Source organism: Halobaculum sp. P14, from assembly GCF_051195155.1.
In the GTDB taxonomy this organism is placed as follows: domain Archaea; phylum Halobacteriota; class Halobacteria; order Halobacteriales; family Haloferacaceae; genus JBNTKA01.
The window spans coordinates 275870-331755 of the sequence record NZ_JBNTKB010000002.1; the positions used below are offsets into that span (position 1 = coordinate 275870).

Below are 55886 nucleotides of genomic sequence, written 5' to 3' on the forward strand. Positions count from 1 at the left end.
CTCGGTCGGGCTGGCGCTCGGCGGCGTCCTCATCAACCTCGTCGTCGGCGTCCCCGTCGCGTACGCCGTCTCGCGGTACGACTTCGCGGGCCGCGAGTGGGTGAACGCGTTCGCCGTGCTGCCGCTCGCGCCCGGCATCATCCTCGGCGTCGCGTTCCTCCGCGCGTACCCCGAAATCTCCGGGTCCGTGCTCGGGCTCGTCGTCGGCTACTCGCTGCTGAAAGCGCCGTACATGGTGATGGCCGTCCAGTCCAGTTTCGAGTCGATGCCGCTCCGGCAACTGGAGGAGAGCGCCCGGTCGCTCGGCGCGTCGTGGCCGCGGACGTTCCTCACCGTCATCGTCCCGAACGCCCGCACCGGCATCGTCTCCGGCTCCATCATCTGCTGGACGCTCGCCGCCGCCGAGTTCAACTTCTCGTACATCGTGTTCTCGCGCGGCACGCCGCCGCTCGCGCTGTTTCTGAAAGCGCACATCTCGAACAGCTCGTTCCTGACGACCGCCGCCGCCGTCTCCGTGTTCTTCCTGCTCGTCGGCGCCGTCACGCTGCTGCTGCAGGCCGTCGGCGGCTGGGACCGAACCACCCGAACCTGATTCCATGTCCGAAATCACGCTCGACTCCGTCACGAAACGCTTCGCCGACACGACCGCCGTAGACGACGTCTCGCTCACTATCCGCGACGGCGAGACGCTCGGCGTCGTCGGCCCGTCCGGCTGCGGGAAGACGACGACGCTCCGGCTGCTCGCCGGCTTCGAAACCCCGACGGGCGGCGTCGTCAGGTTCGACGGCGAGGACGTCACGCACGTCCCGCCCGAGCGCCGAACCGTCGGGCTCGTCTTCCAGTCGTACGCGCTGTTCGACAACATGACAGTCCGCGGCAACGTCGAGTTCGGCATGAAGATGCACGGCGTCCCGGCGGCCGACCGGGTCCACGGCGCGCTCCGGCTGCTCCGGATGCTCGGCATCGCCGACCTCGCCGAGCGCGACCCGCGGACGCTCTCCGGCGGCCAGCAGCAGCGCGTCGGCCTCGCCCGCGCGCTCGCCGTCGAACCGCGGGTGCTGCTGCTCGACGAGCCGATGACCGGGCTTGACGCGAAACTGAAACACCAGCTCCGCGCCGAAATCGGCGCGCTGCTCGACGACCTCGACGTCACGACGCTGTACGTCACCCACGACCAGGAGCAGGCGATGGCGATGTGCGACCGCATCGCCGTCATGAACGACGGCGTCGTCGAGCAGGTCGGGACGCCGGAGGCGGTGTACGAACGGCCGACCTCCGCGTTCGTCGCCGACTTCGTCGGCACCTCGAACCTCCTCACGGCGACGGTCCGCGACGGCGCGCTCGACTTCGGCTTCACCGCGGTCGACGCTCCGCGCGACTCGGCGGTCGACTTCGACTACGACGCCGACAGCGCGGACGGCGGCGGCAACGCGGACGACGACGGTGACGGCGATGTCGCCGACCGCGCTGGCGACGTGACCGTCACGGTCCGCCCGGACGACGTCGTCGTCGCGGCGGACGGCTCCGACGCCGGACCGCCGGCCGGGGACGCGACGGCGACGGTCGCGGACCGCTTCTACCTCGGCGAGAAAACCGAGGTCGTCCTCGACGTCGACGGCGGCCCGGAACTGACGGCGGAACTCGGCCGCCACGACCCGGTGCCGGCGGTCGGGGCCACCGTCTCGGTCGGCGTCGACCCGGCCGGAATCCACGTCGTCGACGGCGACGAGTGGCCCGCGGCGTCGACTCCGAGCGCCGAACCGCCGGCAGACAGTCCCGGGGAACGAGCAGCCGCCCCGGAACCGGACGGCGGCTCGGAGCCGGACCGATGACGCGCCGTATCGCCCACCGCGGGTTCGCCGGCGTCGCCCCGGAGAACACCGTCGCGGCCGCGGTCGCCGCCGCCGAGCACGCCGACGCCGTCGAGGTCGACGCGCAGCTCTCCGCCGACGGCGACGCGGTCCTGTTCCACGACGACCGCCTCGACGACCGCGCCGGCTCGCGCGGCGTCACCGACGGCGACGGCTACGTCTGGGAGTCCACCGCCGCGGACCTCGCCGACCTGTCGGTGTTCGACAGCGGCGAGCCGGTGCCGACGCTCCGCGACCTGTTCGATGCGCTCCCGGACGACACCGCCGTCAACGTCGAACTGAAGAACCCCGGCCGCACCGACCTCCGGCCCGGCGAACTGCTCGACGACGCCGCGCGGCTCGAACGCGCCGGGGTCTGGCGGCCGCTGGTCGACGCCGTCGCGGACGCCGCCGCCGAGGCCGACAACGACGTGCTGCTGTCGTCGTTCTGTGAGGGCGCGCTCGCCGCCGCGCGCGACGCCACGCCGGAGACGCCGCTCGCCGTGCTGCTCTGGGACGACCCGGACGCCGGCCTGGCGCTCGCGCGCCGGTACGACGCCGACGCCATCCACCCGCCGAAAACCGCCGTCGGCGACGCCCGAATCGACGACGCGCACCTCCCGCCGCGGTCGGCGTTCGGCGGCACCGACCTCGTGGGCGTCGCGGCCGACGAGGGCTACGACGTGAACGTCTGGACGGTGACCACGTGGCGCGAAGCCGACGCCCTCCGCGACGCCGGCGTCGACGGCATCATCGCCGACTACCCCGGACTCGGCTGGCGAACCGAGTGACGCAGCGCGGAACGACGGCCGAAGCGGCGCCGGTCTCGGGTCGGCGCCACGAACTCGGGATTTGATATCGCGAAATATAGTTTATCCGCGCGGATTTGGGGTCGTTCGGTGCGTCGGATGCGACGGCCGGCGCGCGGCGTTCGAGAACCGGAAATCCGGGCGTTTGGTAAGACTTACCGGCGCGCACGGGAAGGTCCGGCTATGAGTTCGCTTCCCGAGCGGTCCGAAATCGACGAGGAGTACAAGTGGAGCATCGGCTCCATCTACGCCTCGGACGAGGAGTGGGAGGACGCCTACGAGTCGGTTCGAGAGCGCATCGACGACGTCCGCGCCTACGAGGGCAGAGTGACGGAGTCGGCGGCGACGCTCCGTGAACTGCTGGAGACGTACGAGGACGTGATGCGGGAGGTCGCGACGGTGACGCAGTACGCGAACCTCCGGTCGAACGAGGACACCCGGAACCAGGAGTACCAGGCGATGGCGTCGAAGGCGCAGTCGCTGTCGGCGGAGACGTCGAGCGCGTCGAGCTTCATCGAGCCGGAACTCCAGCAGCTCGACTGGGACGACGTCGAGTCGTTCATCGACGAGGAGCCGGCGCTCGCCGAGTACGAACACTACTTCGACGACGCGCTCCGGATGAAGCCGCACACCCGCTCCGCCGAGGTGGAGGAGCTGCTCGCCGACCTCTCGGAGGTCACGAACGCGCCGAGCGAGACGTACTCGATGCTGTCCGACGCCGACATGACGTTCCCGTCCGTCGAGGGGCCGGACGGCGAGGAAATCGAGGTGTCACAGGGGAACTTCACGACGCTGCTGCAGAAGCCCGACCGCGACTTCCGCCGGCGCGTCCACGAGTCGTTCTACGAGGAGTGGGTGGACGTCCGCAACACGGTCGGGACGACGCTCGCGAAGTCGACGAAGAAGGACGTGAAGCTCGCCGACGCCCGGAACTACGACTCCGCCCGGGAGGCGGCGCTCGACGGTCCGAACGTCCCGGTCGAGGTGTACGACAACCTCGTCGGGACGGTCCGCGACAACCTCGACTCGCTCCAGCGGCACGCCGAACTGAAGCGGCGCGCGCTCGACGTCGACGACCTCGAAATGTGGGACGTCTACATGTCGCTGACCGGCGAGGAGGGCCCCGACGTCAGCTACGAGGAGGCGACGGACATGGTCGTCGAGGCCGTCGCGCCGCTCGGCGAGCCGTACCAGCGTCGGATGGCCGAGGGGCTGGAGTCCCGCTGGGTCGACGTCTACGAGAACCGCGGGAAGCGCAGCGGCGCCTACTCCGCCGGCACGTACGACACCCAGCCGTTCATCATGATGAACTACCAGGACGACGTCTCCTCGATGTACACGCTGGCGCACGAACTCGGCCACTCGATGCACTCCGAACTGGCGAAGGAGGCGCAGCCGTGGCAGTACGCGAACTACGAGATATTCGTCGCCGAGGTCGCCTCGACGGTGAACGAGACGCTGCTCACCCAGCACCTGCTGGAGAACGCCGACTCCGACGAACTCCGCCTGCACGCGCTCGACCAGTACCTCGAACGGTTCCGGTCGACGCTGTTCCGCCAGACGATGTTCGCGGCGTTCGAACAGCAGATTCACGAGCACGTCGAGGACGGCAAGCCGCTGACGCCGGACGTCTTCGACGACTACTACGGCGGCCTGAAAGAGGAGTTCTACGCGAACGCCCACGTCGACGACCACATCCGCCGCGAGTGGATGCGCATCCCGCACTTCTACTACAACTTCTACGTCTACCAGTACTCGACGGGTATCTCGGCGGCCGCCGCAATCGTCGAACGCATCCTCGACGGCGGCGAGGACGCCGCCGCGGACTACCGCGACGCGCTGAAAGCCGGCGGCAGCGAGTACCCCATCGACGTACTCGACATCGCCGGCATCGACATGACGTCCGCCGACCCCATCGAGTCCGCAATCGGCGTCTACGACGAGTACCTCGGCCGCGCCGAGGAACTGCTCGACCTGTAGCCGCTCCCCCGGTCTGCTCTCCCCGGCCCGCTCGACCTGCACCGCTCGACCTGTACCGTTCGGCCTTCGGCTTCGACTCGCAGCCCGCACCGCGCCGCACTCGTCGCGTCGCCGGCCGGTTTCGTTCCTCGTTCGTCGGGCTCTCGCCGGCTTCGCCGCGCGATTCACACACCGCGTCGCCGCCGCGGTGTGCGAACCCGAAAAATCCCGGGAGACCCAAAGCCACATTAACGGCGGCCCCCTAGCGAAATCGAGAAATGTCACGGAGTCCGTCCCTCCCCGACCGCCCCCGCCTCGAACTCGACCCGGACATGAGCAAGGCGGAGCGGCTGGAGGCGCTTCGGCAGCACTTCGAGCGCATCGTCCAGGTGAACGAGGAGCTGGACGGCCGGCTCGACGAGGCCGAGACGCAGCGGGAAGACCTCCGCGAGGAGGTCGAGGACCTGAAGGAGCGCAACGAGGCGCTGAAGACGTCGTCGCTGTACATCGCGACCGTCGAGGAACTCACCGACGACGGCGCGGTCATCAAGCAGCACGGCAACAACCAGGAGGTGCTGACGGAGCTGTCGCCGCGGCTCGCCGACGAACTCGAAGCGGGCGACCGCGTCGCCATCAACGACTCGTTCAGCGTCCAGACCGTGCTGGACGACGAGACCGACGCCCGGGCGCAGGCGATGGAGGTCGACGCCTCCCCGGAGGTCACCTACGACGACATCGGCGGCATCGAAGACCAGGTCCGGGAGGTCCGCGAGGCCGTCGAGGACCCGCTCGTGAACGCCGAGCAGTTCCGCGAAATCGGCATCGAGCCGCCGAGCGGCGTGCTGCTGCACGGGCCGCCGGGCACCGGGAAGACGATGCTGGCGAAGGCCGTCGCGAACGAGACGGACGCGACGTTCATCAAGATGGCCGGCTCCGAACTCGTCCGGAAGTTCATCGGCGAGGGCGCCCGGCTCGTCCGCGACCTGTTCGAGCTCGCGAACGAACGCGAGCCCGCGGTCATCTTCATCGACGAGATCGACGCCGTCGCCTCCAAGCGCACGGACTCGAAGACGTCTGGCGACGCCGAGGTGCAGCGCACGATGATGCAGCTGCTCTCGGAGATGGACGGCTTCGACGACCGCGGCGAGGTCCGCATCATGGCCGCGACGAACCGGTTCGACATGCTCGACGAAGCCATCTTGCGCCCCGGCCGGTTCGACCGGCTCATCGAGGTGCCGAAGCCCGGCGCCGAGGGCCGCGAACGCATCCTCGCCATCCACACCGAGGACATGACGGTCGCCGACGACGTCGACTTCGCCGACCTCGCCGCCGAACTCGACGGGTACAGCGGCGCCGACATCGCCGCGCTCACCACCGAAGCCGGCATGTTCGCCATCCGCGACGACCGCACCGAGGTCCGCCGCGAGGACTTCGACCAGGCCCGCGAGAAGGTCGAAACCGACGACGAAGGCGCCGTCACCGACGACAACGCCTTCGGCGCCTACCAGTACTGAACCGGCGGCCGCGGCCGTCACCGCCGCGACGACGCCGTTCTTCGCCGCTCGCAGTCGACGTCGACTCCCCCCGCACTCCTCACTGACTAACCCCGCACTCCTCACCGACTGACCCCGCACGTCGGCTCCGCGTCCGGCCGGAGTGTCGACACCCACTTCTTTCCGGGCCGCCGCAGTCGACGTATGCAGATTCACGTCGCCAGCGGCACCGGCCACGCCCCGACCGCGATGGCCGCCTACGACGCCGCGCTCGCGGACGCGAACCTCCACAACTACAACCTCGTCTCCGTCTCCTCTATCGTCCCGGCGGACGCCGACGTCCGCGTCGTCGACGAGGCGCCGGACCTCGGCCCGGCCGGGAACCGACTGACGGTCGTGCAGGGGCGCGCGGACGCGACGCCGTCGGACGCCCACGAGACGGACCGCGTGAGCGCCGCGCTTGCGTGGGCGACCGGCCCCGGCCCGGGGCTGTTCTACGAGGCCGACGGCACGGACCCTGACGCCGTCCGGGAGACGGTGCTGGAGGGGCTCGCCGCCGGGGCGGAGCTCCGCGACTGGACGCTCGACGCCGAGGACTCCGCGGTGGCGACCGCGCCGACCGACGAGGACGCCTACACGGCCGCCGTCGTCGTCGCCGCCTACGGCGAGAGCGAACCGGTCGCCTGAGGCCGGTCGCGGCACGAATCCGGGGCGCCGACGCTTTTATCCCCCGGAACCGCCTATCCGCATCGTATCCTAATGAACGGCAACAACCCGTACGCGGGGGCGCCCGGCGTCGTCGAAGCCGGTCGGCCCGAGGACGTCGACCTCTCGACGGAGCAGAAGGAGTCGCTCCGCCGGGCGGTCGCCGGCATCGTCACCCGGACCGAGTCGTACCTCCCCGAGGGCTACGCCGTCGGCTCGGAGCTCTCGTACGGCGCGAACGGCCCGCAGGCCACCGTCGCCGTCCGCCCCCCGGTCGGCCACCCCGTCAGCGCCGGCTTCTCGCCGGAACTCGACGACCTCGAAGCCGGCCTCGACGACGACGACCGCACCGAGGTCGCGCAGGGACTCGCCGCCAGCGCCGCCGCACAGGTGATGCAGGCCGTCGGCGACGACCTCGAACCGACCGCGCGGTAACCCGTTCGTCACGGCCGCCGCTCGCCACCGAATCGACCCGGAAAATTCGCGGTCCGCCGCCGTTCCTCCTCGCCGTCGTCCTCGCTGCCCTCCCCGCGCTACTTCCCCCAGAACGGGTTCTGCTTCCGGCGCTTGTCGAGGTAGGCGTTCAGCGCCTCCACCTCCGTCGCTGAGATTTCGCCGGAGAGTTCCTGTTCGAGAATCTTGGCGTGTTTCTCCGGGAGGTCGACCCACAGTTCGTCGCCCTCCTCGATCTGCCGGCCGACCGTCGGGCCGTCGATGGCGATGGAGACGCGTTCGCCGGCGCGCGCCTCGTCGACGTCGTCGCCCTGCTTCTGGATGCCCGACAGCGTCCCGACGCGGTCCGGTTCGGCGCCGTCGAACGTCGCGAGGTTCCGGTTGTTCTGGAGGACGCCCGACAGCACCTCGACGCCGACGACCGCCGGGTCGTTCTGCCGGAACGTGTGGTCCGGGAGGATGCGGACCTTCGCAGGCCGGTGAATCTTGTCGAGCACCGTCTCCTGCTGGGCGCGCTCCAGTTCGTCGACGTACCGCTCGTACTCCTCGACGAGCTGGTAGATGACGTCGTCGCTGAACAGTTTGACTTCGCTCTCCTCCAGTTCGTCGGCGGCGTTCGACAGCACGTCGACGTTGAATCCGAGGATGACCCGGTTCGTCTCCTCGTTCGCGGTTTCGGCGACCGCGACGTCCCGCGGCGCCACGTCGCCGACCTCGGCGCGCAGAATCGGGATTTCGGCCTCGTCGAGCGCGTTCGCCATCGCTTCGAGGCTGCCGAGCGTGTCGGCTTTCACGACGACGCCGTCCTCGGCGGTCTCCACTTCGATCTGTGCGAGCTCTTCGCGCACCTCCTCGATGACGGCGTCGACGTCGTCGCCGCGGACGACCCGGACCGGCGCGCCCGCCATCGCGTCATCGAGGTCGGGCGCCGCGATCTTCACGCCGGCCGCCGCCGCCACCTCGTCGACGGTCTCGAACTGCTTTTCGGTCCGGATTTCGGCGTTCGGCCGCGGCTGTAACAGCGCCCGGACCTCCGTGACGATGGGCTCGTTCTGGCCGCCGACGACGATGGTGTCGCCGGTGCGGACGACGCCGTCGTACAGCACGACGTCGAGCGTCGACCCGAAGCCGCGCTCCTCTTTCACTTCGAGCACCGTCCCCTTGCCGGGGCCGGCGACGTCGATCTCCATCTCGTCTTTCATGTACCGCTGGGAGAGCCCCATCAGCACCGTCAGCAGGTCCGGGATGCCTTCGCTGGTCATCGCCGACAGCGGCACGACGCCGATGTTGTTCCGGAAGTCCTGGACGCGCCAGTAGAAGTCCGCGGAGAAGCCGGCGTCCGAGAGGTCGCCGATGAGCTCGTAGAGGTTCTCGTTCAGCGCCGACTCGGCGCGCTCGGACTGCGCTTCGAGGCTCTGCTGAATCGGGGCGCCGCGCTGGGGGTTCCAGCCGGGCGTCGTGTCCACCTTGTTGGCGGCGACGACGAACGGCGTCCCGGTGCGTTTCAGGATGGCGATGGCCTCCTCGGTCTGCGGCTGGAAGCCGTCGTTGACGTCGACGACCAGCACCGCGATGTCGGCGAGTGCGCCGCCGCGCGAGCGGAGCGTCGAAAAGGAGTGGTGGCCGGGCGTGTCGATGAACAGCAGCCCCGGCAGGTCGAAGTCGGTCGGGTCGACGAGCGCGCCCGCCATCTCCGAAATCGTGTCGAGCGGTACGGCCGTCGCGCCGATGTGCTGCGTGATAGCGCCCGCTTCGCCCTCCTGGACGGCGGAGCCGCGGATGCGGTCGAGCAGCGTCGTCTTCCCGTGGTCGACGTGCCCCAGCACCGCCACGATCGGCGTGCGGAGGGAGTCGGCGTCGGTAGTCGCGTCGGTGTCTGCGTTCGTATCTGACATGGCAGCTGACCCCCGAAGAACGGTTGGTTACGGAGTAGTCGGCGCGGACGCGAAGTAAGGGCTTCGACTCGCCCGAGCACGGCCACCACGACCGGGGCGTATTCTCCGAAACACAGCGGAGTCTACGGGTTTTCACGAGAATCGTATTTTCAGCGCAATCCGAGTACGTATTCGGAGTCCGGTCTTCGTCTCTCGGGAGCGGCGGTTCGGCGTCGTGGCGGCTGTACGCGGCGCGTCGCCGTCGGCTCACCGTCAGACGACGGCGTGGCGTTTATGCCGATAGCCCGAGAGTACCGAGGTATGGCAGACATCCTCGCCGAAAACCTCTCCGGGAAGGCCGTGATGGGCTCTGACGGCACGGAGCTCGGCATGCTGTACAACATCACGATGGACCTGAAGACGGGGTCGCTGTCGGACCTGCTGGTCACGCCGAACGAGAACCTCTCGCCGGCGCAGATCCCGTTCGACCGCGACGAGTCCGGTCGCATCCACGTCCCAGTCGGCCGCGTGCAGGCCGTGAAAGACTACATCGTCGTACGGACGTAAGGGCAGATGCAGGTTCTCGACACGTCCGCGTTCACCGAGGAGTACCACACCGAGGCCGACACCGCGTCGATCCCGCTCGTCCAGGAGGAACTGGACGGTGAGCCGGCGTTCCGCTTCGACGCCATGGAGGGCTCCGGGATGCACATTCACGTCCCGGACGACCCGACCGTCGAGAAGGTGTCCCGCGCCGCCGCGGAGGCGGACGCCGACCTCTCGGACACCGACGTCCGACTCGTCGCGGCCGCGTTCGAACTCGACGGGACGCTCGTCACGGCCGACCGGGAACTCCGGACCGTCGCCGAACGGCTCGGCGTCGACGTCCGACTCATCGGCGCGGGCGCGGTCGACGACGGCGACGCCACGTTCTCCTGTGTCGGGTGCGGCCGCGAGTTCGACGAGGAGCGCGACCGCTGCCCGGTCTGCGGCAGCGACCTGCAGCGCGAAACCGTCGCCTGAACGACCCGACGACCCAGTACTCACACTGATTCGGCGCCGACAACGTCCACACTCGGAGCGGCTGCTCCGGCCGGATTCCGCTCCGCGTCGACGCTGCCGAACATTCTCCGATTCCTCTCTCAGTACCGCGGTTTTCTCCCCAGAGCGAAGAAAACCGAGAAGTCGAGTGCTTCGCACAGATTCGGTCCTACGCTGCGAGGTACTGAATCAGGAACAGGACGCCGTTGTACGCGCCGTGTGCCAGCGCCGGGACGACGAGGTTCCCGGTGTCCTCGTAGAGGGAGCCGAGGACGCAGCCGAGCAGCGTGGCGACGAGGACGTACGCGGCCTGCTGGGTCGCGGTTCCGGTGCCGGCGAAGAAGTGGATGCTGCCGAAGAGGAGGCCGGCGACGGCGACGGCGGCCGGCGCGGGGAGCGCCCGCCGGAGTTCGCCCTGCGCGACGCCGCGGAACAGCAGTTCCTCCGCCGGGCCGACGAACAGCACCGACACGACGACCATGTAGAGGAAGTACACCGGGGCGTCGGCGCCGGGCGACAGCGCGCGGTTCTGCGCGACGTCGACGCCGACGGCGCTGAGCGCGAGCAGCAGCGCGTACTGGGCGACGAGCAGCACGACGGCGCCGCCGACGACGAACCCAGATTCGCGCCGCGTCGGCCACCGAATCCGCAGCAGTTCGCGGTCGCCGGCGTAGACGAGAAACAGCACCGCGGCGGCGGCGAAGCCGACGGTCTGCCCGATGGTCTCCGCGACCGCGAGCGCCGGCGACCCCTGCGTCGCGCCGAGAAACCGCCCGACGTCGGCGGCAATCGGAACGAGCGCCGCCGCGGCGACGAACGCCGCGAACACCGCGAGCACCGACTGGCCGAGCCGAATCGCGACGGCTCCCGGTTCGACGCCGCCGGCGTCCGCCGCGTCGCTGTCGTCCGTCATCGTCACTCCACGTCCAGCCGCCGCTTGTCGGCGACCGCGTCGGCCTCCGCGAACTCGCCGCCGCCGAGCAGCCCGCGCGCGGCGCGCTTCCCCCACTCGACTGCGGGCTGGGTGAACGTCTCCACGTCCGCGAGTTCGCCGTACAGGACGCAGGCCGCCTCGGTCGCGTACAGCAGTTCGCCGACGCCGCGCTCGTCCACACGGTCGATTTCCAGCCGGACGTTCTCGCGGCCAGCGGCGGCGAGGCTCGCCTCCGTCGCGCGGAACTCCGCGTCGAGCAGGTCGCCGAGCGACGACCCGCCGAGGTAGTCCAGGCCCTCGAGGTCGGTCGCCGGAATCTCGCGGTCCGCGGTCTCCGTCGGCCGAATCAGCGTGACGAGCTTGTCGGCCGGGCCGGCGCGGTACAGCTGGAGCTGGCTGTGCTGGTCGGTGACGCCGAGCGCCCGCGCCGGCGTCTGCCCGCGGCCGTCCTTGCCGAGCGACTCGGCCCACAGCTGCGCGAACCACTCCGCGAACCGTTCGAGCGACTCGGCGTACGGCATCACGGCGTTCGTCGCGGCGCCGCGTTCGGCGAGCGCGTACGACACGGCGCCGTAGGCGTACCCCGGCGACTCGGTGAGGCTCCCGGACAGCTTCGCGGCCTCGTCGGCGGCGCCGGCGAGCAGCGCGTCGAGGTCGTGGCCGCACACCGCGGCGGCGAACAGCCCGACGGGCGACAGCGCCGAGAACCGCCCGGGGACGCCGTCTGGGACGGCGAGCGTCGGCAGGTCGTGGCGGTCGGCGAGCCCGCGGAGGTTCCCGTCGGGGCCGGTCGTCACGACGGTCCGCTCGGTCCAGTCGACGCCGGCGGCGTCCATCGCGTCGCGGACGACGAGGAAGTTCGCGAGCGTCTCCGCGGTCGTCCCGGAGCGCGAGACGACGTTCACGACCGTCTCGGCGAGGTCGAGGTCGTCGAGCAGCGCCGTCACCCACGCCGGGTCGACGTTGTCGAGCGCGTACGCGTCGACCGGCGAGTCGAGCGCGTCGGTGATGGTGGCGGCGCCGAGCGCGCTCCCGCCGATGCCGACCGTCAGCACCGACTCCGGGTCGAAGCCGGCGGCGACGCGGCGAATCGGCGCCGGGTCGCACGTCGACGGCAGATTCAGGGCGGCGTAGCCGTGCTCCGCGTCGCGGCGGCCGCGCTCGATGCGGTCGTGCGCGTCGGCGACGCGGTCGTCGAGGTCGTCGAGGGCCGCGCGGTCGAGGCCGAGCGCCCCGTCCAGCGCGTTCCCGATGTCCGCTCGCATAGCCGAGACGGGGGGCGCCGCCCCGAAAACTCTGCCGTCCGCCGCCGAGTCGGGACGCCGAGACGGCTCGCCGAGCCAGCACGCCGCGGTCGTGGCGCGCGTGACGCGGGGCTTATGCCGAACCGGACTGAACCGTCGGCCATGACAGACGGCGACGACGCCGGAGGGAGCTACCGGGGGCTGTTCGGGGCGTTCCCGTACGCCTTCCGGCGCAGCGACTCGCTGCTGTTCCGGTCGTACGTGGTCGTCGGCGGCGTCGCGGCGCTGCTGTTGACGGTGCTGTTCGCGCTGGCGCTCGTCACGCTGTTCGGCGCGACCGCCGGCGCCCGCTTCTCGGTCGCCCGCGCGTTCTTCTTCCTCGTCGGCCTCGCCGCCGTCGGCCCGACCGTGACGCCGGTGCTGCTCGTCGCCCGGTCGCACCGCCGCGGAAGCAGCCGACGGGACGGCTACGACGCCGCGCTCGCCGCGGCCGGCTACCTGTTCCTCGCGTCGCTGTACCTCGGCGCGGTCACCGCGGCGCCGCCGTCGCTCCGGTCGCCCGCCACCGGCCCCGTCGTCGCCGCGCTGTACGACCTGCCGTCGATAGCCGCGCTCGCGTTCCCCGTCGCCGGGTCGGCGCTCATCTGGGCCGCACACCGCCTCCGACGCTGACCCCGGGCTGCGACCACTGGCCACGCCGCCGACCCTCCGCGAGCGGCCTGCCGCCGACCGACCATCCACGGTCGACGCGCCGCGAAACCGGGAAAAGCCTCCGCCGCGTACACCGGGCAATGACAGACCGAGACATCGACATGGACGCGCTCACCGACGCGCTCGAATCGGCGTCCGACGCGGAGCCCGCCGACCCGAGCGGCGAGAAGGAAGGGACGTTCCTCGTCACCCACGCCGACGAGGACTCCGCGGTGCTCCGCGACGTCACCTCCGGGCAGGTCCACACGCTCTCGTCGAACTCCGGCGTCGACGCCGGCGAAGCCATCGAGGGCGTCGTCGCGCCCGACCCGCCGATGAACGTCTCCTGGCAGCTCGTCGAGGTGGAGTCGCGCCGCAGCATCGAACTCGTCGACAGCGACCAGTCGCCGACCCAGAACGCCCTCGACATCGCCGCCGACCAGGACGTCGGCGAACTCACCCGCACCGAACGCGCGGGCGACGGCGAACTCCACGTCATCACGGTCCCCGAAGCCGACACCGCCGACGCCGCCGCGGACGTCCTCGACGACCGCGACACGACGCTCAGCCGCGCGGCCCGACTCGGCGTCAACCGCGTCGAAGTCCGGACCGCGCCCGGTGTCGTCGTCGTCCGCTACCTCCCCTGACTGCCGGATTTCGACGCTGTTCGCGGTTCTCTCGACGACTCCGGAGCCGAGAAATTCCTTCGTCACTACCGCTCATAAACTGCCTGTCGCGATATCGAATCCTCGGAAGTCAGTCGTCACAGCCGCTTCGCGGAACGCGGAGCCACAGAGAAAACCGGTTCGTCGGCGCTCGATTCGACCGTTCCCCTACTCGGCGCGTCGCCGCCGGACCTCCGGAATCGGCCGGAGGACGCCGAACGCGACGCGGACGCAGAGGAAGCCGACGCCGAGGCCGACCAGCAGTATCGGCAGCACCGAAAACGGCACCGTGTCCGTGAAGAGGCCCGCGGCGATGGCGACGATGAGCGCGGCGCCCGACGCCCCGAGCAGCCACACCCCTTTGCGGCTCCGGTCGGACGCCATCGTCAGCGCCGCGAACACGGCGGCCGCGGCGACGCCGACCCACCACAGCTCCGTCGCGACCCCGGTGGTCGTCATCAGCACGAAGCCGACGGCGATGTTCGTCGCGGCGACCGCGACGTCCTGCAGCACGATAGTCCGGTCTGGAGGGCGCACGCCGGACCACTCGCCCGAGTCGCCCTAAAGGCTGCGTCCGGGCGGACCGGCGAGCCTGCGCGGCGCCGAATCGGCGGTCGCCGCCCGGCTCAACTCAGGTCGCGCCGCGAGAACCAGAGCTGGCTGGCTGCGACGAGGACGACCGCGGCGCCGAGCAGGACGCCGGCGCCGACGAGGTCGTAGGTGTGGTCGAGCAGGATCGCGTTCGGGTCGAGGTACCGCATCGGCGCGACGTTCCCGGCCCACGCGTAGTCGGCGCCGGACACCACGGTTTCGAGCAGGTACAGCCCGAACACGACGCCGAGCGCGCCGCGCTGGGCGGTCGACGCGCGGTCGACGCTCACCGACAGCGTCAGCCCGATGGCGGCACAGCACAGCAGGTACGGAATCGACAGCAGGTGCATCATCGCGACCGCGACGACGTCGACCGGGTAGCCGACGGCCGACGAGGCGACGACCACGACGACCGGCGTCGTGACGTTGATGGCGATGATGGGGACGAGAAGCGCCGCGAACTTCTCGGCGACGAGCCGCGCACGCGACACCGGCAGCGACAGCAGCAGGTCGATGTGGCCGCGGTCGACGTCGTCGGCGACGACGCCCGCCGCCGCGTACGCCACGTAGATGCCGACGAGCAGCATCCAGCCGGCCGTGTACAGCTCCGTCGCGAGGAACCCCTCGATGGTGGTGAGCGACCGAACGTTGAACGCCTCCATCAGCGCGTCCGGGTACGCCGACAGGAGCTGGTCGAGCTGCTCGGGCGTCAGGCTCACCGCGAACGACGGGTACACCGACACGAAGAACGCGGCGGCGACGCCGAGCAGCGCCGCCATCGCGGCGGCGCCCCGCAGCCGCTTTCGCGCCTCGTACGCGGCGATTTCAAGCATCGCCGCCCCCGTAAAACCGCATGAACACCTCGTCGAGCGGCGCCTCCTCCACGTCGAACTCGCGGAGTTCCAGGTCGGCGACGGCGGCCGTGAGGTCGTTGACGTCGCCGGTGAACGTGAACGACACGTCGGTCTCCACCTGGTCGGCGTCTGTGCCGGCGCCGCGGACGACGCGCCGGTCGATGTCGTGGACGCCGTCGAAGTCGAACGTCGACGCCGGCGGCTCGCCGACGACGCGGAGCCTGACGACCTTCCCGCTCCGGGTCAGCAGCTCCGAGACGGACTCGGTCGCGACGAGTTCGCCGTCGCGGAGCACGGCGACGCGGTCGCAGAGCCGCCGCACCTCGCTCAGCACGTGCGACGAGAAGAACACGGTGACGCCGCGGCTCCGCTCGGCCTGCACGAAGTCGTTGAACTCCCGCTGGACGAGCGGGTCGAGCCCGGACGTCGGCTCGTCCATGATGACGAGCGCCGGGTCGTGCATGAACGCCTGCACGACGGCGAGCTTCTGGACGTTCCCGGTCGAGTAGTCCCGGACCGGCCGGTCGAGCGGCACGTCGAACCGGTCGAGCAGTTCGGCGCGTCGGCTGTCGCCTTTGACGTCGCCGTGCAGGTCGAGAATCTCCGCGCCGGTCGACCCCGCGTCGAACGTCGGGCTCGCCGGGACGTAGCCGAGTCGCCGCTTCGCTTCCAGCAGGTCGCGCTCCGCCCGGACGTCCGCGCCGAGGACGGTCGCGGTCCCCGACGTCGGCGTCTGAATCCCGAGCAGCGTCCGAATCGCCGTCGTCTTCCCGGCGCCGTTCGGCCCGAGAAAGCCGAGGATTTCGCCCTCCTCGACCGTGAACGACAGCGAGTCGACGCCGACGACCTCGCCGTACCGCTTGGTGAGGTCGGACACTTCGATGGCTGCCATGTCGGAGTCACGTCAGCCTGCGGGGATAGCTGTTCTGGCGACTCCGATGCGGCCGCCCGCGCCGCAGACCCGTCGAGCCAGACTCAGAGCACCCGGAACACCCGGACCGTGTCCCGGTCGCCCGGTTCTTCGAGCAGCTGCGCCAGCCCGCGGTCGGAGAACACGCGCTTCCAGTTCCGGTGGTACAGCGGGAACTCGTCTTGCACGTAGCTCACCTCCGCGCCCTCGCGGCCGCGCTCCGGGCTGTTCCCCTCGTTCTCGGCGGTGACGAGCAGGTTCGACGCGACGCGCGCCAGCTCGTCGAACACCCACTCGTCGTCGGGGTGGACGTGCTGGAGCGTCTCGACGGAGAACACCACGTCGAACGCGTCGTCGTCGAACTCCGGGACCAGGTCTTCGAGCGCGCCGACGTGGAACGTCCCGGTTTCGGCGAGCCGCGGGAAGTACTCCGCCATCACGTCGAACGACTCGTCGTTGAGGTCGACGCCGGTGAGGTTCTCGTAGCCGCGCTCGCGGAGGTGCGCGAGGTGGCGGCCGGAGCTACAGCCGACTTCGAGGACCGCGGCGTCCTCGTCGACGTACAGGTCGAAGACGTCCGCGAGCACGTCGCTCACCTCGTTCGGGCCGCTCTCGGCGTAGTACGCCGGGGAGTAGTCGCCCGAGCGCTCCGCCCAGCCGCGGTGGTTGGTCTCCGGGTCCATACCCCAACCGTGCGGCCCCGGAAGTATAGGCTCCGCGAAACCCTTGCTGCGCACTGCCGAGCTGGTTTGATATCGCTATATTCGATTTATCGTGTTGGGGAGCGAGCTTTGACTCTCACTGTGGCACACCAGCAGCGCTGCCGGACGACTGATTCGGGTCCACGACGAGGGACAGCCGCTCCGCGCCGATACGGTTCCGGTCCGTCCGTGGCCGCGTCAGACGGGCGCATCGGCGAAGAAGAAGGCTTATTCGGCGCGCGGGGGGAGTCGCCTGCATGGCTCGATTCGAGGTACCGGAGGTCGATTACACCCGGTACACGAACCGGCAGCTCGCCGCCGTCCCGCTCGCGGTGCTCGCCGTCGCCCTCGTCGTCATCGGCGGGATGTTCGTCGCGACGGGCGCGCCGGTGGACCCCGGGATCGACTTCACCGGCGGCACGCAGCTCCGCGTCGCGGTCGACGCGCCGAGCGGGCAGGCCCAAGAACAGATACGGGCGGCGTTCTCGGCGACGCCCGACACCATCCAGTCGGTGCGGGGAAGCGACATCTACATCGTGACGTTCGAGAAGAGCGACGTCTCCGCGACGCAGCTCGAACAGCAGGCCCAGCAGGCCGGCTTCACCGTCCAGTCGACCGAGAACGTCTCCGCTGGCTTCGGCCAGCAGACGCAGTGGCTCGCGCTCGGCGGGGTCGTCGTCGCGTTCCTCGGCATGTCGGTGCTGGTGTTCGGGATGTTCCGGTCGTTCGTCCCGTCCATCGCCGTCGTCGTCTCGGCGTTCTCCGACATCGTCATCCCGGTGGCGCTGATGAACCTCCTCGGCATCGAACTCACGCTCGGGACGGTCGCGGCGCTCCTGATGCTCATCGGGTACTCCGTCGACTCCGACATCCTCCTGAACAACCACGTCCTCCGGCGCTCGGGTGACTTCTACGAGTCCACCCACCGCGCGATGCGGACGGGTGTGACGATGACGCTGACGTCGCTCGCCGCGATGGCCGTGATGGCGGTCGCCGCGACGCTGCTCGGCATCGGACTGCTCTCCAGCATCGGCATCATCCTGGTGTTCGGGCTGGCCGCCGACCTGATGAACACGTATATGCTGAACCTCAGTCTGCTTCGCTGGTACAAGTTCGAGGGGGTGGCGCGATGAGCGTCGTCGACTCCGTCAAGGACAACTGGCGGGTCGGGCTGCTCATCCTCGTGCTGCTCGGCTCCACGGTGTTCCTGTTCGCGCCCGGGTTCGCGCCGCAGGCCCCCGTCGGCGGTGAAGGGCAGGCCGCCGACCGGCCGACGAACCTGAAGTACGGCCTCCAGCTCTCCGGCGGTGCGCGCGTCCGCGCGCCCCCGGTCGGCATCACCGCCGAGGAGGTCCAGTTCGGCCAGACCCCGGTGAGCGAAGTCGAAGCCGCGGTGGCGGCGAACATCGAGGGCGTCGACGCGACCGACGTCATCGCGCGCCGCACCACCCAGACGCAGGGCACCGTGGAGGTCGTCACCGAGAACGTCACGCAGACCGAACTCGGAACCGCCCTCCAGGAGGCCGGCTACGAGTACGCGACCATCCGCGACGGCGTGACCGAGGCGACGCGGCAGGAAATCGTCCGCGTCCTCGAATCGAAGATCAACGAGGCGGGGCTGTCCGGCGGCACGGTCCGCGTGTCGACGACGGCGGGCGGCGAGCACTTCATCATCGTCGAGGTGCCGGGCCAGGACCGCCAGAGCGTCATCGACCTGGTGAACCGCCGCGGGACGGTCCGTATCACGGCCTACCACCAGGTGAACGGGTCGTACGTCAACACCACCGTCCTCACGCAGGGCGACTTCAAACGCATCGGGTCCGCGAAGGAGGCGCAGTCCGGCCCCGGCGCGTACGTCCCGGTGGCCGTCGAGGACTCCGAGGCAGAACGGGTCCAGCGCCTGTTCGTCGAAACCGGCGTCGCACAGCAGGGCGGGTCGCAGTGTACCTTCCCGAGTAACAGCACGGAGCCGTGCATCCTGGTCATCCGCGACGGCCGCGTCGTCTCCTCGTTCGGGATGACGCCGAGTCTCGCCCAGTCGATGCGGCAGGGCGAGTGGGCGAAGGACCCGGCGTTCCGGCTGTCGACGCAGAACCTCTCCGAGGCGCAGCAGGTCGCCGTCGACCTCCGCGCCGGCGCGCTCCCCGCGCCGCTCGACGTCGGTGAAGGCGGCGAAGGGACGTCGTCGTACATCTCGCCCGCGCAGGGTGAGCGGTTCAAGACCGACTCGCTGCTCATCGGGCTCGTCGCGGTGCTCACCGTGAGCGCCGTCGTGTTCTTCCGGTACGGCGAGGCCGAGGTCGCGCTGCCGATGATCGTCACCGCGATGGCGGAGGTGTACGTGCTGCTCGGCATCGCGGCGCTCATCAAGTACCCGCTGGACCTGTCGGTCATCGCCGGGTTCATCGCCGTCATCGGGACCGGCGTCGACGACCTCGTCATCATCGCCGACGAGGTGATGAGCGAGGGCGACGTGAACAGTCGCCGCGTCTTCCAGTCGCGCTTCCGGAAGGCGTTCTGGGTCATCGGCGCCGCCGCCGCGACCACCATCGTCGCGATGTCGCCGCTCGCCGTGCTGTCGCTCGGCGACCTGCAGGGGTTCGCCATCTTCACCATCCTCGGCGTGCTGGTCGGCGTCCTCATCACCCGGCCCGCCTACGGCGACATCCTGCGCGCGCTCCTCACCGACCGCTGACGGCTCCGCCCGGTCCGGCCTCCCCCGGCCCGACCCGGCCGAGTCCGATTCGGCTCGCTGCGTTTTCCGCGCCGCGACGGACCGATTCTCGGTGGCTCGACGAGATTGGCCACAATCTCCAAACAGCGCCCGCTGGACGGTCCGTACAGCGCAATGAATCAGTTAGCCGAGTTCGACCACCGGACCGGTCGCGACGCCGGGTCGGGGTCGCTCCGAAACCTCGCGGAGTACTACGACTGGGAACTGGACGAGGCGACGGCGTTCGGGCTTGGCGGCGGTGTCGCGTCCGTCGCGGTCGACCGGCCCGAGGGCGACCGACCCGGCTTCCTCGGGCGGGTGCCGTGGCTCGACGAGCAGTTCTTCGAGTCCATCGACGTGACGTACCGCGTCCGCGACGGGTTCGACTTCGGGACGGCGTGGGAGAACGTCGCGGGGCGCGTCGACGCCGAGGAGCCGCCGCTGTTGACGCTCGACCCGGCCGAGCTGCGGCACGTGCCGCGGACGCAGTCGGTGCCGGCGCACACCGTCGTCGCCATCGGCGTCGGCGACGACAGCATGCTCGTGTCGGACCCGACCCGGGACGAACCGGTCGAACTCGACCGCGAGACGCTGGAGGCGGCGTGGTCCGTCGACGCCCCGGTGTCGACCGCGAACCGGTACGTCGTCGCGGAGTTCGGCGCCGACGCGGACCTCGAAACGGCGGCGAACCGGGCGCTCCGCGAGACCACCGGCTACGTCCTCGACACCGCGACGTACGACCGGACGCTCGGCGGCTCCGACGAGTACGGCGACCACGGCCCCGACGCGCTCCGGTCGCTCGCAGCCGACCTCGACGGCTGGACGGACCCGGGCGACGAGTCGGCGATCAGGCTGCTCCGGCGCGCCGTCACCGAGCACGGCCGCGGCGCCGCGTACCGCCGGCTGTACGCCGAGTCGCTGACGGTGCTGGCGTCGGAGGCCGGCGTCGGCGGCGGACAGTCGGGGAAGATGGACGACGTCGCCGACGAGTGGGAGGCGTTCGCAGACCACCTCGCGGACGCCGCGGAGGCGTACGAGACGGACGCCCGCGTCGCCGCGCTCGACCGGGCCGCGGCGACGCTCGCGGACATCGCCGACCAGGAGGAGGCGTTCTTCGAGCACGTCCGCGAGGAACTGTAGCGGCTAGTCGCCGCGTTCGGCGTCGAGCCAGTCGACGACGGCGGCTTCGAGGCGGTCGAGCGCTGCTTCGACGGTGAGTTCGTCGGTGTCGAGCGTCAGGTCGGCCCGCGGCGGTTCGAACGCCGCGTCGACGGCGTACACGCCGCGCTCCGAGATTGGCTCGTCGCGGGCGCGGTTCCGGGCGACGCACGTCTCCACGGCGGCGTCCACCCAGACGACGTAGACGTCCCGGAGCGTCTGGAACCGGACGCGCCACTCCCGCCTGTGGAAGGTGCCGTCGAGAATCCAGTCGGCGTCGCTGCCGGCGACCCGCTCGTACATGCGCTCGTACGTGCGGCGCCGGTAGTCGTCCGAGTGCAGCAGTTCGAACGTGTAGCCCGCGTCGGCCAGTCGGCGCTGCAGCCGCGTCGCGAGCGTCGTCTTCCCCGACGCCGGAAGCCCGCAGAGCAGCACGAACACGGCCGTGGCGTCGGCCGCTGAACGGAAAGCGGTTGCCGCCGCGGGTCCGGCGCGGACTCGCGGTCCCGTCGAACGCGCCCCGAATCGGCCCGAACGTTGACCTTCGCCGCGGCCGAACCGCGCCGCATGGTCACACTGTTCTGTGACAACTGCGGCGAGAAGTGGGAGTACACCGGCGACAAACCGACGGGGGCGTACGTCGACTGTCCGCAGTGCGGCCACGACGTCGAGATTTCGGAGTTCGGCGAGTAGCCGGCCGCCGGACGGTCACTCCGTACCGCGGCAGGCCGCTGTTTTTGCGTTCTCGGAACGGATTCCCGAGTGATTTGTCCGTAGCCGTGGGTTCGCCAGCCGCCGCGGTTCGTGGTATGGGTTGACGTCCCAATTAAACACGCTAAGGACGAAATAGTGGATGAATGTATATTATCATTATCGTTCATAATGTTTTTCTGTTGGCGGGAGGACGCGGCAGATGAGGTCAACACGATGGCTGTACGCACCCACGCATCCGGCCGACCGACCCGTGAATCGACCACCAGACCACCCCAGCCGCCGACACGAACACCACCCCGATGACAAAGACCGACCCACGAACCGAAGAACTGCGAACCGAAGCGCCCCTCGTCCCCGACCTGCGTCGGCGCGAGCGACCCGACACCGACGAACTCCGATTCGAACTCGCAGCGATTCGTAGCCGACTCGACAGCATCGAACGAGCGATGCAGCCCGACACGGAGGATATCTGATGAACCCGACTGAACTCGACGACGACGTCTTCACCCGCGACATCGACAATCCGAAAGCCCGCGAACTCCGCGAGATGTTCGACTCGCAGGACTTCGTGTTCGCGCCCGGCATGTACCACGCGCTCGACGCGCGGCTCGCCGAGATGACCGGCCACGACGCCGCCTACATGAGCGGCTACTCGACGGTCCTCGGCCAGTTCGGCTTCCCGGACCTCGAGATGGTGACGATGACCGAGATGGTCGAGAACGCTAAGCGGATGGTCGAAGCCACGAACATCCCGGTCATCGCCGACTGCGACACCGGCTACGGCGGCATCCACAACGTCCGCCGCGCCGTCCGCGAGTACGAGAAGGCCGGCGTCGCCGCCATCCACATCGAAGACCAGACGACGCCGAAGCGCTGCGGCCACATCGCCGGCAAGCAGATCGTCTCCCGGGAGGACGCCCGGGCCCGGTTCGAGGCCGCCGTCGACGCGAAGCAGTCCGAGGACACCGTCATCATCGCCCGGACGGACGCGTACGGCTCCGCGAACGGCGACTGGGAGGAACACCTCGAACGCGGCCGCATCTACGCCGACGCCGGCGTCGACATGGTCTGGCCGGAGATGCCGGACCCGAGCCGCGAAGACGCCGTCGAGTACGCCGAAACCATCCACGAAACCCACCCGGACCTCGACCTCGCGTTCAACTACTCGTCGTCGTTCGAGTGGAGCGCCGAGGACGACCCGCTCACGTTCCAAGAGCTCGGCGACCTCGGCTACAAGTACATCTTCATCACGCTGTTCGGGCTGCACTCGGGCGCCCACAGCGTCTACGAGGACTTCAAGACGCTCGCCGAAGAGGACGAGCAGGGCCAGTTCGACCTGGAGCAGCGCTACATCGGCCACGAGACCGAGAGCCACCACGAACTCTCGTTCGTCTCGCGCTACCAGGACATCGAAGCCGAGTTCGACCCGGAGGCGAAAAAGCGCATGGAGGAGTCCGAGGGCTTCTCGGAGGAGGAATCCGACCCCATCAGCACCGACGACGACTGACGACCCGCGACGCGACCGCCGGCTCCGCCACCGGCGTCGCAGGTGCTCCATGCTGACCGTGGCTGCCGACGCGCCGGCGCGCTGACCCGCGCCGGCGCCGCTTTCTCTCGACGTCCGTGCGTCGCGAGCCGCGTCGCTGACGGATGCTTCGACTTCGATGCGATAGCGAGCGTCCGGCGTCCCAGAGCGACGCCACTGCCGGGCGTAGTGTTCAGAAAATCGAGTTACGCTATGTCGCCTCTCGGCGGAGCGGAACCCTCGTTATGCGCGGACGACGTTCGTCGCGCGCGGGCCCTTCGGGGCCTGTTCGATGTCGAATTCGATCTCGGTCCCCTCCGTCAGGTCCTCGCCACCAACGTCCTCCATGTGGAAGAATACGTCGTCGTCAGCGTCGTCCGTCTCGATGAAACCGTAGCCGCCTGTGTCGTTGAAGAAATCAACCTTACCGTTTGCCATTGCAACCAAACGAACGCCGGGTACACGGATAAGGGTTCCGACTATGTTTTCTCAGACGAAAAATTACTGGAAGAACGACTAGCGACAAACTGACTTCGGATACATTTGTCCGCGGACGTGGCCGTTCAGCGGGACACGGTGCCGTTCTCGGAACAATCGCCCGAGGCTTCCGACGAACCCGCGGTTTCCGACTCGCGTCCGGCCGCCCGTCCGCGAGCGCGGCGGCGTTCGGGCGGCCGCTCGATTTTTGCGGGAGCCGCGCGGACAGCCGACGATGGCGACGCACCACATTCCGAAGGGGGTGAGTTTCGACACGCTCACGGACGTCATCGCCGGCTGGGACGCCGTCGGTGCGGCGGCCGAGCCGAAACACACCGCGGACGTGGAGGAGGCCACGGGCATCTCGGACGCGGTCGGCCGGCAGAGCCGGTTCCTCGAAGAACTCGGGGTGCTCGCCGAAGAGGGGCAGAAACACCGGCTGACCGACCGCGGCCAGGCGCTCGCCGGCGCGCTGGCCGTCGGCGACGACGAGCGCGCGAAGGGCCGCGCCCGCGACCTGCTCGCAGACTGGCCGGTCACCGAGGAGCTCCGGGGCGTCGTCCGCGACAACCCGACCGACCAGGAGGCGCTCGTCCCCCTCCTCGCGGCCGTCACGGGGCAGGACGCCGCCGACGAGCGCGTCCGCAACGGCCTCACGACGCTGCTGGACCTGTTCGAGTGGGCCGACCTGCTCGCACGCGACGACGACGGACGCTACCGGCTCCCGGAGGCCGACCGAGCCGGCGCCGACGAACAGGGGAGTGCGGCGGGCCGGCCCGCGACGACCGCCGAGTCGACGGCGACGGCAGCGCTCGAACGGGTCGCCGCCGAAGCGGAGCGAGCCGCGGAACGCGCGGCGGACGCGGAAGCGTCGGCCGCGGCGTCCGCGGACGAAATCGAGGCAGCCGCCGAACGCGTCCACGACCGCCTCGACGCGGTTGCTGACCGGGCCGACACGGCGGAGTCGACGGTGGCCGAAACGGCCGAGTCGGCCGACGAAGTCGCAGACCGGGTGGAGTCGCTCGAAGACGCGGTCGAGGCGGCCGCCGACGAACTCGACGCGGTCACCGAGCAGGCCCGGGAACTCGGCGCGACGGCGGGAGAGCCGGCGGCAGAAGCCGAGGAGCGGTCGGAATCGGAGTCAGAACCGACGCCGGAGTCGCCGACGGAGCGCGGAGCGGTCCCCGGCGGCGAAGCCGTCGAACCGAGCGGTGTGCCGCCGACTGAGGCGGACTCCAGGCCGGCGGCCGAGTCCGAACGCGCCGAATCCCCCGAAGCGGTCGAACCGGCCGAAGCGCCCGAGCCGGCGTCCGTGGAGACCGGCGAAACCGAGTCTGTCGTCGAGGCGACCGAACCCGGCGAGCCGGAGCCGGCGGGCCGACGCGACGGCGTCGAGCAGGTCGGCGTCATCGACGGCGACGCCGACGCGGAAACAGCCGGCGGCGACGAATCGGGGCGAGAGGCCGCCGACGGGTCGCAGCCGGCGGTCGAATTCGAGCTCGGTGACGGCACCGGCGTCAGCATCGGCGCCGCGGACGGCGGCATCGAAATCACCGTCGACGGCGACGTCGACCTCGCGGACCTCCGGTCGCGCGACGACGTCACGCTCCACGGTATCCCGGACGCCGTCACCGACATCGACGCCGACGACCTCCGGACGGACGGCGGCACCGACGAGGTCGACGGCGGCGACGACGACGACGTCCGGGTGTCGGAAGCCGGCGACGCGGTCACCATCGAAATCGACGCCGGCCCCGGAATCACGGTCTCCGTCTCCGACGAGTCGGGCGGCGAATCCGGTACCGAATCACCCGACGAGGAAGTTGCGGCCGAATCGGGCGGCGAGTCGGAGACGGCCGAGGAGCAGGGGACGGCCGAGGAGGCGGAGACGGATGAGGAGTCAGGCGACGCGGCTGCAGAGCGCGCGGAGGAAGGCGCGGCGGAACCGACGGAGGAGTCGGCGACCGAAGAGGCGGACGAGCAGGGTACAGAAGCCGGTGAAGCGGACGAGCAGCGGGACGGAGCCGAAGAACCACTCGAAACGGATGCCGCCATCGACGTCGGCGACGCCGGCGAGGTTTCGGGGTCCGACGTCGCGTCGCTCGTCGCCGAAATCGAGGCCGCTGCTCAGGAGGCGATGGACGCCGCCGAGGACGCCGAAGAGGCCGCGACGGTCGCACAGCAGGCCGTCGAAGCCGTCGACGGCACCGCCGCACAGTCCGAGGCGGACGGCTCCGCGCCGAACGGTGATGCGGACGGTCACGCGCTCTCGCTCGGCGTCGACCTCGACGCCGACCCCGAGGACCTGGAGGTACTCGTCCGCGGGATTCGGCGCGGGCTGACCGAAGAGACCGGCGAATCGGCCGGCGGCGCGGAATCCGAGTGAGTACGTGGCTGGCGCGGAGCCTCGGCCGGCGTCGTTCGGCGGGCAGCCGCGTCGCCACGGCGACTGTGCGCTTCAGTGCGGCGGTCTCGGTGAGTCCGGCGGTTGTCGCATTTGATAACCGGGGGCGAATGGTTTACTCGGTCACCACGGTAGAGCAGCGTAGTGCGTCCACGTGAACCCTTCGGGAATCGGAACTGGCTCACGCTCCTCAGGCTGGTGCCACTCGGGGCGGCCACGCTCTCGTCTTGCGTACTACTCGGCACCGTCGTAGTGTACGTATTCTTCCCGTCCCTGCAGTCACAGCTCGGGGGCTCGCTCGCCATCCAGTATTTCCCGTACAGCTTACTGAAGTTAGTCGTACACACTCCCGACTGGATCACCACGGACAGTCTCTTCTGGGCGGTCGTCGTGTTCGTCACCGCCGAGGGGTGGCTCGCGTTCGAGTTCTGGCTGCGCGTGACGGGGAGGCGGTCCAGCGTTGCCGGGTTCCCCGCTGCTCTGTCCCGCCTCAAACCGGGCCGGATGCGGGTACGGAAGGCAGCTCTCGCCGTCGTTCTCTGCTCGGCGCTCGTCGTTTCGACCAGTGCTGTGGCCGCGGACACGCCGGTCGACCCGGCCGGGACAGCCCTCTCGGCTGAGGAACTCACGGTCGTGACTTCCCAGGGGAACAGCTGGGACGGCGGACAGAACGAGGGGCTCCCCGGTGGAATCTTCCTCCTGAACGAGGAGGGAGACGTCGTCTACCAGAACGACTCACACGAATCCTACTGGGACGTCGACCCCATCGAAGGGAGTTCCAGAACGGTCATGTACACCGCTTCGGACATCGTCTCCAGCGACGAATGCGCTGAAGACACCGTCTGCGTTCGCCAGTACGTCGAAGTCCTGAACGTCTCGACCGGCGAAACGACCGTGATTCACAGCAGGGTCGTCGAGACGCCGAACGGCGCGGGCAACAGAGGGATGATTCACGACGTCGACTTCGTCAACGACACACACCTCTTGGTCGCCGACATCGCCGAAGACCGAGTCTACATGCTTAACCATCGGACGGGAGAGAGGACATGGTCGTGGTCGTTCGACGAGGCGTACTCCGACGAACGCGACGGCGGACCCCGTCAGGATTGGACACACGTCAACGACGTCGAGCTACTGCCGGACGGACGAATCATGCTGAGTCCACGCAACTTCAATCGGGTTCTGTTCCTCCAGCCGGGCGGAACGGTCAACCAGACGTGGACCCTCGGGGCTCAGAACAGACGAGGCGTCCTCTACAATCAGCACAACCCGGACTACATCCCGCGGGAGAGAGGCGGCGAGTCCGTCCTCGTCGCCGACAGCGAGAACGACCGAATCGTCGAATACCAACGGACCGGTGACGGCTGGACCAAGACCTGGGTGTGGCAGGACGCGGCGATGAACTGGCCGCGCGACGCGGACCGGCTGCCGGGCGGAACCACGCTCATCACGGACACGAACTCGAACCGCGTCTTCGAGGTCGGAACGCGAGGGTCAATCCTGTGGGAGGTCTCGTCCATCAAGCGCCCGTACGAAGCCGAACGGTTAGGCACGGGCGACGAGAGTGCAGGCGGGCACTCCGCGGCCTCTCTCTCGCTTCGGTCAGCGTTCCACTCGGGCGCGTGGGGCCGAGCGCCGTACGGCCAGGAACTGAAGTCGATTCTCGACGGCATCTGGTTCGTCGCACCGCTCTGGTTCGGCGTTCCGGAGCTGGTTTCGACGGTCTCCCTCGTCGGCGGTCTGTTCATCCTCTCAGTGGACGCTTTCGTCTGCGGCGCGTCGGCGCTGTCCCGGCGGACACGCACCCCCAGAATGGGCTGAACCGCTTTCAGAGACCGTCCGCATCCGCGTCAGTCGTTCGAAACCCGCGAGTGAACCCCGGAAGGAAGTTCGGCCTCGGCACTCATAGGGCTCGTCGTCGCGCGGGTGCCACCCCGGCTCGGCCCGGTTGCCTCGTCATCGGCCACGTGGACGTACTCGCGGCTCGGTAAAAAGTACCGCGAGCCGCAGGCTTGAAACGGAGGGTGTCGTATGGAAGCGGTACCCAATGAGTCTCACCGGGTCCAACCGACTGTTCTGTCACGACTGTGGCAGGGCGTTCGAGTCCGAATCGGAGCTTCGACGACACGTACAGGGCGGTTCTGAGGAGTAGTCGGCGACCAGTCGGCTACCCGTCGATTCGTTCGCGTGCGGCCGCGACGAGCAGCGGAAGGTACACCGTGGCGTCGCCGTAGACGGAGGCGTTGCGGGCGTCTTTCTCCAGTTTCCCCCACGAGCGCGCCTCTTCCAGCGTGGCGCCGGACAGCCCGCCGGTCGCTTCGGGGTCCATCGTAATCTGGACGGCGTAGTTGTACGCGCGCGGCGTCACCAGCATCGTCTGCAGCGTGAAGTTCTTCGGGACGCCGCCGCCGACGAGCAGGCAGCCGGCGTCGTCGGCGTCGAACGCCTGGTCGGTGAGCGGCGTCATGTCGGCGAGCGCGTCGAGCGTCAGGTCCGCGGTCTGGCTGTACATCCACGCCTGCAGGCCGAGCACGGAGTCCTGAACGGCGGGGCAGTACACCGGGACGTCGTGCTCGTAGGCGGCGGCGGCGACGCCGGGGCCTTCCGCGACGTCGTCGCGGTCGTTGACGTCGGCGTTGGCGCGGCCGAGTTCGGCGCAGAGCTCGGCGATGCTGACGGCGCCGTCGCGGTCGACGAGCGGCGGGAACACCTCTTCGCGGAGGTGCGACTCGAACTGCGCGAAGTGCTCCTGCGGCAGGTAGACGTTGTAGATGCGGTCGACCTCCTCGTCGCGGAGCTGTTCGTCGTGTTCGCGCATCGACTTCCCGGCCTGATGCGTCTCGCCGTGGTGGTGTTTCCCGCCGATGGCTTCGATGGCGTCGTGGGTGAGGTTCGCGCCGGTGGTGACGAGCGCGTCGACGTGGCCGTCGCGGATGAGGTCGGCGACGATGCGGCGCATCCCGGTCGGCACCATCGCGCCGGCGAGCGACAGGAACACGGTGCAGTCGTCGTCGGCGAGCATCTCCGCGAGCACGTCCGCGGCCTCGTGCACCGACTCGGCGCCGATGCCGGCGTGGCCGTACTGGTCGACGAGCTCCGCGACGGTCATGCCGCCGGTGACGTCGGCGTGCCCGAGCGGGTCGTGGCTGAACGCCTCGCGGCTCGGCTCGCGGTGGCCCTCGTGGTCGGTCTCGTCGCCGTGTCCGCCGTCGTCTCCGCCGGCGGCGTCCTCGTCGCGCATGGTCGACGGTGCGGCCGCGAAGCGTTTGAACCGCGTGGTTTTCCGGCCGGACGCGACGGGCGCGTCAGCAGTGGCCCGCCGGCACTCGGTTCAGCGGTCAGTCGGCGGTCAGTCGGCAATCACCGGCTCGGCGTCGTCGGTCGCGCTCTCGCGGTCGTCGCCGCCGTCGGTGAGGCCGGCGAGGCCGTTGACCGCCATGACGACGAAGCCGCCCTTCGCGACGACGTCGAGGTAGACGAACACCAGCACCTCCGTCGCCGGCTGCAACAGCCCGAGGCCGGCCGGCCCGAGCAGCCAGACGACCGGGTAGAGCGTCCACAGCACGACCGTGACGTTCCGGAGCTTCTCGAACGTCGCGCGGCGACGCGCCGGCCGGAACGACGCGAGCGCCGGGAGCCGGACCACGAGTTCGCGTACGAGCGCGAGGAACGCGACGCCGCCGGCGGCGAACGCCGCGAACCGAATCGGCGTCGGAAGCAGCACGGCGGCGACGCCGAAGCCGATGACGAGCGCGTCGAACACCAACAGCCGGGCGAGCGCGGCGCGGCCGGCGTTCGTGAGCAGCCACAGGTAGCCCATCAGTAGCAGCGTCGTCACGAACCAGTCGGCGTACCGCAGCAGGTACAGCGGCCGGCCGCTGACGGCGACGGTGCCGACGCCGAACCGCATGCCGAGGTAGGCGACGGCGGCGACGGCCGTGATCGCAGTGAGAATCGCGTAGTGGGTGCGGTGCTCCGGGTCGGCGCGGGACTGCCACAGCGGCGGCAGCGTTCCGAGCGCCATCCCGGCGAAACCGACGGTGAGCCAGGTCTGTATCGTGAGTTCGAACATCAGTCGTCAGCCTCCGTTCGGGCCGCGGCGGTCGCGTGCGCGTCGACGCTCGCGGCGGCGTCGACGTCGAACTCGCCGAGGAGGCCGCGGAGCCGCCTGGCCCGCGTCGCCAGGTCGGTGGCCGCGGCGTCGACGTCGGCGAGCGCGTCGGTCTGTTCGTCGGTCTTCTCGGCTGCGCGCGCGGCTTCCGCCGTGGTCTGGTCGCCGATTGCGGAGACGTCCTCCGCCATCTCGACGACGGAGTCGACGGCGCGCGCCTGCTCTTCGGTCGCCCGCTCGATTTCGGCGAGGTCGGCGTCGATGCCTTCGACGTGGCCGGCGACGGTGGAGAGCGACTCGATGGCGCCTTCGACCGTCTCGACGCCGGCGCGGACGCGCTCGCCGGTCTCGCGCATCCCGCCGACGGTCTCCTCCGTCCGGGCCTGAATCCGCTCGATTCGGTTTTCGACCTCCTCGGCGGACTCTTTCGTCTCCTCGGCGAGCGCTTTCACCTCGTCGGCGACGACCGCGAAGCCGTCGCCGTCGGCGCCCGTCCGCGCCGCCTCGATGGAGGCGTTCAGCGCGAGCAGGTTCGTCTGCTCCGCGATGTCGGTGATGACCTCCGCGATTTCGCCGATCTCTGCGACCTCGTCGTCGAGCGACTCCAGTTCCCGCATCGTCTCGTCGGTGCGGTCGCGGACGGCGTCCATCTCGGTGAGCGCCTCCTCGGCGGTGTCCTGTCCGTCCGCGCCGGCGGCGGCCGCGCTGCTCGCGGTGTCCGCGACGGACTCGACGGTCGCGGCGACCTCCTCGGCGGACGCGGCGAGCTGAGACATCTCGCCTTCGACGTCGTGGAGGTGGTCGGCCTGCTCGTCGGCGCCCGTCGAGATTTCGGCGACGGAGTCGGCGACGGCGCTGCTGGCCTCCCGGGCCTCCATCGTGTTCTCGTCTGCGGTTTCGGCGGCGTCGACGACGTGCGCGGAGAACTGCTTGACGTCCGCGAGCGTCCCCTCGATTTCGGTGACCATGCCGTTGAACGCCTCGCCGATGGCCCGCATCGCGTCGCTGTCGGCGTCCGGGTCGACCCGGCGCGTCAGGTCGCCGTCGGCGACCGCCCGCATCACGTCCTCGTACTCCGCTGCGGTCGCCTCCAGCCGGTCGGCGGTCGCCTGCGCCTCGGACCGGGCGGCTTCGGCGTCCGACCGCGCCGCCTCCGCGTCGGCGAGCGTCGACCGGAGCGACCCCCGCATCGTGTCGAAGGAGTCGACGACGGTGCCGAACTCGTCGGCGCGCCGCGTCTCCATCTCCACGTCCAGGTCCCCGGCCGCCATCTCGTCTGCGCGCTCCGCGAGCCGGCGCAGCGATATCGCGGTGTTCGACCCGACGGTGACGCCGACGACTGCCAGCCCGATGACGGTGAGCAGAATCAGCCCGAGGATGCTCGACGTCACAGCGTCGCCGAGCGCGTACGCCGACGCCGCCGGCGTCCGCGTCACGACCGTCCAGTCGGTCTGCGAGAGCGACGCCGACGCGAGCACCTGCCCGTCCCGCTGCACGACGCCGTCGTCGCCGAGCACGGCGTCGGCGGCCGCGAACGGCGACGTGATCTTCGACGGGTTCGGGTGCGCGACGAACTCGCCGTCGCCGTCGACGACCATCGTCTCGCTGGCGGACCCGCCGGTGACCGCCGCCGCCTTCGCCTCGACGTTCACCATGTAGATGAGCGCGCGGTCGTCGACGCCGGGCACCGGCGAGATGACGGCGACCACCGGGTGGTCGACGACCGGCACCTCGAACGGCTGCGTGACGTACGTGTCGTCGGGGCCGGAGAACGACGGCGGCGACTCGGCGAACGGCGCGCCCTGCTCGGCGGGGCTGACGCCGACCATCTCCGCCGCGGTCGACGCCACGATGCGCTTGTCGCCGGTGTCGTAGTAGTGGACGGCGGCGACGCCGGACGGCAACACCCCGGTCTCTTGAAGCCGCTTCAGATGCTGCTCGACGCGGCCCGGGTCGCCGGACGTGACGGCCGGGTGCCGCGAGGTCAGCACGGTCTGTTTCTGTACGCCCGCGAGCCAGGTGTCGAGGGTGTCGGCACGCACCTGCGCCGTCGACGCCAATTCGGCGTTGACGTCCGACTGGAGCTGCTGGTCGGTCTGGACGTGGACCACGACGCCGAACGCGACGGTGAGCGAGACGACCACCAGCAGGGCGACCGTCAGCTTCGCCGCGTATCGTCGCTGCAGCCAGTCAGGTGTGAGTGCGCGCCACGCACTCGTGAAACTCATCGGACAACCACAGCAGGTCCTGCCCCTTGAAACCGGGGCGCCAAGTATCAACGACGATTTCGGCGCGACTACTCCGTGTTAAGGCTACCTCGGTCGTGCGCGACGCGCGAGCCGAATCGGGGCGACGAGCGCCGGGCGGCGAGGGCGGACGGCGGACCCGGTGGCTGCCGCCGACGGCCCCGCCTACAGCCCGGTCGGGTGGTCGACGAACACCGTCTCCAGCCCCCAGTCGTCCGCGAGCGCCTGCAGCGACTGCACGCCGAACGTCTCGGTGGCGTAGTGGCCGGCGAGGAACACGGTGACGCCGGCCTCGCGGGCCTCGTGGTACAGCTTCTGTTTGCCTTCGCCGGTGACGACGGCGTCGACGCCGGCGGCGGCGGCCTCGCCGAGCCAGTCCGCGCCGCTTCCGGTGACGACGGCGACGTCCTCGATGCGCTCCGGGCCGAAATCCAGCGTCTGCACGCCCTCGCCGTCGTGGTCGAGTTCGCGTTCGAGCGTCCCGGCGAGCTCCGGCGCCGTGTACGGCTCGGCCGCGGCGCCGCGCTGCCCGACGTACTCCGGGCCGAGTTCGCCGAACGGCTCGCGGTCTTCGAGTCCGAGGACGTCGGCGACGCCGGCGGCGTTCCCGAGCTCCTGGTGGCCGTCCAGCGGGAGGTGTGAGACGTACAGCGCGACGTCGTTCACGACGAGCGGCGCGATGCGGTGGTACTCCTGGCCGGTGACGCGGTCGAGGCCCCCCCAGACCAGTCCGTGGTGCGTCACCAGCACGTCGGCGCCCCGGGCCGCCGCGGCTTCGACGGTCGCCACCGCGGCGTCGACCGCGAACGCCGCCGTCTCGATTTCGCGGTCGTCCGGGCCGACCTGCAGGCCGTTCGGCGACGCGTCGAGGTCGGCGTACGCCGCCGTGTCCAGTTTCTCGTCGAGCCGCGCAGAGAACTCCGAGAGCTTCATCGTCATGCGGCGGGCTTCGACCGCGAGCGGCTTGTAGCCTGCGCGTCCCCGCGGTCGGTGACGTCGCTGGCGGAACCGTCGTCGCCGTCGCGGTCCGCGTCGCCGCCGGGTGTCAATCTCCGTCGCTGCCGGCGCGTCAGTCCGCGTCGCCGTCGGCGTGGCTGAACACGAACTCGCGGAGGAGCTTCGCGGCGAGGGCGGCGGTCTGGCCGTCGTCGCGGTCGTTCACCTCGACGACGTCGGCGCCGACACACCGGGGCGCGACCGCGCGGACGACGCGCCGCATCGCTCGCGGCGTCAGCCCGAACGGCTCCATCGTCCCGGTCCCGGGCGCGAACCCGGGGTCGGCGGCGTCGACGTCGACCGAGAGGTAGACGTCGCGGTCGCCGAACTCGGGGGTCCAGTCGGCGACGTCCGCCGGCGGGACGACGGTGACGTCGGGGGCGTCCGCGCGCTCCCACTCCTCGCGGCTCCCAGTGCGCGCGCCGAGCACGACCAGTTCGTCGACGGTCGCGTGCTCCGCGTCGGTGCTCGCGCTCTCGTCGCCGCTCTCGTCGCCGCCGTCGAGGCAGCGCCGCGCGACGCAGGCGTGGCTCAGCGGATTCCCGTCGTAGTCGTCGCGGAGGTCGAGGTGGGCGTCGAGCGTGACGAGGACGTCCGGGTCGGTGGCGCGGACGCCGCTCCACGTCACGGTGTGTTCGCCGCCGACCGTCACCGGGACGGCGTCGTCGAGGGCGGCGGCTCTGAGTTCGGCGGCGAGGTGGTCGAGGTAGTCGCCGACGGCGTCCCACGGCGGGACGTCGCCGGCGTCGTGAACCGCGCAGTCGGAGAAGAACGAGTCGGTCCGGCGGTCGTAGTCGTCGAACGGCTCGGCGAACCGCCGGACGCGGTCGGGGCCGAATCGGGTTCCCGGCTGGAACGTCGTCGTGGCGTCGAGCGGCGCGCCGACGACGACGTAGTCGGCGTCCCCTCGGTCCGCGACGGCGCCCGGGAACATCGGCTTACCCGAGGACTTTCCGCTGGCCTTCGTACTCGAGGTACTCGATGTTCTGGTCCGGCTCGAACTCCTCGTCCTCCGGGACGCGCATCGTGAACGTCTCGTAGGTGTCGAGGTCCATGATCTGGGCGTCCTCCCCGGAGACGGAGACGACCTGGCCCTGCTTCCGCTCGATTATCGGCACCCACACCTTCGCGTCCACCGGCTGGGACAGCGACCGCTTCTTGTCGTCGAAGACGCCCTTCCCCTCGATGCGGGCCTTCGCGCTGCCGTGTTTCCCCGGCTTCGCGGTGCTGTAATGGTTGATTTTACAGGGGGAGTCGTCCATCATGACGTAGCTTCCCTCCTGCAGTTCCCGGACCTGCTTCTGCTCTTTCGGCATACACCGGATTTCCCGCGGCGGCGGTATAAACGGTTTGATAGCGCGTCGCGGCTCCGCCCGACAGCGCGGCTTCCAGCCGGTTTCCCCCGGGATTCGCGGCTTCCGGCCGGCCGGGTCAGCCGCTGATGACGTCGCCGACGCGGGACAGCCCCTCCCTGAGTTCGTCGGTCTCGTGGCCGAAGCCGAGCCGAAAGTAGTCGTCGTAGCCGAACACGTCGCCCGGCGCCAGCACGACCGAGGCGTCCTCGACGACGGCGCGGCAGAACGCCCGGGAGCCGTCGAAGCCGTCCGGGACGGTGATGAAGCCGTTGACGCCGACCGGGTCGTGCCAGTCGAGGCCGTGGTCGTCCAGCCAGTCCGCGACGATGCCGTGGTGTTTCCGGGCGAGCGCGCGGTTCTCCGCGAGGATGTCGTCCTCCTGCTCGCCGAGCGCCTGCTTCGCGACGTGCTGGCCGAACAGCGACGGCGAAATCGTCGTGTAGTCCTTCCACCGCCACGCCGCGTCGACGACGTCCTGCGGCCCGGCGAGCCAGCCGAACCGGGTGCCCGCGAGCCCGTACGCCTTCGTCAGACTGGTCGTGGAGACGCCGTACTCGCCGAACGACGCCGCCGGCGGAATCGGCTCGTCCGCCAGCAGCCGGTACACCTCGTCACAGAGCAGGTAGGCGTCGTGGGCGGCGGCGACGTCGTACAGCTCCCGCATCACCGACTCCGGGTGGTACCGCCCCGTCGGATTGTTCGGGTTGTTGACGACGACGACCGCCGTGTCGTCGGTGACCGCGTCGGCGACGGCGTCGACGGAGAGCTCCCACTCCGGCGGCTCCAGCGGCACCCGCGTCGCGTCGCCGAAGGCGTCCGGGACGGCGTGCAGCGCCTGGTACGTCGGCGTCACGACCACCGCGTGGTCGCCGTGGCCGGCGTTCAGAAGCGACAGGAACGCGAGGAAGTTCGCCTCCTGCGTCCCGCAGGTGAACAGCACCTCGTCGGCCGACCGGCCGTACCGCGACGCGACGTCGGCGCGGAACTCGGGGTCGCCGTTCGTCGGAATCACGTACCCCAGCTTCCCCGGGTCGAGGTCGAACCGGTCGGCGCGGAGCGACCGGATTCCGGACTCCGCCAGCATGATGTCCGCCTCGTGTTCGTACTCCGCGAACCAGCGCTCCAGTTCGAACGGCGCGATGTCCATGCGCGGAGGTGGTGGCGGCTCCCGCTAAACGCTGCGGGTCCCGGAATCGGTCGCGTCGTCGACTCGGCGGCGCGTCCCGCGTCCGCGGCTCACCAGTCGATTACCTGCTTGTCGCGCCAGAACAGGCCGCCGGGGCCGTCGCGGAACCGGGCGAGCCACGCCGGGGTTTCGGCGCCGCGTTCCGGGCTCCGCGGCGCCTCCTCGCCGCCGAGTTCGGTGTCGACCCAGCCGGGACACACCGCGTTCGCGATGAGGCCGTCGTCGGCGTACTCGCCGTGGAGGTACTTCGTGAGGCCGTTCAGCGCGGTTTTGGTGACGCGGTACGCCGGCGAGCCGCCGCTCTGCTCCTCGCCGAGCGCGCCCATCCCGGAGGAGACGTTGACGATGCGGGGCGTCTCGGCGTTCAGCAGCGGCGGAATCGCGTACTTGCACAGCAGCATCGGGCCGCGGAGGTTCACGGAGATGGTGTGGTCGATGTGGGCGGTTCGCTCCTCGTGGAGCGGCTCGCCGAAGTGCCCGACGCCGGCGTTGTTCACGAGGACGTCGAGCCGGTCCTCGTCGTCGCCGACGCGGTTCAGCGCGTCTTGCACGTCGCCCTCCTGCGAGACGTCGAGGGTGAGCCGCCGCCACTCGTCGGGGATGTCGTAGGTGACGCTGCGGACGCCGGCGTACACCGTCGCGCCGCGGTCGGACAGCGAAGACGCGATTTCGCGGCCGATGCCGCGGTTCGCGCCGGTGACCAGCGCCACCTGCCCGTCGAGGTCGTCGTACAGCGTCGGTTCGGGCGTCGACTCGGCCGCGTCGTCGGTCATACGGCCCGCTTCGTGCTCCGGGGATTACGGGGTTTCGACACGGAGCCGCCACGGAAGCGGAGTCGGTTCGGGTCGCCGCGTTGCCGTGGCGGTGCCGGAGTCGGTCCCGCGTCGTCGCCGCGTTGCCGGAGCGCCTCCGGGTCGCGTTCGGGCGGGCGCGGCCTACTCGAAGTCGCGCCGCATCGCGATTTCGAACCACGGGCAGAGGCGGAGCTGGCGGTACCACTCCGGGTGCTCGTGGAGGTGCTCGTAGTCCACCCAGAGCAGCCCCGCGATCTCGTCTTCGTCCGGGTCGAGCGCGGTGTCGTCGAGCGTCACCTTCAGCACCGCACACACCTCCCACTCCAGCCCGGCGTTCTCGTAGTAGCGCTTGTACTCGAAGCGGTCCGTGACGCGCAGGTCGCCGTACTGGTCGGGGGTGACGCCGAGTTCCTCCTTCAGACGCTGCCGGGTCGCCTCCCGCTGAGTCTGCCCTTCGACCGGGTGGGAGGCGACGGTGCCGTCCCAGTGGGTGTCCCAGAGCCGCTTGCCGGGCGCGCGCTGGCCGAGCAGCAGCCGCCCCTCGCCGTCGAAGACGAGGCAGGTGAACGCCCGGTGGCGGATTCCGTCGCCGGTGTGCGCGTCCAGTCGGTTCACGGTCCCCTCGGGGTTGTCGTCGCCGTCGACGGCGATGACGTCCTGGAGCGCGTTCTCGTGGTCCGGCTCGCCGACCGATGCCTCCTCCGTCGCGTCGTCCGCCGCGGCGGCGTCGTCCGTGCTCATGCCTTCGGGTGCGTGAGGACGCACCATGATGGCTTCGCTTCCGCGCCCGGTCAGCCGAGGCGTTCGTCGAGAATCAGCCGCGTCTTCGTGCCCTCCACTTCGCTCATCTCTCTCGCGCGCGTGATGAGTTGGTTGACGGCGCGTGTGTCGACGCAGTCGACGATGAGCACGATGTCCTCCTCGCCGGACACCTGCCAGACGAAGTCGACCTCCTCCCAGTCTGCGAGCTGGTCGGAGACGCTGCTGGTGTCGACGTTCATGTCGACCGAGATTTCGACCATCGCCTTGACGTTCCCCGTGCGCGTAGTGACGGTGAATCGTTCGATGACGCCCTCGTCGGTCATCCGGTCGACGCGGTTCCTGACCGTGCCTTCGCTGGTGCCGACGCGGTCGGCGATCTCCGTGTACGGCGTCCGCGCGTCGTGTCGGAGGACGTTCAGGATTCGGCGGTCGAGGTCGTCCATGCACGTGGATGCGGCCGCCGACACAAACCGATTACGAATTTCGTAACGATGCTTCGAACGACGCACTTATTATCCAGGCCTGTGTGTGTATCTCGTAATGGCGGACGCCTACGTCGCGCTCGCGGACGGCCGTGTCTTCGCAGGACGCGCCCGTGCGCCGGGCCGCACACGTGGTGAACTGGTGTTCACAACCGCGTACACCGGGTACGAGGAGAGCCTCACGGACCCCTCCTACGAGGAGCAGGTCCTCACGTTCTCCTACCCGTTGATCGGGAACTACGGCGTCCGAGACGAGCGATTCGAGTCCGGCTGCGTCCACCCGAACGCGGCCATCGCTCGCGAACTCACCGACGACGTCGCCGACTGGCTCACCGACGAGGGCGTGCCGGCCGTCGACCACCTCGACACCCGCGAACTCGTCACGTCCGTCCGCGAGGAGGGCGCGATGAAGTGCGGCATCGCCGCCGGCCCCGACGCGACGCCGGCCGACGCGAAAGCCGAACTCGCCGACTGCAAGGGGATGTCCGAACACACCGACATCGGCGCGCAGGTGTCGACGGACGAGCCGTACACCGTCGAGGCCGACGGCGACGTCGACGTCGCGCTCGTCGACTGCGGCGCGAAAGGCTCCATCGTCTCGTCGCTCACCGAGCGCGGCGCGACGGTCCACGTCCTCCCGTACGACGCGGACCCCGCCGACGTCGCCGCCGTCGAGCCGGACGTCCTGTTCGTCTCGAACGGCCCGGGCGACCCCGCGAACTTCGAGGCCGCACAGGCGCTCGTCGAGGAGTTCGCCGGCGAACTTCCGCTCGCCGGCATCTGCCTCGGCCAGCAGATCGTCGCCCGCGCGTTCGGCGGCGAAACCGAGAAGATGGCGTTCGGCCACCGCGGCGTCAACCAGCCGGTGCAGGACCTCGAAACCGGCCGGGTCGTCATGACGACCCAGAACCACGGCTACTCCGTCGCCGACCCCGGGTCGCTCGACGTCACCCAGGTCAACGTCAACGACGACACCGCCGAGGGGCTCGCGAGCGAACAGTACGACGTCATCACCCGCCAGTACCACCCCGAAGCGAACCCCGGTCCGCACGACTCGCTCGACTTCTTCGACGACGTGCTCTCGCTCGCGGAACGAACCGCCGAGCCCGTCGCGGCCGACTGACGCGACCCCGAAGCCCCCCGAAGCGACTCCGACCGCCGCACCCGCCTTTTCCGTTTTTCGACCCGCACAGCGCCGTTGCCGTCGCGGCCGCGCTGCTCGCCGTCGCTGTCGACGCGGTCGCCGCGCTGCTCGCCGCTGACCGCGGGGGTTCAGACGCGGTGCGCGAGCCACGACCCGACCGCGTCGCCGACGGCGTCGGCCTGCCCGACGAAGAAGTGGTCCGCGGCGAGTTCCGTCACGTCGGCGCCCGCGTCGCGCGCCGCGTCCACGACCGGCTCCCAGTCGGCGGTGTCGTCGCGGGCGCCGTAGACGACCTGCACCGGGCACCGAATCTCCGGGACGGCCGCGGCGCAGTCGAGGTCGGCGGCGAGCCGCGCCGTCGGCGCGAGCGCGGAGACCGCGGCGACCTCCGGGTCGGTCCGGTCGTCGGCGGCGGTGAGCAGCGCGACGCAGCCGCCGAAGCTGAAGCCGAACAGGCCGACCGACTCGTACCGGTCGGCGGCCCACGCGGCCGCGTTCCGGGCGTCGGCGCACTCGCCGTACCCTTCGTCCCACTCGCCGTAGTCGAACCGGAGGCAGTCGACGCCGGCGTCCGTCAGGGCGTCGCTCACCGCGCGGAGCCGCTGGTCGCCGCGGTGGCCGCGGTGCTGCGGATGCGGCGGGCACGCGACCACGCAGGCGTCCGCTGCGGCAGCAGCAGCGGCTTCGTCGGCGGTGGGTGCGGCGTCGGCGGCGCGGTCGAGGGTGGCGCGGACGTCGCGGCCGCCGGGAATCAGGACGGTGTCGTCGGTCACGGCTCGGCGTCCGCGGCGAGGGACGAAAACAGTAGCGGGAATCCCGACCGGTCGGCGGCCGAACCCGTTTGTCGGGTGAAATTTATACGGTCAGTCGCCTAACCGTCGGGTATGGGAATCCTCTCTCGCGCTTCGTACGTCCTCCGCTCGAAAGTGAACGCCGTCCTCAATAGGGCTGAAGACCCGACCGAGACGCTCGATTACAGCTACGAGCAGATGCGGGACGAACTGCAGGACGTCAAGCAGGGCATCGCGGACCTCACGACCCAGAAGAAGCGGCTCGAAATCCAGAAGCGGCGGCTGGAGGAGAACGTCGAAAAGCACAACGAGCAGGCGCGGGAGGCCGTCCAGCAGGACCGCGACGACCTCGCGCGGCGCGCGCTCGAAAAGAAGAAGTCGAAGATGAACCAGATCGAGGAGCTGGAAGGGCAGATTCAGGACCTCCAGTCGACGCAGGACCAGCTCGTCGAGAAGAAAGAGGAGCTGCAGAGCCGCATCGACGAGTTCAAGACGAAAAAGGAGACGATGAAGGCGCGCTACGAGGCCGCCGAGGCGTCGACGCGGGTGTCCGAGGCGATGACCGGCGTCGGCGACGAGATGGAGGACGTGAGCCGCGCGATCGAACGCGCCGAGGGCCGCACCGAGGAGATGGAGGCGCGGTCGCAGGCGATGGACGAACTCCAGGACACCGGCGCGTTCGACGACGCGCTCTCGGACAAAGACGAGATCGACCGGGAGCTCGAATCCGGGAAGGCCGACCGCGAGGTCGACGCGGAGCTCGAAACGCTGAAGTCCGAACTCGGCGGCGGCGCGACCGCGGCGGACGAGGTGGACGGGACGGCGGAGACTGAGGTCGACGCGGACGCCGACACCGACGTGGACTCCGAGCTCGACGTCGACGCCGACGTCGAGCCGTCCGACGAGGAGGTCGAGGCGGAACTCGAAGAGCTCCGCGAGGAAGAGGAGTCGACGCAGTCGAAGTAGCGGGGAGCGCGTGAAGCGGTGCCGCGACGGTGCGGCTGTCCATCGGCTCGGCGACTGCCGGACGTTTCTTGTCGGTGTCGCCTGAAGCAGAGGTGTGACTGACGCGAGCGACCAGCCGAGCGACCTGCTCCGCGAACGCGCCTCCGAGAGCCGCTGGAAGCTCTGGTTCCTGCTGGAGGCGGACCGGCGGCTGGTCACGGGGACGCTGCTCGCCGTGCTGCTCGTCTCGTTTCTCGCCGCCGGCTACGCCATCCCGACCGCGGAGGGCGCGATTCGGACGAGCGACTCCGTCGACACGCTGTTTCAGGGTTTTCTCACGGCCACCATCACCGGCGTGACGCTCGTGTTGACCCTGAACCAGCTCGTGCTGTCGCAGGAACTCGGCGCCGTCGGCGACCAGCGCGAACGGATGCGCGGCGCGCTCGGGTTCCGCGAGGACGCGGCCGACCTCATCGACGCGCCGGTGGCCCCGGCGCGGCCCGCGCAGTTCCTGCGGGCGCTCGTGCAGGTCGCCGGGTCGCGCGCCGAGGAGCTCCGCGCCGCGGTCGCCGACAGCGACGACGACGACCTCCGTGAGGCCGTCGACGACCTCGCCGGCAGCCTCGTCGAGAACGCCGCCGAGGTCGGCGACGGCCTCGACGGCGCCCGGTTCGGCGAGTTCGACGTGCTGTCGGCGGCGCTGAACTTCAACTACTCGTGGAAGGTGTACGCCGCCCAGCGCATCCGCGGCGAGTACGGCGACGGCATGAGCGACGAGGCGAGCGACACCCTCGACCGGCTGACGGACGTCCTGGAGCTGTTCGGTCCGGCGCGCGAACACTTCAAGACGCTGTACTTCCAGTGGGAGCTCATCAACCTCTCGCGCACCATCCTCATCTCGGCGGTGCCGGCGCTGGTCATCTCCGGCGTCATGGTCGCCTTCTTCAACGACGCGACGTACCACGCCACGCTGTTCGGCGTCGAGACGCTCGTCGCCGTCATCGCCGTCACGGCGACGCTCGCCATGCTGCCGTTCTTGGTGCTGCTCGCGTACGTCCTCCGGATCGCGACCGTCACGAAACACACGCTCTCCATCGGCCCGTTCATCCTCCGGTCGACCGAGCAGGTCGAAGAGGTCGAGTGGGACGCGTAGCCGGCCCGCTGCGCAACGGCTGCCTGAACGGCCGCGCGGACGGCCGACCGCAACCCCTTCCCGTTCCGGCCGCGGACGGCGATGCATGCGCGACACCTTCGAGGTCCGGGCGCACGACGCCGCGGGCCGCATCGGGGAGCTGACGGTTCCCCGCGCGGGGACGACCGTGGAGACGCCCGCGCTGCTCCCGGTCATCAACCCGAACATCCTCACCGTCGAACCGGCGAAACTGGAGTCGACGTTCGGCGCCGAAATCCTCATCACGAACTCGTACATCATCCGCGGCGACGACGACCTCGCCGAGCGCGCGCTCGACGAGGGCCTCCACGAGATGCTCGACTTCTCGGGCGCCATCATGACCGACTCCGGGTCGTTCCAGCTCGCGGAGTACGGCGAAATCGACACGTCGACGACGGAGATTCTGGAGTTCCAGCGCGACATCGGCAGCGACATCGGGACGCCGGTGGACGTGCCGACGCCGCCGGACGTGAGCCGCGAGCAGGCGGCGGCCGACCTCGAAACGACGCGGCAGGCGCTCCGCGACGCCGAGGACGTCGACGTCGGCGACATGCTGGTGAACGCGCCGGTGCAGGGCGCCACCTACCCGGACCTGCGCGAACAGGCCGGTCGGGAGGCGGCGGCGTCCGACCTCGACGTGTTCCCGGTCGGCGCGGTCGTGCCGATGATGAACAGCTACCGCTACGACGACATGGTGGACGCCGTCGCCGCCGCGAAACGCGGCCTCGACGCGGACTGCCCGGTCCACCTGTTCGGCGCCGGCCACCCGATGATGTTCGCGCTCGCCGTCGCGCTCGGCTGCGACCTGTTCGACTCCGCCGCCTACGCGCTGTACGCCCGCGACGGCCGCTACCTCACCGTCTCCGGCACCGAGCAGCTCGACGACCTCGAGTACATGCCGTGCGCCTGCCCGGTGTGTCACCGCCACACGCCGGCGGACCTCCGCGCCGCCGACGCCGACGAGCAGGAGCGGCTGCTCGCCGAACACAACCTCCACGTCACGTTCGAGGAGCTGCGCCGCGTGAAACAGGCCATCCGCGACGGCGACCTGCTCGAACTGGTGGAGAAGCGCGCCCGCGGCCACCCGGCGATGCTCGACGGCTACCGCGCCATGCTGGAGCACGCCGACCAGCTCGAACGCGAGGACCGCGCCAGCAAGGGCGCGTTCTTCGGGCTGTCACACGAGTCGGCGCGGCGCCCCGAGGTGCGGCGGCACCACGACCGGCTCGACCGGCTCGCCGTCCCTGACAGCCTGCTGCTCTCGGAGTACGGGACCCCCTCCGAGCACACCTACGACGAGGTGTGGCGCGTCGAGCCGCCGTTCGGGCCGTTCCCGCGGGCGCTCTCGGAGACGTACCCGCTCACCGCCGAACTCCCCGACCGGACCGACGAGGCCGCAGAGCGCGCCGCCGCCGACGGCGTCGCGGCGCTCGTCGCGGCGAACCCGGACGCGGACGTGACGCTCGCACACGACGACTGGAGTGCCGACGCGCTCGCCCGCGTCCCCGACGGCGTCGAACTGGAGAACCTCGCCGGGCTGGGCGGCGACGGGAACGAAAGCGAATAAACCGTCGGTCACGGACGTGTTCGCATGACTGACTACTTCGAGGTCCACGAGCGGGACGCCGCCGCCCGGCTCGGGGAGCTCCGGCTCGCCTCGCCGGTGACGACGCCGGCGCTCGCGGACACCGTGGCGGACGCCGACGGCGGCAGCGTCGCCGACGCGGCCGCGGACGTCGCTGCCGACGCGGCAGCCGACGGCGCGTCCGCCGAAATCGACCTCGACGGCGTCCGCGTCGTCGACGCCGGGAGCCTGTGGAGCGCCGACCGGACCGTCCCGGAGGGCGACGACGACGCGCTGACCGTGCTCCCACACCGGTCGTTCCCGGCGGGCACCCGCGACGAGGTCGTGGAGTCGTTCGCCGCGGAGTACCCCGACGTCGACGCCGCGACGGCGGCCGTCGTGAAGAGCGACGCGCCGACCGCCGGCGGCGCCGACGAGGCCCCGGTCGACGCCTACGTCGTCTCGGACGCGCAGGGGTTCGTCGGGCACGCCGCCGCGTTCGTCGACGCCGTCGTCTCCGTCCGTGAGGCGACGCCGACCGACACCGCGCTGTACCTCTCCGGCGTCGCGACGCCCGCGAACGCCGCGACGCTCGTCTACGCCGGCGTCGACCTGCTGGACGCGACCCGCGCCCGCATCAAGGGCTCGCAGGGCCGGTATCTCACGACGGACGGCGAGCGGTTCCTCGACGACCTCGACGAACTGCCGTGCTCCTGTCCGGCGTGTCAGGTGCCCCGCGAGTCGTTCGACCGGCGCGACTGCGAGGCCCACAACGTGAACGCGCTCGCCGCGGAGCTCCGCCGGGTCCGCCAGCGCATCCGCGAAGGCCGGCTCCGCGACTACGTCGAGGGGCAGGCGCGACACGAGCAGTGGCTCACCGCGACGTTCCGCGAACTCGACCAGCAGTACGGCTACCTGGAGGAGCGGACGCCGGTGGTCCGCGACACCGAACTGACGGCGGCGACGAGCGACACGCTGCGTCGCGTCGAAATCCAGCGGTTCGCCGAGCGCGTCACGACCCGCTACCGGAACCGGTTCCGGAATCCGCTGGTGCTGGTGCCGTGTTCCGCCCGGAAACCGTACTCCGAGAGCCAGAGCCACCGGCAGTTCCAGGACGCCGTCCAGTACCGCGCGCACACCGCGTCGATGACGTCGCCCATCGGCGTCGTCCCGCAGGAGCTCGAACTGACGTACCCGGCACAGCACTACGACACCGTCGTCACCGGCCGGTGGTCCGAGGACGAAAAGCAGTTCGTCGCGACGGTGCTCCGCCGGTACCTGGAGCGGAACGACTACCCGCGCGTCATCGCGCACGTCCCGGCGGACGGCTACCGAGAGATCTGCGAGCGCGTCGAGTCGCAGGTCGACGTCCCGTTCGAGTACACCGTCGAGGACCATCCGACGACGACGGAGTCCATCGGGAACCTGATGCGGACGCTCGACGGCGAACTGAAGTACACGAAGCGGGAGCGCCAGCACAACACGGTGCGCGCGCTCGCCGACTACATGCTCGGCGACGGCGCCGGCGACGACCTGTTTTCGGACCTGCACACGAAGAGCCGCTACCCGAAACTGCAGGTCCGCGACGGCGACGGCGAACAGCTCGCGACGATGGTGCCGAACTACGGCGTCCTCGCCTTCACGCTCGCCGGTGCCCGCCGCTGGGTCGACAGCGACGCCCCGACCAAGACCGTCGAAATCGACGGGTTCGTGCCGCAGGGGAGCGTGCTCGCGCCGGGCGTCGTCGACGCTGACGACGACATCCGCGTCGGCGACGAGGTCGTCGTGGAGGGGCCGAAGGCGTTCGCCGTCGGCCGCGCGGAGATGTTCGGCGCCGAGATGCGCGACTCCACCCGCGGCATCGCCGTCCAGGTCCGGCACGTCGAGGAGCGCTGAGCGTCCGCACAATAGCGCGTCACGGCGTCACGGCGCCGCGGCGCCGCGGCGACACCGCGCTGCGGCAGCCCCGGCACCCCGAACGCATCCGCGAACTGACAGTCCAAGCCGGTTTTACGGGTCGACCGCGTCAGGTCCGCTCATGACAGCAGACCGCTGGTGGGTGCGGCTCGCCGCCCGCTGGCTCGCGCGCGTCGACGGCGTCTCGGGGATGATTCGGCTGGCGATGCTCGGCCTGACCGGGCTCTCCACCGCGACGCTCACGCTCAGGCAGTACGGCCACGGCGAGTACGCGTGGCCGCTCATCGGCGTCACCCTCGTCGGCACGCTGATATTCACCTACCTGTACACGGAGGGCGGCGTGTGGAACCAGATGTCGCGCGACCGCCAGGACCTCTCGGCGAACTTCGCGCACCCGTCGATGCGGATGAACAACGAACTGCTGGCGCGCGCCGTCCTGGCGGCCCAGGAGAACCGCGAACTCACCGACGACGAACGGGAGGCCATCAAGAACGAACTCGACGACGCGTTCGAGGAGTTCCGCGACGGCATCGACCTGGAGCAGTAGACCGCGGCTCAGTCGGCGTCTTCGGTCGACCAGTCCCAGGCGTCCGGCGCGAACTCGCCGCTGTCCCGCGTCCACCACTCGGGCCCGTCGGCGTCCGCGTCGCCGTCCGCAGCCACGTCGCCGTCTGCGGCGTCGGTTCCGTCGACGGCGGCGTCGTCGTGGCCGGGGACCGTCAGGCCGTCACAGAACAGGCTGTGCGTCCCGATGTCGCCGCGGTCGGGGGGTTCGGTCGGCCGGAACACGGCGCCGCCGTCGACGGCGACGAGTTCGGCGTCCGGCCGGTCGACGGCCGGCGGCTGGTTCGGGGCGTCGTCCCAGTCGTCGGGGAGGTCGTCGCGCCACTTCATGCTCGGACGGTGGCGGGCCACCGAAAAGGGGGTGAGCGATTCGACGGACGCCGACAGCACCCGACGGCGGGAGGATTCGCGCCGAACGCCACGGTGCCGAACCGGGACGGAGACGCCGCACCGAGAGATTTTTGTCGACACTGCTGAATCATCCCGGACGTGACACCACGGCAGCACCGGCTCGTCGAGGCGGCGCCCGGCGTCATCGCGGTGGCGACCGTCGGCTTCGCCGCGCTCGCGGGCATATTCGGAGGCGGCGGCGCCGGCGCGGCGGTCGCGGTGGTCGGCTGGCTCCTGCTCACACCGCTGTCCGCGATACTCGGCGACGTCTTCGTCGGCAACGACTCGGAGACGGCTGCGTCCCTGTCGCGGTCGCGGTCACAGTCGCAGTCGGACGCCGTCGGCGCGGAGCGCGACGCCGAGGCGGCCGACCCGGTCGAGCGGCTCCGGGAGCGGTACGCCGCCGGCGACATCGACGACGTGGAGTTCGAACAGCGGCTCGACACGCTCCTGGAGACCGAGGACGCCGACGCGGAGACCGCCCGCGAGCGGCTCCGCGAACGAAACAAGTAACGGCGATCCGACACCTCCTGCGGGCATGGTCCCCCGCTCCTCCCTCGTCGTCGCCGGCGTCGCGGGCGCCGCGGTCGCGCGGGAGCGACGCGCCGACTCGGCGTGAGCCGCCGTCGCCGCCTCGTTACCGACGGCCGACCGGCCGGCTGACCGGGAAGCGAACGCATACGTCCCCGGCGGCACAGCGACCCGTATGGACGATTCGGACCCGGAGACCCGCGTCGGCGTCGACGTCGGCGGCACCTTCACGGACCTCGTGACGGTGCGCGACGGCCGCGTCCGCGTGGACAAGACGCCGTCGACGCCGGCCGCGCCCGAACGCGGCGTGCTGACCGGCCTGCAGGACCTCGACGCGCCGCTCGGCGACGTCGACTTCTTCGGCCACGGAACGACGGTCGCGACGAACGCCGTCCTGGAGGGCGAGTGGGCCGACACGGCGCTCGTCACCACCGAGGGCTTCCGCGACGCGCTCGAAATCGGCCGGCAGGACCGCCCCGACATCTACGACTTCGACGCGGAGAAGCCCGCGCCGGTGGTCGAACGCGACCGGCGGTTCGAGGTGCCCGAGCGCGTCGACGAGGGCGGCGACGTGCTCGAACCGCTCGACGAGGCCGCGGTCCGCGACCTCGCCGCCGACCTCCGCGAGCGCGACGTGGACAGCGTCGCCGTCTCGCTGCTGTTCAGCTTCGAACGCCCCGACCACGAGCGCCGCGTCCGCGACCTGCTCCGGGCGGCCGGCGTCGACGCCTCCGTGTCGCTGTCGAGCGACGTCCTCCCGGAGATTCGCGAGTACGAGCGGACGCTCGCGACGGCGCTGAACGCGGCGCTGAAGCCGGTGATGGACGACTACCTCGGCGCGCTCGCCGACGGCGCCGCCGACCGCGGGCTCACCGCGCCGCTGCGCGTCATGGGGTCGAACGGCGGCCTGATGGCGGCCGAGGCGGCCCGCGACCGCCCCGTCAACACGCTGCTGTCCGGCCCGGCTGCCGGCGTCCGCGGCGCCACCTACGTCGCGGGCCGCCGCGGCGTCGACGACCTCGTCACGATGGACATGGGCGGGACGTCCTGCGACGTCTCGCTGGTCCGCGGCGGCGACCCGCTCGTCACCACCGACACCGAGGTCGGCGACTACCCGGTGTCGGTCCCGACCGTCGACGTCCACACCGTCGGCGCCGGCGGCGGGTCGGTCGCCCACGTCGACGCCGGCGGCGCGCTCCGCGTCGGCCCCGCCTCCGCCGGCGCCGACCCCGGCCCAATCTGCTACGGCCGCGGCGGCGCCCGCCCGACCATCACTGACGCGCACCTGCTGCTCGGCCGCATCGACCCGGCGGGGTTCCTGCCGGACGCGCTCGGCCGCGACGCCGACGCGGTCCGCGACGCCTTCGAACCGCTCGCGGACGCCGTCGGCGGCGACGTCGAGGACGCGGCCGCCGGCGTCCTCCGGGTCGCCAACGCGGACATGGAGCGCGCGCTCCGCGTCGTCAGCGTCGAGCGCGGCTTCGACCCCCGCGAGTTCGCGCTCGTCGCGTTCGGCGGCGCCGGCCCGCTGCACGCCACGGCGCTCGCCGAGAGCCTCGGCATCCCCGAGGTCGTCGTGCCGCGCGCCGCCGGCGTGCTCTCCGCGCTCGGCCTGCTCATCAGCGACGTCGTCTACGACTACTCCACGTCGATGGTGCGCGAGTGGGACGCGGTCGACGCCGCCGACCTCGCCGCCGTCTACGAGGAGTTCGAGCGGTCGGGCCGCGAGGAACTGGCCGCCGCCGGCCGCGACGTCGACGAGATGCGGTTCGAGCGCACCGTCGACCTCCGGTACGCCGGCCAGTCGTTCGACCTCTCCGTTCCGGTCGCCGACGCCGGCGCCGGCGACGCAGCAGGCACCGCCGGCGACGCAGCCAGCGACACCGGCGGCGCCGACGGGGCGGCGTTCGACCTCGACGCCATCGCCGAGCGGTTCCACGACGCCCACGAGCGCCGGTACGGCCACGCGGCCCGCGACGAACCGGTCGAACTGGTGACGGTTCGGCTCCGCGCCCGCGGCCTCGTCGAACCGCCGGACCTCGCCGCGGCGCACCGCGACGGCGACGTCGACGACGCGGTCCGGGAGACGCGCCGCGTCGTCTTCGGCGGCGACGACCACGCGACTCCGGTGTACGACCGGACCGCGCTGCCGACCGACGCCGCCGTCGACGGCCCGGCGGTCGTCGAAGGCCCCGAGAGCACCGTCGTCGTCCACCCCGGGCAGACCGCGAGCGTCGACGGCGACGCGAACCTCGTCGTCGCCACCGGAGGTGACGGCGAATGACCGACCGGGACGCGGCGCGGGACGCCGAAGCCGAGGACGGCGTCGGAGTCGGCGCCGACGCCAATGCTGACGCCGGCGTCGATTCGGTGACGCTGGAGGTGCTGCGGAACGCCTGCGAGGCGGTCGCCGAGGAGATGAACGCGACGCTCGTCCGGACGGGCTACTCGCCGAACATCAAAGAGCGGCAGGACTGCTCGACGGCGCTGTTCGACGCCGACGGCGAGATGGTGGCGCAGGCCGAGACGATGCCGGTCCACCTCGGCGCGATGCCGTACTCCGTCGCGGCCGCCGTGGAGGCGTTCCCGCCGGAGACGCTGTCGCCGGGCGACTCGGTGCTGCTGAACGACCCGTTCCGCGGCGGCGCACACCTCCCGGACCTGACGCTCGTCACGCCCGTCTTCGACGACCGCGGCCGCGACGACGACGGCTCCGGCGGCGCCGACGGCGTGGACGGCGATGGCAGCCCGGAACTGCTCGGGTTCGCCGCGAACCGGGCGCACCACGCCGACATCGGCGGCTCCACCGCCGGCAGCGTCGCCGCGGACTCCACCGAAATCTACCAGGAGGGCCTCCGGATTCCGCCGGTGAAACTCGAAACGGGCGGCGCGGCTGGCGCCGTCGACGACGGTGCTGGCGGCACGGCTGACGGCGGCGGCAGCGACGGCGACGCGGCCGACGTCGCGGCCGCGGAGGCGGCGGGCGAGGTTCGCGACGACGTGCTGTCGATGATTCTGGCGAACGTCCGGACGCCCGAGGAGCGCCGCGGCGACCTGCGCGCGCAGATCGCGGCGAACGCGACCGGGCGGCGCCGACTCCGCGAGGTCGCCCGCGAACACGGCGACGACTTCGCGCCGGCGCTCGACGCCATCAAGGACTACTCCGAGCGCCGGATGCGCGCCGAAATCCGCGACCTCCCCGACGGCGTCTACGAGTTCCGCGACGTGCTCGACGACGACGGCCGCGGCAACACGGAGCTCGCGGTGAACGTGACGCTGGAAATCGACGGCGACGGCGTCGCGGTCGACTTCGACGGCACCGCCGCGCAGACCGACGGCCCGGTGAACGCCGTCTTCGCCGTCACCGCCTCGGCGACGTACTACGCGGTGCGCTGCGTCACCGACCCGGACATCCCGCCGAACCACGGCTGTTACCGACCTATCGACATCGACGCGCCGGCGGGCACCATCGTGAACCCGGAGCCGCCGGCCGCCGTCGTCGGCGGGAACCTGGAGACGTCCCAGCGCGTCACCGACGCCGTGCTCGGCGCGCTCGCGCAGGCCGCGCCGGGCGCCGTCGCGGCTGCTGGGCAGGGGACGATGAACAACGTCACGTTCGGCGGTACGGACCCGCGCACCGGGACGCCGTACGCCTTCTACGAGACGCAGGGCGGCGGCTTCGGCGGCCGCGCCGGCGGCGACGGCATGGACGGCGTCCACGTCCACATGTCGAACACGCTGAACACGCCCGCCGAGGTGCTGGAGACGGCGTACCCGCTCCGCGTCGACCGCTACGAACTCCGGCCGGACTCCGGCGGCGCCGGCGAGCACCGCGGCGGCCTCGGCCTCCGCCGGGACATCCGCGTCCGCGGGCACACCGCCCGGTTCAGCCTGCTCGCCGACCGCCACGTCTCCCGGCCGTACGGGCTGGCCGGCGGCGACGACGGCGCGAACGGCGCGGCGTACCTCGTCGACGACGACGGCGACGACCTGGAGAAACTGGCGGCGAAACACACCCGCGACCTCGGCGACGGCGACGTCGTCAGCGTCCGGACGCCCGGCGGCGGCGGCTACGGCGACCCCGCCGACCGCGACCGCGACGCCGTCCTGCGGGACCTCCGGCTCGGCAAACTCACGGCGTCGGCGGCGGCGGACCGGTACGGCGTCGACGACGCGGAGTAGTCAGTCGTCGGCGGTGGCGTCGCCGCGGTCCGTGTCCCCGCGGTCCGTATCGCCGCGGTCCGTGTCGTCGCCGACGCGCTCGGCGCGTTCGTCCGAGCCGAGCAGCGGCGTCCCGTCGGCTCTCGGGCCGAGCGTCGGGCCGTGCGGCGCGTCGTCCGGGTCGATGCGGCGTGTGGTCCGGTAGTCGGTCGAGCGCTCGACGGGGACGCGGCCGACGCTCGTCACCATCTCGACGTAGTCGTCGAAGCTGCGGAACTCGCCGAAGCTCCCGCCGGCGCGCTTCGTTATCTCCTCCGAGAGGATGGTGCCCATGAAGTCGTTCGCGCCGCACGACAGCGTCTTCAGCGCCTTCTCGTCGCCGTACTTCACCCACGACGTCTGGACGTTGTCGACGTTGTCCAGAAACAGCCGGGCGACGGCGATGAGCAGTTCGTCCTCGTCGTCGGAGGCGCCGCCGTCGACGACGCCGTGTTCGAACAGCGGCGTGCGCTCGTGGACGAACGACAGCGGGACGAACTCGGTGATGCCGCCGGTTTCGTCCTGCAGGTCGCGGATGCGTTTCAGGTGGACGACGCGGTGCATCTCGGTTTCGACGTGGCCGTACATCATCGTGGAAGTGACGTCGAGGCCGGCGTCGACGGCGCCGCGGATGGCGTCCATCCAGCCCGCCGTGTCGATTTTGCCGGGGCAGATGACGTCGCGCACCTCGTCGACGAGAATCTCGGCGGCGGTGCCGGGCGCCGAGTCGAGGCCGGCGTCCGCGAGCGTCTCGTACACCTCGCGGTAGCTCCAGTCGGTGCCGCGGCGGGCGTGGTACGCCTCCTCCGGCGTCATCGAGTGGAGGTGGACGTCGTCGACCGACATCGCCCGCATCTGTTCGACGTACGTCCCGGGGTCGACGGCGTAGCGCTCGGGCGGCTTGTAGTTCACGTCGCGCGCCGGGTCGTCGTGGCCGCGCAGAATCTCGTGGTGCTCGTCGGTGAGCGCGAACGCCGGGTGGAGCCCGGACACCGACGTGACCTCGGAGACGCCGCGGTCGACGGCCGCGCGGACGACGTCGCGGGACTCGGCGGGCGTCTTCGTGAAGCCGTCGTGGTCGCCGTCGTGGTCCGCCTCGAACTGGTGGGCGGTGTCCTTGAAGTTGCAGAACAGACAGCCCGTGTTGCAGGCCGTCGTGACGTTGTTGTTGACGTTCGCGACGAACGTCACCGCCTCGCCGACCCGCTCGGCGCGGCGGCGGTCCGCGAGTTCGAGCACCTGCTCTTTCCGCCGCTGGTCGATGCCGTCCGCGTCGGTGCCGGTGGTGAGCAGTTCGACGCCGTCGTCGACCGTCAGCCGGACGCCGTCGCGCGCCTTCGCCAGCGCGTTCTCGAACGACTGGTCGGTCTCGGGGACGTGTTCGAAGCCGAAGTCGTCGGGGTCCAACTCGGCCGCTGACGGTCCGCTCATGGACTGGACGGTGCGGCCGAACCGTCAAAAGTGAGGCGGTCCCCGGAACCCTGCACGAACACGCATACCTCCGCCGTGATTCGGCGCGGCTGTGGGCACAGGAGTGAAAGATTCATGTGCCGTGGCGCCGCGCCTCCACGCATGACGAGCGTCAAGGAGTTCCTCGTCGACCGCGAGCCGACCGCCGACTCGCCCGGCGCCGGCCGGTTCGCGTTCACCGACGACTACTCCGTCTTCGACTGGGGGAAGATGCCCGACCCGATTCCCGGGAAGGGCGCGTCGCTGTGCACGATGGGCGCGTACAACTTCGAGCGGCTCGAAGCCGCCGGCGTCCCGACCCACTACCGCGGCGTCGGCGCCGACGCGGCCCCGCTCGCCGCCGTCGACGACCCGCCGCGCGAACTCGCCGTCGACCTCGTGCAGGTACCCGAACTCCCGTTCCGCGGCGACGGCGACGGCTACGACTACGACGCCTTCCACGCCGACGCCGGCAGCAACTACCTCGTGCCGCTCGAAATCGTGTTCCGCAACACGGTCCCCGTCGGCTCCAGCCTCCGGCGCCGCGCCGACCCGCGCGACGTCGGCGTCGACCGCGACGACTGGCCCGCCGGCCCCGTCGACCTCCCGGAGCCGGTCGTCGAGTTCTCCACGAAGTACGAAGAGCAGGACCGCTACCTCGACCGCGCCGAAGCGGACCGCATCGCCGGCGCCGCCGACGTCGCCGACCTCGAAGCGCTCGCGCGCCGCGTCAACGACGTCGTCACGGCGCGCGCCGCCGACGCCGGCTTCGTCCACGAGGACGGCAAAATCGAGTGCGCGTCCGTCGACGGCGACGTCGTCGTCGCGGACGTCGTCGGCACCTTCGACGAGAACCGGTTCGCCTACGGCGGCCAGGAAGTGTCGAAAGAGGTCGTCAGACAGCACTACAAGCGCGAACACCCCGACTGGGTCGACGCCGTCAGCGACGCGAAAGCCCGCGCCGACCGCGAGGGCGTCGCCGACTGGCGCGGGCTCTGTTCGGCGTCGCCGCCGCCGCTCTCCGCCGACATCGTCGACGCCGTCGCCGACATGTACGCCGCCGGCGCCAACGCCTACACCGGCACCGACTGGTTCGACGCGCCCGGCATCGACGCCGCCGTCGACCGCGTCCGCGACCTCTGAACTGCGGCGTCGACGCGCTCGACCGCTCCGACGATGTCGAGCATCTCGCGAACCGGGCGCGTGAACGGCGCCTCGGTGCGGCGGGGCGCGAAGAACAGCGGCGGCGAGTGACACAGCGAGAACGAAGGCGAGCGCGAGCGGGGCAGCGTCGCGGCGGTTACTCGGCGGGCGGCGCCGCGGCGGTCGGCGTCGACTCGGCGACCGCGCCGAGGTCGTACTCGTCGGCGTCGACGCCGTCGCGGAGGTCGACGCGGCCGCGGCGGACGACGAGCGCGTCGTCGAGGTGCGCGCGGAGCGCCTCGACGAGCGCCTCCGCCTCCAGCGGCTGTCCGCGCGCCTTCAGGTCGTCGACGTCGGCGGTCGGCGGCACCGCGAAGCCGCGCTGGGCGATGATCGGGCCCTGGTCGAGGTCGGTGGTGACGTAGTGGGCGGTGACGCCGGCGACGCGCGCGCCGCCCTCGACGGCCTGCCGGTACGCCTCAGCGCCCGGGAACGCCGGGAGCAGCGACGGGTGGACGTTGACGATGCGGCCCTCGTAGCGGAACACGACCTCCGGCGAGAGGATGCGCATGAACCGGGCGAGCGCGACGCAGTCGACGTCGTGGTCGTCGAGCAGGTCCAGCAGCCGGTCCTCGTCGTGGCTGCCGGACTCGTCGCCGACGTCCGCGAACGGCACGTCGAACTCGTCGGCGAGCGGCGCCAGAGTGTCGTGGTTCCCGGCGACGACCGCGACTTCGGCGTCGAGCGTCCCGTCCTCGCAGGCTTCGAGGACGGCGCGGGGCGCGTGCTCCTCGCGGGTGACGAGCAGGCCGATGCGGCTCCCCTCCTGTTCGTGCGGGAACCGCACCTGGATGTCGACGTCGAGGTCGTCGGCGAGGTCGGCGAAGTCCTCTCGGAGCGTCTGCGGCTTGCACACCATCTCGGACGTGTCGGCGTGCAGCCGCATCCGGAACACGCCGTCGCGGACGTCCTGGTCGAGGTCCTCGATGTTGCAGCCGCGCTCGAACAGCAGCGAGGTGACCTGCGCCACCAGTCCGGTCGCGTCGGCTCCCACGACGACGATTTCGGTGTGTCTCATCGGCGGTTCACCTCGCGCTGGTCGAGTCTGACCATGGAGTGGCGAGGGCGGCCTGCGGTATGCCGTTGTCGCTCTCCGCGACGGTTGCCATCCACGAACGTGTACAGCGACCGAGACCCAAAACGGATTTTAGGCACGACTACGCACCTGCACCCGATGACCGCCTACACCGCGACGGTGACCGTCCGGCTGAAGCGCGGCGTGCTCGACCCGGAGGCCGAAACCACGAAGCAGGCGCTCGAACGCCTCGGCTTCGAACTGGACGCGCTCCGGTCTGCGGACCGCTTCGAACTGGAGTTCGACGCCGCCGACGCCGACGCGGCCCGCGACCGCGCCGGCGAGATGGCCGAACGGCTCCTCGCGAACCCGACCATCCACGACTACGACGTCGCCGTCGAGGAGCGATGATTTCGGTCGTGCAGTTCGGCGGGTCGAACTGCGACCGCGACGCCGTCCGCGCGCTCGAACACCTCGGCGTCGACGCCGAACGCGTCTGGCACGCAGACGGCCTCCCCGACGACACCGACGGCGTCGTCATCCCCGGCGGCTTCAGCTACGGCGACTACCTCCGCGCCGGCGCCATGGCCGCCCGCACCCCAATCATGGACGAGGTCCGCGCCGCCGCTGACGACGGCGTCCCGGTGCTCGGCGTCTGCAACGGCGCCCAGATCGGCTGCGAGGCCGGCCTCACCGACGGCGCGTTCACGACGAACCGCTCGGCGCGGTTCCAGTGCGAACGCGTCCACCTCCGCGTCGAGCGCGCGGACACGCCGTGGACCGCCGCCTACGACCGCGGCGACGTCATCGAAGTCCCCATCGCCCACGGCGAGGGCCGCTTCGAAATCCGCGAGGACCGCCTCGCCGACCTCCGGGCGGACGACCGCGTCCTGTTCCGCTACTGCGACGCCGACGGCGACGTCACGGACGACGCGAACCCGAACGGCTCCACCGACAACGTCGCCGGCATCCTCGGCGCCCGCGAGACGGTCGCCGTCATGATGCCCCATCCCGAGCGCGCCACCCTCCCCGACGTCGGCGGCGTCGACGGCCAGGGCGTCCTCCGGGCGTTCGCCTGACCGCCCCGACCCGACGAACTCACCGACTATCCTGGGAAATCAGCGCGGCCCTGCCACCGACTGGTTACAAGATATATGTTCACGGGGCTCTTCCGTACTGACCTGAACGAATCCGCTCCGGACGCGGCGCGGACGACGACCCACCCCTAATGACGACACAACAGCTCGACTCCGACCTGGAGGCGCTCGTTCGCTACTCCGAGGACATCCTCTCGGTGCTCGACGAA

Annotated in this window: 54 protein-coding genes (2 of these 54 running past the window's edge); 31 read left to right on the forward strand and 23 right to left on the reverse strand. The window is 70.7% G+C overall.

Annotated elements, in window-relative coordinates:
- The 7 genes from ACQUS7_RS06505 to ACQUS7_RS06535 form a co-directional block, all read left to right on the forward strand.
- A protein-coding gene (locus ACQUS7_RS06505; RefSeq protein ID WP_435145890.1) for an ABC transporter permease crosses the window boundary here: on the forward strand, positions 1-592 show its 3' portion. Its footprint begins 248 nt before the window's first position; the window shows 592 of its 840 coding nt (coding positions 249-840); its start codon lies off the left edge, out of view; its stop codon occupies positions 590-592.
- A 4-nt stretch (positions 593-596) separates the two neighbouring features.
- Positions 597-1832 carry an ABC transporter ATP-binding protein gene (locus ACQUS7_RS06510; protein ID WP_435124192.1) on the forward strand — a complete coding sequence of 412 codons (1236 nt, stop codon included), beginning with the start codon at positions 597-599 and terminating at the stop codon, positions 1830-1832.
- Positions 1829-2641, forward strand: coding sequence for a glycerophosphodiester phosphodiesterase (locus tag ACQUS7_RS06515; protein WP_435124194.1), 813 nt, complete (start codon positions 1829-1831; stop codon positions 2639-2641). The genes ACQUS7_RS06510 and ACQUS7_RS06515 overlap by 4 nt, the downstream gene beginning before the upstream one ends.
- Before the next feature lie 201 nt (positions 2642-2842).
- Positions 2843-4639 carry an oligoendopeptidase F gene (pepF, locus tag ACQUS7_RS06520; RefSeq protein WP_435145742.1) on the forward strand — a complete coding sequence of 599 codons (1797 nt, stop codon included), beginning with the start codon at positions 2843-2845 and terminating at the stop codon, positions 4637-4639.
- Between the two features lie 257 nt (positions 4640-4896).
- Positions 4897-6132: a proteasome-activating nucleotidase Pan2 gene (gene pan2, locus ACQUS7_RS06525; RefSeq protein WP_435124198.1), complete on the forward strand. Its 1236-nt coding sequence runs from the start codon at positions 4897-4899 to the stop codon at positions 6130-6132.
- Between the two features lie 183 nt (positions 6133-6315).
- Positions 6316-6798 (forward strand): pyruvoyl-dependent arginine decarboxylase, encoded by a 483-nt coding sequence (locus ACQUS7_RS06530; protein WP_435145745.1) that lies wholly within the window; start codon positions 6316-6318, stop codon positions 6796-6798.
- Positions 6799-6870: 72 nt separating this feature from the next.
- Entirely contained in the window at positions 6871-7251 is a 381-nt protein-coding gene (locus tag ACQUS7_RS06535) for a DUF5811 family protein (protein WP_435145747.1), read from the forward strand.
- Between the two features lie 98 nt (positions 7252-7349).
- Here ACQUS7_RS06535 and infB read toward each other — a convergent pair whose 3' ends face one another.
- Positions 7350-9164 carry a translation initiation factor IF-2 gene (infB, locus tag ACQUS7_RS06540; RefSeq protein ID WP_435124203.1) on the reverse strand — a complete coding sequence of 605 codons (1815 nt, stop codon included), beginning with the start codon at positions 9162-9164 and terminating at the stop codon, positions 7350-7352.
- Positions 9165-9464: 300 nt separating this feature from the next.
- Here infB and ACQUS7_RS06545 point away from each other — a divergent pair, with 300 nt between their 5' ends.
- Together ACQUS7_RS06545 and ACQUS7_RS06550 are read left to right on the forward strand one after the other, a co-directional pair.
- Entirely contained in the window at positions 9465-9710 is a 246-nt protein-coding gene (locus ACQUS7_RS06545) for a PRC-barrel domain-containing protein (protein WP_435124205.1), read from the forward strand.
- A 6-nt stretch (positions 9711-9716) separates the two neighbouring features.
- On the forward strand, positions 9717-10166 hold the full coding sequence (locus tag ACQUS7_RS06550) for an NOB1 family endonuclease (RefSeq protein ID WP_435145749.1): 450 nt from the start codon (positions 9717-9719) through the stop codon (positions 10164-10166).
- A 187-nt stretch (positions 10167-10353) separates the two neighbouring features.
- Here ACQUS7_RS06550 and ACQUS7_RS06555 read toward each other — a convergent pair whose 3' ends face one another.
- Entirely contained in the window at positions 10354-11097 is a 744-nt protein-coding gene (locus ACQUS7_RS06555; protein WP_435145751.1) for a CPBP family intramembrane glutamic endopeptidase, read from the reverse strand.
- Between the two features lie 2 nt (positions 11098-11099).
- Positions 11100-12383, reverse strand: a complete 1284-nt coding sequence (locus ACQUS7_RS06560) for a glucose-6-phosphate isomerase (RefSeq protein ID WP_435145753.1) — start codon at positions 12381-12383, stop codon at positions 11100-11102.
- 141 nt (positions 12384-12524) lie between these two features.
- Here ACQUS7_RS06560 and ACQUS7_RS06565 point away from each other — a divergent pair, with 141 nt between their 5' ends.
- Positions 12525-13034 (forward strand): hypothetical protein, encoded by a 510-nt coding sequence (locus ACQUS7_RS06565; RefSeq protein ID WP_435145755.1) that lies wholly within the window; start codon positions 12525-12527, stop codon positions 13032-13034.
- A gap of 140 nt (positions 13035-13174) precedes the next feature.
- On the forward strand, positions 13175-13699 hold the full coding sequence (locus tag ACQUS7_RS06570; protein ID WP_435145892.1) for a DUF5812 family protein: 525 nt from the start codon (positions 13175-13177) through the stop codon (positions 13697-13699).
- Positions 13700-13885: 186 nt separating this feature from the next.
- Here the strand turns inward: ACQUS7_RS06570 and ACQUS7_RS06575 are convergent, their stop codons facing one another.
- From ACQUS7_RS06575 to ACQUS7_RS06590, 4 genes are all read right to left on the reverse strand, one after another.
- On the reverse strand, positions 13886-14254 hold the full coding sequence (locus ACQUS7_RS06575) for a hypothetical protein (RefSeq protein ID WP_435124212.1): 369 nt from the start codon (positions 14252-14254) through the stop codon (positions 13886-13888).
- Between the two features lie 89 nt (positions 14255-14343).
- The gene (locus ACQUS7_RS06580; protein WP_435145757.1) at positions 14344-15141 is read right to left on the reverse strand and encodes an ABC transporter permease subunit; all 798 of its coding nucleotides are present in this window, start codon (positions 15139-15141) and stop codon (positions 14344-14346) included.
- On the reverse strand, positions 15134-16054 hold the full coding sequence (locus ACQUS7_RS06585) for an ABC transporter ATP-binding protein (protein ID WP_435145759.1): 921 nt from the start codon (positions 16052-16054) through the stop codon (positions 15134-15136). Before ACQUS7_RS06585 ends, ACQUS7_RS06580 begins: the two co-directional genes overlap by 8 nt.
- A gap of 83 nt (positions 16055-16137) precedes the next feature.
- Positions 16138-16755, reverse strand: coding sequence for a class I SAM-dependent methyltransferase (locus tag ACQUS7_RS06590; RefSeq protein ID WP_435145761.1), 618 nt, complete (start codon positions 16753-16755; stop codon positions 16138-16140).
- A gap of 275 nt (positions 16756-17030) precedes the next feature.
- Between ACQUS7_RS06590 and secF the strand changes: the two genes are divergently transcribed.
- From secF to ACQUS7_RS06605, 3 genes are all read left to right on the forward strand, one after another.
- On the forward strand, positions 17031-17906 hold the full coding sequence (gene secF, locus ACQUS7_RS06595; protein ID WP_435145762.1) for a protein translocase subunit SecF: 876 nt from the start codon (positions 17031-17033) through the stop codon (positions 17904-17906).
- Positions 17903-19468 carry a preprotein translocase subunit SecD gene (locus ACQUS7_RS06600; RefSeq protein WP_435124220.1) on the forward strand — a complete coding sequence of 522 codons (1566 nt, stop codon included), beginning with the start codon at positions 17903-17905 and terminating at the stop codon, positions 19466-19468. The genes secF and ACQUS7_RS06600 overlap by 4 nt, the downstream gene beginning before the upstream one ends.
- 153 nt (positions 19469-19621) lie before the next feature.
- Positions 19622-20626, forward strand: a complete 1005-nt coding sequence (locus tag ACQUS7_RS06605) for a BtrH N-terminal domain-containing protein (RefSeq protein ID WP_435145763.1) — start codon at positions 19622-19624, stop codon at positions 20624-20626.
- A gap of 3 nt (positions 20627-20629) precedes the next feature.
- On the opposite strand, the gene ACQUS7_RS06610 is transcribed toward ACQUS7_RS06605, so the two are convergent.
- Positions 20630-21085: an AAA family ATPase gene (locus ACQUS7_RS06610; protein WP_435145765.1), complete on the reverse strand. Its 456-nt coding sequence runs from the start codon at positions 21083-21085 to the stop codon at positions 20630-20632.
- Between the two features lie 126 nt (positions 21086-21211).
- Between ACQUS7_RS06610 and ACQUS7_RS06615 the strand changes: the two genes are divergently transcribed.
- Positions 21212-21337 (forward strand): hypothetical protein, encoded by a 126-nt coding sequence (locus ACQUS7_RS06615; RefSeq protein ID WP_435145767.1) that lies wholly within the window; start codon positions 21212-21214, stop codon positions 21335-21337.
- A 493-nt stretch (positions 21338-21830) separates the two neighbouring features.
- Positions 21831-22865 carry an isocitrate lyase gene (gene aceA / locus ACQUS7_RS06620; RefSeq protein ID WP_435145769.1) on the forward strand — a complete coding sequence of 345 codons (1035 nt, stop codon included), beginning with the start codon at positions 21831-21833 and terminating at the stop codon, positions 22863-22865.
- A 261-nt stretch (positions 22866-23126) separates the two neighbouring features.
- On the opposite strand, the gene ACQUS7_RS06625 is transcribed toward aceA, so the two are convergent.
- Entirely contained in the window at positions 23127-23321 is a 195-nt protein-coding gene (locus tag ACQUS7_RS06625) for a cold-shock protein (RefSeq protein WP_435124230.1), read from the reverse strand.
- Positions 23322-23595: 274 nt separating this feature from the next.
- Between ACQUS7_RS06625 and ACQUS7_RS06630 the strand changes: the two genes are divergently transcribed.
- Both ACQUS7_RS06630 and ACQUS7_RS06635 read left to right on the forward strand, forming a co-directional pair.
- A complete protein-coding gene (locus tag ACQUS7_RS06630) occupies positions 23596-25746 on the forward strand; it encodes a hypothetical protein (protein ID WP_435145771.1) in 2151 nt (716 codons plus the stop codon).
- A 162-nt stretch (positions 25747-25908) separates the two neighbouring features.
- On the forward strand, positions 25909-27585 hold the full coding sequence (locus ACQUS7_RS06635; protein ID WP_435145773.1) for an aryl-sulfate sulfotransferase: 1677 nt from the start codon (positions 25909-25911) through the stop codon (positions 27583-27585).
- A 346-nt stretch (positions 27586-27931) separates the two neighbouring features.
- On the opposite strand, the gene ACQUS7_RS06640 is transcribed toward ACQUS7_RS06635, so the two are convergent.
- The 10 genes from ACQUS7_RS06640 to ACQUS7_RS06685 all read right to left on the reverse strand — a co-directional run bounded on the left by ACQUS7_RS06640 (position 27932) and on the right by ACQUS7_RS06685 (position 37657).
- A complete protein-coding gene (locus tag ACQUS7_RS06640) occupies positions 27932-29005 on the reverse strand; it encodes a deoxyhypusine synthase (protein WP_435145775.1) in 1074 nt (357 codons plus the stop codon).
- 108 nt (positions 29006-29113) lie between these two features.
- Complete coding sequence (locus tag ACQUS7_RS06645; protein ID WP_435145777.1) at positions 29114-29836, reverse strand: bacteriorhodopsin; 723 nt, start codon at positions 29834-29836, stop codon at positions 29114-29116.
- A complete protein-coding gene (locus ACQUS7_RS06650; RefSeq protein ID WP_435145779.1) occupies positions 29836-32103 on the reverse strand; it encodes a methyl-accepting chemotaxis protein in 2268 nt (755 codons plus the stop codon). Before ACQUS7_RS06650 ends, ACQUS7_RS06645 begins: the two co-directional genes overlap by 1 nt.
- A gap of 183 nt (positions 32104-32286) precedes the next feature.
- Positions 32287-33054 (reverse strand): Nif3-like dinuclear metal center hexameric protein, encoded by a 768-nt coding sequence (locus ACQUS7_RS06655; RefSeq protein ID WP_435126079.1) that lies wholly within the window; start codon positions 33052-33054, stop codon positions 32287-32289.
- A 136-nt stretch (positions 33055-33190) separates the two neighbouring features.
- Positions 33191-34051 (reverse strand): agmatinase, encoded by an 861-nt coding sequence (gene speB / locus ACQUS7_RS06660; RefSeq protein WP_435124240.1) that lies wholly within the window; start codon positions 34049-34051, stop codon positions 33191-33193.
- A gap of 4 nt (positions 34052-34055) precedes the next feature.
- Positions 34056-34433, reverse strand: coding sequence for a translation initiation factor IF-5A (locus tag ACQUS7_RS06665; RefSeq protein ID WP_435124242.1), 378 nt, complete (start codon positions 34431-34433; stop codon positions 34056-34058).
- A 115-nt stretch (positions 34434-34548) separates the two neighbouring features.
- A complete protein-coding gene (locus tag ACQUS7_RS06670; protein WP_435124244.1) occupies positions 34549-35619 on the reverse strand; it encodes an aminotransferase class I/II-fold pyridoxal phosphate-dependent enzyme in 1071 nt (356 codons plus the stop codon).
- An 89-nt stretch (positions 35620-35708) separates the two neighbouring features.
- Positions 35709-36431 (reverse strand): SDR family NAD(P)-dependent oxidoreductase, encoded by a 723-nt coding sequence (locus ACQUS7_RS06675; RefSeq protein ID WP_435145782.1) that lies wholly within the window; start codon positions 36429-36431, stop codon positions 35709-35711.
- Positions 36432-36593: 162 nt separating this feature from the next.
- A complete protein-coding gene (locus tag ACQUS7_RS06680; protein ID WP_435145784.1) occupies positions 36594-37193 on the reverse strand; it encodes an NUDIX hydrolase in 600 nt (199 codons plus the stop codon).
- A 50-nt stretch (positions 37194-37243) separates the two neighbouring features.
- Positions 37244-37657, reverse strand: coding sequence for an Lrp/AsnC family transcriptional regulator (locus ACQUS7_RS06685; RefSeq protein WP_435124249.1), 414 nt, complete (start codon positions 37655-37657; stop codon positions 37244-37246).
- A gap of 97 nt (positions 37658-37754) precedes the next feature.
- Here ACQUS7_RS06685 and carA point away from each other — a divergent pair, with 97 nt between their 5' ends.
- Complete coding sequence (gene carA, locus ACQUS7_RS06690; protein WP_435124251.1) at positions 37755-38819, forward strand: glutamine-hydrolyzing carbamoyl-phosphate synthase small subunit; 1065 nt, start codon at positions 37755-37757, stop codon at positions 38817-38819.
- Between the two features lie 149 nt (positions 38820-38968).
- Here the strand turns inward: carA and ACQUS7_RS06695 are convergent, their stop codons facing one another.
- Positions 38969-39613, reverse strand: coding sequence for an alpha/beta hydrolase (locus ACQUS7_RS06695; protein WP_435124253.1), 645 nt, complete (start codon positions 39611-39613; stop codon positions 38969-38971).
- Between the two features lie 111 nt (positions 39614-39724).
- On the opposite strand from ACQUS7_RS06695, the gene ACQUS7_RS06700 reads away from it, so the two are divergent.
- From ACQUS7_RS06700 to ACQUS7_RS06720, 5 genes are all read left to right on the forward strand, one after another.
- The gene (locus tag ACQUS7_RS06700) at positions 39725-40597 is read left to right on the forward strand and encodes a PspA/IM30 family protein (RefSeq protein ID WP_435145787.1); all 873 of its coding nucleotides are present in this window, start codon (positions 39725-39727) and stop codon (positions 40595-40597) included.
- 94 nt (positions 40598-40691) lie between these two features.
- The gene (locus ACQUS7_RS06705; RefSeq protein WP_435145789.1) at positions 40692-41729 is read left to right on the forward strand and encodes a hypothetical protein; all 1038 of its coding nucleotides are present in this window, start codon (positions 40692-40694) and stop codon (positions 41727-41729) included.
- An 85-nt stretch (positions 41730-41814) separates the two neighbouring features.
- Positions 41815-43314 carry a tRNA guanosine(15) transglycosylase TgtA gene (tgtA, locus tag ACQUS7_RS06710; RefSeq protein ID WP_435145791.1) on the forward strand — a complete coding sequence of 500 codons (1500 nt, stop codon included), beginning with the start codon at positions 41815-41817 and terminating at the stop codon, positions 43312-43314.
- A 24-nt stretch (positions 43315-43338) separates the two neighbouring features.
- The gene (arcS, locus tag ACQUS7_RS06715; RefSeq protein ID WP_435145793.1) at positions 43339-45207 is read left to right on the forward strand and encodes an archaeosine synthase subunit alpha; all 1869 of its coding nucleotides are present in this window, start codon (positions 43339-43341) and stop codon (positions 45205-45207) included.
- Positions 45208-45349: 142 nt separating this feature from the next.
- A complete protein-coding gene (locus ACQUS7_RS06720) occupies positions 45350-45775 on the forward strand; it encodes a hypothetical protein (protein ID WP_435124261.1) in 426 nt (141 codons plus the stop codon).
- Positions 45776-45783: 8 nt separating this feature from the next.
- Here ACQUS7_RS06720 and ACQUS7_RS06725 read toward each other — a convergent pair whose 3' ends face one another.
- Positions 45784-46122 carry a hypothetical protein gene (locus tag ACQUS7_RS06725; protein WP_435145795.1) on the reverse strand — a complete coding sequence of 113 codons (339 nt, stop codon included), beginning with the start codon at positions 46120-46122 and terminating at the stop codon, positions 45784-45786.
- Between the two features lie 159 nt (positions 46123-46281).
- Between ACQUS7_RS06725 and ACQUS7_RS06730 the strand changes: the two genes are divergently transcribed.
- The 3 genes from ACQUS7_RS06730 (at position 46282) to ACQUS7_RS06740 (ending at position 50895) form a co-directional block, all read left to right on the forward strand.
- Positions 46282-46695 carry an SHOCT domain-containing protein gene (locus tag ACQUS7_RS06730; RefSeq protein ID WP_435145797.1) on the forward strand — a complete coding sequence of 138 codons (414 nt, stop codon included), beginning with the start codon at positions 46282-46284 and terminating at the stop codon, positions 46693-46695.
- Between the two features lie 193 nt (positions 46696-46888).
- Entirely contained in the window at positions 46889-48997 is a 2109-nt protein-coding gene (locus ACQUS7_RS06735; protein ID WP_435145799.1) for a hydantoinase/oxoprolinase family protein, read from the forward strand.
- Complete coding sequence (locus ACQUS7_RS06740; protein WP_435145801.1) at positions 48994-50895, forward strand: hydantoinase B/oxoprolinase family protein; 1902 nt, start codon at positions 48994-48996, stop codon at positions 50893-50895. Before ACQUS7_RS06735 ends, ACQUS7_RS06740 begins: the two co-directional genes overlap by 4 nt.
- Here the strand turns inward: ACQUS7_RS06740 and cofH are convergent, their stop codons facing one another.
- A complete protein-coding gene (cofH, locus tag ACQUS7_RS06745; protein WP_435145803.1) occupies positions 50896-52344 on the reverse strand; it encodes a 7,8-didemethyl-8-hydroxy-5-deazariboflavin synthase subunit CofH in 1449 nt (482 codons plus the stop codon).
- A 141-nt stretch (positions 52345-52485) separates the two neighbouring features.
- On the opposite strand from cofH, the gene ACQUS7_RS06750 reads away from it, so the two are divergent.
- On the forward strand, positions 52486-53505 hold the full coding sequence (locus ACQUS7_RS06750) for a phosphoribosylaminoimidazolesuccinocarboxamide synthase (RefSeq protein ID WP_435145805.1): 1020 nt from the start codon (positions 52486-52488) through the stop codon (positions 53503-53505).
- Positions 53506-53662: 157 nt separating this feature from the next.
- On the opposite strand, the gene ACQUS7_RS06755 is transcribed toward ACQUS7_RS06750, so the two are convergent.
- Positions 53663-54583, reverse strand: coding sequence for a formyltetrahydrofolate deformylase (locus ACQUS7_RS06755; protein WP_435124273.1), 921 nt, complete (start codon positions 54581-54583; stop codon positions 53663-53665).
- 156 nt (positions 54584-54739) lie between these two features.
- Here ACQUS7_RS06755 and purS point away from each other — a divergent pair, with 156 nt between their 5' ends.
- From purS to ACQUS7_RS06770, 3 genes are all read left to right on the forward strand, one after another.
- On the forward strand, positions 54740-54991 hold the full coding sequence (gene purS / locus ACQUS7_RS06760) for a phosphoribosylformylglycinamidine synthase subunit PurS (RefSeq protein ID WP_435124275.1): 252 nt from the start codon (positions 54740-54742) through the stop codon (positions 54989-54991).
- Complete coding sequence (gene purQ, locus ACQUS7_RS06765) at positions 54988-55659, forward strand: phosphoribosylformylglycinamidine synthase I (protein ID WP_435124276.1); 672 nt, start codon at positions 54988-54990, stop codon at positions 55657-55659. The genes purS and purQ overlap by 4 nt, the downstream gene beginning before the upstream one ends.
- Before the next feature lie 149 nt (positions 55660-55808).
- Positions 55809-55886, forward strand: the beginning of a protein-coding gene (locus tag ACQUS7_RS06770; protein ID WP_435124278.1) for an ATP-binding protein. It continues 1437 nt past the right edge of the window; the window shows 78 of its 1515 coding nt (coding positions 1-78); its start codon is at positions 55809-55811; its stop codon lies off the right edge, out of view.

Excerpts from the sequence above, each read along its gene's own strand:
- ACQUS7_RS06510 (WP_435124192.1), top strand. The coding sequence starts at position 597 with ATGTCCGAAATCACGCTCGACTCCGTCACGAAACGCTTCGCCGACACG.
- ACQUS7_RS06515 (WP_435124194.1), top strand. The coding sequence starts at position 1,829 with ATGACGCGCCGTATCGCCCACCGCGGGTTCGCCGGCGTCGCCCCGGAG.
- pepF (WP_435145742.1), top strand. The coding sequence starts at position 2,843 with ATGAGTTCGCTTCCCGAGCGGTCCGAAATCGACGAGGAGTACAAGTGG.
- pan2 (WP_435124198.1), top strand. The coding sequence starts at position 4,897 with ATGTCACGGAGTCCGTCCCTCCCCGACCGCCCCCGCCTCGAACTCGAC.
- ACQUS7_RS06530 (WP_435145745.1), top strand. The coding sequence starts at position 6,316 with ATGCAGATTCACGTCGCCAGCGGCACCGGCCACGCCCCGACCGCGATG.
- ACQUS7_RS06535 (WP_435145747.1), top strand. The coding sequence starts at position 6,871 with ATGAACGGCAACAACCCGTACGCGGGGGCGCCCGGCGTCGTCGAAGCC.
- infB (WP_435124203.1), bottom strand. The coding sequence starts at position 9,164 with ATGTCAGATACGAACGCAGACACCGACGCGACTACCGACGCCGACTCC.
- ACQUS7_RS06545 (WP_435124205.1), top strand. The coding sequence starts at position 9,465 with ATGGCAGACATCCTCGCCGAAAACCTCTCCGGGAAGGCCGTGATGGGC.
- ACQUS7_RS06550 (WP_435145749.1), top strand. The coding sequence starts at position 9,717 with ATGCAGGTTCTCGACACGTCCGCGTTCACCGAGGAGTACCACACCGAG.
- ACQUS7_RS06555 (WP_435145751.1), bottom strand. The coding sequence starts at position 11,097 with ATGACGGACGACAGCGACGCGGCGGACGCCGGCGGCGTCGAACCGGGA.
- ACQUS7_RS06560 (WP_435145753.1), bottom strand. The coding sequence starts at position 12,383 with ATGCGAGCGGACATCGGGAACGCGCTGGACGGGGCGCTCGGCCTCGAC.
- ACQUS7_RS06565 (WP_435145755.1), top strand. The coding sequence starts at position 12,525 with ATGACAGACGGCGACGACGCCGGAGGGAGCTACCGGGGGCTGTTCGGG.
- ACQUS7_RS06570 (WP_435145892.1), top strand. The coding sequence starts at position 13,175 with ATGGACGCGCTCACCGACGCGCTCGAATCGGCGTCCGACGCGGAGCCC.
- ACQUS7_RS06580 (WP_435145757.1), bottom strand. The coding sequence starts at position 15,141 with ATGCTTGAAATCGCCGCGTACGAGGCGCGAAAGCGGCTGCGGGGCGCC.
- ACQUS7_RS06585 (WP_435145759.1), bottom strand. The coding sequence starts at position 16,054 with ATGGCAGCCATCGAAGTGTCCGACCTCACCAAGCGGTACGGCGAGGTC.
- ACQUS7_RS06590 (WP_435145761.1), bottom strand. The coding sequence starts at position 16,755 with ATGGACCCGGAGACCAACCACCGCGGCTGGGCGGAGCGCTCGGGCGAC.
- secF (WP_435145762.1), top strand. The coding sequence starts at position 17,031 with ATGGCTCGATTCGAGGTACCGGAGGTCGATTACACCCGGTACACGAAC.
- ACQUS7_RS06600 (WP_435124220.1), top strand. The coding sequence starts at position 17,903 with ATGAGCGTCGTCGACTCCGTCAAGGACAACTGGCGGGTCGGGCTGCTC.
- ACQUS7_RS06605 (WP_435145763.1), top strand. The coding sequence starts at position 19,622 with ATGAATCAGTTAGCCGAGTTCGACCACCGGACCGGTCGCGACGCCGGG.
- ACQUS7_RS06615 (WP_435145767.1), top strand. The coding sequence starts at position 21,212 with ATGGTCACACTGTTCTGTGACAACTGCGGCGAGAAGTGGGAGTACACC.
- aceA (WP_435145769.1), top strand. The coding sequence starts at position 21,831 with ATGAACCCGACTGAACTCGACGACGACGTCTTCACCCGCGACATCGAC.
- ACQUS7_RS06625 (WP_435124230.1), bottom strand. The coding sequence starts at position 23,321 with ATGGCAAACGGTAAGGTTGATTTCTTCAACGACACAGGCGGCTACGGT.
- ACQUS7_RS06630 (WP_435145771.1), top strand. The coding sequence starts at position 23,596 with ATGGCGACGCACCACATTCCGAAGGGGGTGAGTTTCGACACGCTCACG.
- ACQUS7_RS06640 (WP_435145775.1), bottom strand. The coding sequence starts at position 29,005 with ATGCGCGACGAGGACGCCGCCGGCGGAGACGACGGCGGACACGGCGAC.
- ACQUS7_RS06645 (WP_435145777.1), bottom strand. The coding sequence starts at position 29,836 with ATGTTCGAACTCACGATACAGACCTGGCTCACCGTCGGTTTCGCCGGG.
- ACQUS7_RS06650 (WP_435145779.1), bottom strand. The coding sequence starts at position 32,103 with ATGAGTTTCACGAGTGCGTGGCGCGCACTCACACCTGACTGGCTGCAG.
- ACQUS7_RS06655 (WP_435126079.1), bottom strand. The coding sequence starts at position 33,054 with ATGAAGCTCTCGGAGTTCTCTGCGCGGCTCGACGAGAAACTGGACACG.
- speB (WP_435124240.1), bottom strand. The coding sequence starts at position 34,051 with ATGTTCCCGGGCGCCGTCGCGGACCGAGGGGACGCCGACTACGTCGTC.
- ACQUS7_RS06665 (WP_435124242.1), bottom strand. The coding sequence starts at position 34,433 with ATGCCGAAAGAGCAGAAGCAGGTCCGGGAACTGCAGGAGGGAAGCTAC.
- ACQUS7_RS06670 (WP_435124244.1), bottom strand. The coding sequence starts at position 35,619 with ATGGACATCGCGCCGTTCGAACTGGAGCGCTGGTTCGCGGAGTACGAA.
- ACQUS7_RS06675 (WP_435145782.1), bottom strand. The coding sequence starts at position 36,431 with ATGACCGACGACGCGGCCGAGTCGACGCCCGAACCGACGCTGTACGAC.
- ACQUS7_RS06680 (WP_435145784.1), bottom strand. The coding sequence starts at position 37,193 with ATGAGCACGGACGACGCCGCCGCGGCGGACGACGCGACGGAGGAGGCA.
- ACQUS7_RS06685 (WP_435124249.1), bottom strand. The coding sequence starts at position 37,657 with ATGGACGACCTCGACCGCCGAATCCTGAACGTCCTCCGACACGACGCG.
- carA (WP_435124251.1), top strand. The coding sequence starts at position 37,755 with ATGGCGGACGCCTACGTCGCGCTCGCGGACGGCCGTGTCTTCGCAGGA.
- ACQUS7_RS06700 (WP_435145787.1), top strand. The coding sequence starts at position 39,725 with ATGGGAATCCTCTCTCGCGCTTCGTACGTCCTCCGCTCGAAAGTGAAC.
- tgtA (WP_435145791.1), top strand. The coding sequence starts at position 41,815 with ATGCGCGACACCTTCGAGGTCCGGGCGCACGACGCCGCGGGCCGCATC.
- arcS (WP_435145793.1), top strand. The coding sequence starts at position 43,339 with ATGACTGACTACTTCGAGGTCCACGAGCGGGACGCCGCCGCCCGGCTC.
- ACQUS7_RS06720 (WP_435124261.1), top strand. The coding sequence starts at position 45,350 with ATGACAGCAGACCGCTGGTGGGTGCGGCTCGCCGCCCGCTGGCTCGCG.
- ACQUS7_RS06725 (WP_435145795.1), bottom strand. The coding sequence starts at position 46,122 with ATGAAGTGGCGCGACGACCTCCCCGACGACTGGGACGACGCCCCGAAC.
- ACQUS7_RS06735 (WP_435145799.1), top strand. The coding sequence starts at position 46,889 with ATGGACGATTCGGACCCGGAGACCCGCGTCGGCGTCGACGTCGGCGGC.
- ACQUS7_RS06740 (WP_435145801.1), top strand. The coding sequence starts at position 48,994 with ATGACCGACCGGGACGCGGCGCGGGACGCCGAAGCCGAGGACGGCGTC.
- cofH (WP_435145803.1), bottom strand. The coding sequence starts at position 52,344 with ATGAGCGGACCGTCAGCGGCCGAGTTGGACCCCGACGACTTCGGCTTC.
- ACQUS7_RS06750 (WP_435145805.1), top strand. The coding sequence starts at position 52,486 with ATGACGAGCGTCAAGGAGTTCCTCGTCGACCGCGAGCCGACCGCCGAC.
- ACQUS7_RS06755 (WP_435124273.1), bottom strand. The coding sequence starts at position 54,583 with ATGAGACACACCGAAATCGTCGTCGTGGGAGCCGACGCGACCGGACTG.
- purS (WP_435124275.1), top strand. The coding sequence starts at position 54,740 with ATGACCGCCTACACCGCGACGGTGACCGTCCGGCTGAAGCGCGGCGTG.
- purQ (WP_435124276.1), top strand. The coding sequence starts at position 54,988 with ATGATTTCGGTCGTGCAGTTCGGCGGGTCGAACTGCGACCGCGACGCC.